Genomic DNA, 56,924 nt, shown 5'->3' with positions numbered 1-56,924 from the left:
ACCTGCCGGGGGCCGGGGGTGTTGGGGTCCTCGATCGACGCGGCCACGCGGTCGGCCACGTACCCGGGATCGGCGAGGCGCGAGGTGATCAGGTGTGCGGTGCGCCGCGCCTGCTCCGCAAGGGGTCCGTCGATCACTGTGCGCCCCGTCGCGGGTAGCCGAAGCTGTCGAGGAGGTGGCCGAACCTGCTCTCGAACCGCTCCACGTGAGCGGGCGAGAAGGTCTCCCGCCAGCGCCCGGTGCGGCCCTTGTTGAGGGTGAAGGAGTGCGGGTTGAAGAGCGAGTCGGCCACGGTCGCGGGATCGAGGAACTGCTCCGCCATGGCGAGCCGCTCGCGGAGGCTGAACGCCGGCCGGCCGCCCGACGGCGGTACGGGCTCACCGTAGACGCCGTAGCCGAGCCCGACGAGCAGCTCCTGAACGAGGTGAGTTCCGCACTTCCGAGGCGATATGACAAAAACTCGCTCGCTGGACATTCATGACCCCTTAGTGCCGGGAGGGCGACGGCCCGCCCTTGCGGGCGGGCCGTCGCCGATCCGCTTGCTCTTCCTACTTGCAGCTGATCGGCGGGGGGACGCAGTAGTCGCAGGTCCCCTTGCAGGAGTGCCAGTTGCTGAAGCCGCCCTCGGTGGCATCGAAGCCGGAGCTCACAGCGATGCGCACATCGAGGTCGAATTCATCGAAATCGAATTCCTGGACACTCGGCTCCATGACCATGACTGACATTGCTCTCTCCTCCGATAATCATTCGGCTGGCACGAGAGACATATTGGAACGATTCCTGTCCCGGCTTCCAGGTGCGGATGTCCCGAAAGTGTCCCCTGGCTGTCCTGGAATCAGCAATGAATTCGCTCAGGACAACAGGCCGGCGGCCGTGAGTTCCGCGATGCAGGAGTCGACGTGGGTGCGCGCCGAGTCGGAATCGACTCCTGCCCGCCGGCCGTATTCATCGCGTACCGAGCCCACGTCGCGGCCGTCGCACAGCGAATAGATCAGCCAGGAGCGCGCGTTGAGCCAGTGCATCGCGGCGCTGTCCGTGTTCACCAGGAGCAGCTCCCCCCGCTCGGGCAGCGGGCGGGCCATCGCGCACGTCGTACGGCGTACCACCGCGCTCTGCGGCACGGCGGGGGGCTGGGCCGGGGCCACGCCTGCCACCCCCGTGGGCGGCGTGACCCCGGAGTTCTCGTGCACCAGGTTCAGTGCGTCCAGGAGCCAGCGCATGAAACGGCGGCCGTCGGGCGTCAGGCGGTCCTGCGGGAGGTCGAGGACGTATCCGGCCAGGTAGCGGGCGCGGTCCAGGCTCGTCCCGTAGGTGCCGTTCCCGGCCGCCTCCGTGCCGGGGCTGACCTCGTCGACGACCTCCCCCGAGGGGGGATCGCCGAATTCCGCGCGGATGGTGTCGTCCGCGTGCCGGGCGGCCTCCTGGAACACCAGCATGTGGACGTAGAAGTGGAGCGCGACGAGCACCCTGACGACGCGCCACGGCGTGTGCCGCCACGGGATCGGCACGGACAGGTCCGCGTCCTGCAGGAGCGCGCCCGAGCGCAGCGCGTCGAAGAGCTTGAGGTGGACGCCCTCGTGCAGGAGGGTCTCGGCGGCCGTCCACGGGTCGGCGAGGCGCTCCGGGGCCATCAGGATGGCCGACGGGAGGGGGTCGCCGCCCGAGAGCGACTGCAGCGGGCCGTCGGCCGAGTCCCCCCGGGTGAAGCCCACGACGGAGACGTGCCGCAGCACGCTGGGCCCGACCTGCGGGAGCAGCCGCGTGAGCAGGTCGGCTCCCCTGCTCAGCTGCAGGCACATGTCCGGGGTCGGGATGACGGGGTCCGCCTTCGGCCCGCCCTCGATGCTGCCGTCGTAGAGCCGGCGCAGCCGGGCCGACAGCTCTCCCCGCACCCGGTCGACAGGACTCATCTCGGTCCACAGCCAGGCGGGCCCGTGCTCCGGCCACGGCCTGATGTGCGGGGTGGCCATCCGCTCGCACGGCCCCAGGTCGTCCGGTTCGAGTGGCAGGTGGGCGGCCAGTTCGGCCAGGCCGAGGGCGCCGGAGTGGCCGTTCTCCAGCTTGGCCATGTCGTCCTCGAACGCATTGCGCAGGACCGGGTCGCCGAGCAGCGGGAGCAGTTCCTCGCGGCTCAGCAGCGAGAGCCGGTGCAAGACCTCCGGGTGGCGGGCGTCCCTTTGCGCCAGCAGGCGCAGGCCGAGGACGAAGCGGGCCACATTGCGTTCAACGATGGCCCCGGAGTCTCCGAACCGGTCATCGGCGACCAGCAGCGCATCCGCGCGGTCGATGTTCTCTCGGGAGGAATGACGTGATGCTACAAGCGACATCGAATACACCGTCCGGTACTGGGTGCAGGAAAAAGGAACCGGGGGGTGCCCGGAACGTGGCACCCCCCGGTCTGGATTTGACGCTCAGGCAGCGGCGGGCGTGGCCCAGTAAGCGGGAACCCAGGCACGCTCTTCGGCGGAATCGCTGCCGATCTGCGGGACGCTCTCGTCCTTCAGCCGGCTCTGCGCGATGGCCGGGAATTCGATCTCAATCTGCGGCATCAGCCTCTCCTCTCGTTCGCTCCCTCTGGAGCGGACTTCACCAGGATGCTCGAATGCGGTCCTGGCCTTCATGAGGCGGCTGTCCCGCTGTTGTCCCGGAACCGGGAAACCGGGCGCGGGCACGGGCACGGGCACGGGCACGAAAAAGCCCGGCCCCGCACGGAAATCCGTGCGGGGCCGGGCTGTGAGCCGTACTGCGCAGGTGTTACTTGCCGGACTTGGCGCGCGACGCGGTGCGCGAGCGCTCCTTCTGGTCCAGGACGACCTTGCGGATGCGGACGGCCTCCGGGGTCACCTCGACGCACTCGTCGTCGCGGCAGAACTCCAGGGACTGCTCGAGGGAGAGCTTGCGCGGCGGAATCACGTTCTCCGTGTTGTCCGCCGAAGCCGCACGCATGTTGGTGAGCTTCTTCTCCTTCGTGATGTTCACGTCCATGTCGTCGGAGCGCGAGTTCTCGCCGACGATCATGCCCTCGTACACCTCGGTGCCGGGGTCGGTGAACAGGACGCCGCGCTCCTGCAGGTTGATCATCGCGAACGGCGTGACCGCACCGGCGCGGTCGGCGACCAGCGAGCCGTTGTTACGGGTGACCAGCTGGCCGAACCACGGCTCGTGGCCCTCGTGGATCGAGTGGGCGATACCCGTACCGCGGGTGTTGGTCAGGAACTCCGTGCGGAAGCCGATGAGGCCGCGCGACGGGACGACGAACTCCATGCGGACCCAGCCGGAGCCGTGGTTCGACATGTTGTCCATGCGGCCCTTGCGGACGCCCATGAGCTGCGTGACCGCACCCATGTGCTCCTCGGGCACGTCGATCGTCATGCGCTCGACCGGCTCGTGCACCTTGCCGTCGATCTCCTGCGTGACGACCTGCGGCTTGCCGATGGTCAGCTCGAAGCCCTCGCGGCGCATCTGCTCGACCAGGATGGCGAGCGCGAGCTCACCGCGGCCCTGGACCTCCCAGGCGTCCGGGCGCTCGGTGTCGAGCACGCGGAGGGAGACGTTACCGATCAGCTCGCGGTCCAGCCGGTCCTTGACCTGGCGGGCGGTGACCTTGCGGTCCTTGACCGCGGACTTCGCGTCCGCGCCCTTGCCCGTGCCGCCGCGGCCGACCAGCGGCGAGGTGTTCGTACCGATGGTCATGGAGATCGCCGGCTCGTCGACCGAGATCAGCGGCAGCGCGATCGGGTTCTCCGGGTCCGCCAGGGTCTCGCCGATCATGATGTCGGGGATACCGGCGACCGCGCAGATGTCACCCGGGCCCGCCACCTCGGCCGGCTTGCGGGTGAGCGCCTCGGTCATCATCAGCTCGGTGATGCGGACGTTCGACATGGTGCCGTCACGCTTGATCCACGCGACGGTCTGGCCCTTGCGCAGCTCGCCCTGCTCGACGCGGAGCAGCGCGATGCGGCCGAGGAAGTTGTCGGCGTCCAGGTTGGTGACGTGGGCCTGGAGGGGGGCCTCCTCGTCGTACACCGGGGCGGGGACGTGCTCCAGGATGGTGGAGAAGAACGGCTCCAGGCTGTCGCTGTCCGCGGGGACGGTGCCGTCCTCGGGCTTGGTCAGCGAGGCGATGCCGTCACGGCCGCAGGCGTAGACGATCGGGAACTCGATCTGCTCCTCGGTCGCGTCCAGGTCCAGGAAGAGGTCGTACGTCTCGTTGACGACGTCGTCGATCCGGGAGTCCGGGCGGTCCGTCTTGTTGATGCAGAGGATGACCGGCATCTTCGCCTGCAGGGCCTTGCGCAGGACGAAGCGGGTCTGGGGCAGCGGACCCTCGGAGGCGTCCACCAGCAGGACGACGGCGTCCACCATCGACAGACCGCGCTCGACCTCGCCACCGAAGTCGGCGTGGCCGGGGGTGTCGATGATGTTGATCGTGATCGGGGCCCCGCCGTCCTTGGGGTGATACTTCACCGCCGTGTTCTTGGCGAGGATCGTGATGCCCTTCTCACGCTCCAGGTCGTTCGAGTCCATCATGCGGTCGTCGAGGTGCTGGTGGGCGGCGAAGGCACCGGCCTGCTTGAGCATGGCATCGACGATGGTCGTCTTGCCATGGTCGACGTGGGCGACGATGGCGACGTTACGGATGTCGTGGCGCGTGGGCACTTCGGCGCTTCTCCCGGGATCGTGGATGGCGTCGCGTACGGTCCGGCACGCGCGCCTCGACCGGGCGGAAAACCTGCCACGGCCTTACCCCATCGTACGTCGCGTGGCGGGAACCGCTCGCCGGGGGGTCTGTCAAGAGGCCGGATGACTGAGAAGGGCCGGGTGTGGGGTGGGGTGTCCCGGCCTCGGGTCCTGCGGGATTGCTGCGGGTCAACAGGCGTGGTCAATGGGTATGACACGACCTTGCCCGCCGGAGATCCGGCGGGCAAGCGACTTGAGTCACATCTGAGCTTGTGAGCCGAAGCTCAATCTCTCTGGCCCCGTTTTGTCACTTCTTCTTCTCCTGGTTTTCCTTGGCGGCTTGAGCCTTCTTCCAGCCGATGTCCTGGAAACGGGGGGTGCCGAGGCCGAAGGCGCCGGCGTTGGCCAGGTTCGGCTTGGCGGCCACCAGCTCGGGGCGCTGGTACAGCGGGATGGAGCCGGCGGCGGCCCAGATCCGGGCGTCGGCCTTGCGCATCAGCTCGCGCGAGGCCTCCTCGTCGAGCTCGCCGAGCGCCTGGTCGAAGAGCTGGTCGATGTGGTCGGTGCCGACCCTTGTGTAGTTCTGTTCGACGAGGAGCGAGCCGTCGGCGGCCGGCTCCGGCTTGGCGAAGATGGGGCGGGCGTCGGTGGCCGGGTAGGCCGTCGCCGGCCACGAGTAGAGCGCCAGGTCGTACTGGCCCGAGGCGACGTGGTCCTTGAAGAAGCTCTCGTCGGCCACCTTCGTGAGCTCGGTGTGCACGCCGACCTTCTGGAGCATCTGGGCGATCCGCTCGCCGACCGTGCGCAGGGCCTCGGAGCCGGGTCCGGCCGGGAGGACGAAGCGCAGCGAGAGCGCCTTGCCGTCCTTGGCCAGCATGTTTCCGGAGTTGCGGCTCTGCTTGACCGGGGCCGGCGCCGGGCTGGGGCTGCTCCCGGCCCGGCCGGGCTCCGGGGCGGCGCCGTCGCGGGCCGGGCCGCTCTTGGCGTCGCCGGCGGCGTCCGCGGCGTCCGGGGCGTCCGCGGCGACCGCCGGGTCCGCCGGGCCGGAGGCCTCCGCGCCGAGGGCTTCGGCCTGGGCGAGGAGGGCCGCCCGCTGCTCGTCCGCGAGCGGGGCCGCGGCCAGTACCGGGGAAAGGCGCCCGCCCTGGGCGAAGAGGTCGTTCCCGGCGCCCTGGTCGCCCTGGTCGCGCCGGTCGCGCCGGTCGCCCTGCGCGAACGTTTCCGCGTCCGCCTTGATCGCGGACCTGACCGCCGGGAGCCCCCGCTCCAGGCTGTCGCCGTTGCGCTCGTCGGTCTCGCCCACGATGTACAGCCCGTCGTTCCCGGTGCCCGGACCCGACGGGGTCTTCGAGTCGTCCTGGCCGTCCTGCGCGTTCTCGGAGCCGGCCTTCGCGCCCACCGGCTCGGTGAGCTTGCCGCCCCGGCGCCAGCCCGCGTCCGCGAGCAGGGCCTCGGCCGCATGGATGTCCTTGCCGCCGAGCGCTTCGCTGTTGTCCGCGTACGCCCGCTGCCCGGCCAGCGCCACGTGGCTGCCGACCGGCTTCGCCGGCAGGCCCAGGGGCTTCAGTACGATCTCGGCCAATTCCTTGCGGTCCAGTGCCCGGGCCACCGCCCGCCGGACCCGCTCGTCGGCCAGCGGGCCGGAGGCCCCGTTCAGGGCGAGCTGCGTGTAGGCCGGCTCCAGGGACTTGCGGACCGTGAAGGTGCGCAGGGCCGACTGCTCGTCGGCGTACTTCTTCGCCGCGTCGGCGTTCTGCGCCCGGTTCTCCCGTTCCGTCGCCGCCTTGCCCTCGTCGGCGCCGTAGGCGATCGCCCACGACAGCGTGGCCTCGGCCGGGGTCACCGAGGCGCCCGGCCCGTGCGCCGGGGCCCCGCCCGAGCCCGGGGTGCCCGCCGCGTCCCGGGCGGCCAGCGCGATCCGGTCGGCTCCGGCACGGTCGATCTCCGCCAGGTCGACCTTGCCCGCGGCCAGCGCGGCCGGGCGCTGGGCCCGCGGCACGGCGGTCAGGACCAGCGTGTCCAGCTTGGCCGGCCGGCCCCACCAGCGGGCGTTGCGGGTCAGCGCCGCGGTGCCGGTCTTCTTGTCGATCGCCCCGAGGTTGAAGGGTCCGGCGGTGACCTTGAGGGTGCCGCGGGCGCCCTCGTTGAAGGCGTCCGGGGTACCGGTGACCTGCTTGGGGTAGAGCGGGGAGAACAGGGAGCGCCAGTCGGTGTACGGCTTGGCGAAGGTGACCTTGACCTCGAGGTCGGTCTTGCCGCGCTCGATCTTCTCGATCCGGTCGTATCCGGCGTTGCGGGCGGTCCAGTAGGCGGAGTCCTTGCCGCTCAGGGCCCGCCACTGCGCCACGAAGTCGGCGGCGCCGATCTCGCGCCCGTCGCTCCACACCGCCTGCTGGTTCAGCTTGTACAGGACGACCTGCTTGGGCTCGCGCTCGACGACCTCGGCCTTCTCCAGGTAGTCCGGGTTGGCCACCGGCCGGCCCTTGGCGTCCAGCGTGAACAGCTGGGGCAGCACCGCCCCGGCGATCCGGCTGGTGGTGGCGTCCGCATCGGCCTGGAAGGTGTTCAGGGTGTCCGGGAGGCCGTCCACGGCCCAGCGCAGCACCCCGCCGTCGGCGACCTTGTCGCGGGCCGTGGCCGCGATGTCCTGGCCGGCGGCCACGGGACCCCCTTCGTCGTCACCGGCGCCGCAGCCCGCGAGCAGCGGCAGTGCGAGGACTCCCGAGGTCAGGAGCGCCAAGGACCTGCGCCTTCTCTGGGACATGGGTGGTACCTCCGGGGCGGGGCGTGAAAGGGGCAGCTTGATCACGTTTGGCGGTATATGGAGCTGATCACACTGGGTGCCGCAACACACTGAAATCCACAGCCCGCCGCACCTCTCGCAGCAGACCCTCGCCACGCCGCGAACCCCACCCGTGCGGACCAATCCCACTTGCGTCACGGACGGGCGTTCCCTCGGAAGAGGGATCAAACTGGGGGCAGGGAGGGGCGCACAGATTGCGCCTGCGCGCCCGCAATCGCTGCACGTCCCTTCACAACGGGGGACGGGAGGCGCGACACTCGCAGGCGCACATGAGCGTTGCCACCGCAACCAGCGGAAGTGAGGGCAAGTCATGTCCCTGCAAGACGATTTGACCGCCGTACGGCGCAACCTGAACGAGCTGGTCCGCTCGGTCGACCGGCTGGAGCGAGACGTCAAGGACGCAGCCCGGCAGGCCCCGGACACCCCGCGGGCCGCACGCCAGGAGGGGATGGTCTCCGTTCCGGACGCCCCGTACGACAGCTCGCTGTGGAAGGACGTCGACGACGAGGGTCTCGGCGCCCGCGACCGCCGGGCACCCTGACCCTGGCGTACGCGGCCCCGCACCCCGCACCCGCCGGCACCCCGCACCCCACCAGGCCCAGCCGTCCGCGGCTGGGCCTGGTGGGTCATCCGTCATCACTCCACCCGGAGTCCCCCTTGGCCACAGGCACGGAACCACCCCGGCAGCTGACCGGCGTCCACGACGCCTCCCGGGCCGAGATCGCCGCCCGGCACCTGCGCACCGACCGGTGGTGGCTGGCCCCCGCCGTCACCGCGGCCGGACTGCTCGCCTTCATCGTCTACTCGACGTGGCGGGCCTTCGCCAACGCCGACTACTACGCGGCCCCGTACGTCTCCCCGTTCTACTCCCCGTGTCTCGCGGAGAACTGCCAGGAGATGCGCGGCGGCCCCAACCTGGACCTGTTCGGCAGCTGGTGGGGCCTGTCCCCCGCCCTGCTGATCCTGATCTTCCCGCTCGGCTTCCGGCTGACCTGCTACTACTACCGCAAGGCCTACTACCGGGGCTTCTGGGCCTCGCCGCCCGCCTGCGCCGTCGCCGAACCGCACGCGAAGTACACCGGCGAGACCCGCTTCCCGCTGATCCTCCAGAACATCCACCGGTACTTCTTCTACGCGGCGCTGCCCGTCGCCGGCATCCTCACGTACGACACGGTGCTGACCTTCCGCGACGAGCACTACGCGTGGGGCCACATGGGCCTCGGGACGCTGCTGTTCCTCGTCAACATCACGCTGATCTGGGCCTACACGCTGTCCTGCCACTCGTGCCGGCACATCATGGGCGGCCGCCTGCGGCACTTCTCCAAGCATCCGGTGCGCTACCGGCTGTGGGGCTGGGTCAGCCGGCTCAACACCCGCCACATGCAGCTCGCGTGGGCCTCGCTGATCAGCGTCGCCCTGTGCGACTTCTACGTGTACCTGCTGGCCAGCGGCGCCTTCAACGATCCGAGGTTCTTCTGACATGGCTCAAGTCGACCGGCAGCAGTGGGACGTGGTCGTGGTCGGTGCGGGCGGCGCCGGGCTGCGGGCTGCGATCGAGGCGCGCGAGCGGGGCAGGCGCACGGCCGTGATCTGCAAGTCCCTGTTCGGCAAGGCCCATACGGTGATGGCGGAGGGCGGGATCGCCGCCTCCATGGGCAACGTCAACGAGGGCGACAACTGGAAGGTGCACTTCCGCGACACCATGCGCGGCGGGAAGTTCCTGAACCAGTGGCGGATGGCGGAACTCCACGCGAAGGAGGCCCCGGACCGGGTCTGGGAGCTGGAGACCTGGGGGGCGCTCTTCGACCGCACCCCGGACGGGAAGATCTCCCAGCGCAACTTCGGCGGGCACGAGTACCCGCGCCTCGCCCACGTGGGCGACCGGACCGGCCTGGAGCTGATCCGCACCCTCCAGCAGAAGATCGTCCAGCTCCAGCAGGAGGACTTCAAGGAGTTCGGGGACTACGAGGCCCGGCTCAAGGTCTTCCAGGAGTGCACGGTCACCCGGGTGCTCAAGGATCGCGGCCCGAACGGCGGGGAGAGGGTCTCGGGGGCCTTCTGCTACGAGCGCGAGTCCGGCCGGTTCTTCGTCCTGGAGGCTCCGGCGGTGGTCCTGGCCACGGGCGGGATCGGCAAGTCGTTCAAGACGACGTCCAACTCCTGGGAGTACACGGGCGACGGCCACGCGCTGGCGCTGCTCGCGGGCGCACCGCTGCTGAACATGGAGTTCGTGCAGTTCCACCCGACCGGCATGGTCTGGCCCCCCTCGGTCAAGGGCATCCTCGTCACCGAGTCGGTGCGCGGCGACGGCGGGGTGCTGCGCAACAGCGAGGGCAAGCGGTTCATGTTCGACTACGTCCCGGACGTCTTCAAGGAGAAGTACGCGGAGTCCGAGGAGGAGGGCGACCGCTGGTACGAGGACCCGGACCACAACCGGCGCCCGCCCGAGCTGCTCCCCCGCGACGAGGTGGCCCGGGCCATCAACTCCGAGGTCAAGGCGGGCCGCGGCTCCCCGCACGGCGGGGTCTTCCTCGACGTGTCCACCCGGATGCCGGCCGAGCGGATCAAGCGGCGGCTGCCCTCCATGTACCACCAGTTCAAGGAGCTGGCGGACGTGGACATCACCGCCGAGCCGATGGAGGTCGGCCCGACCTGCCACTACGTGATGGGCGGGATCGCGGTCGACTCCGACACCGCGGCCACCGTCGGGGTTCCGGGCCTGTTCGCGGCGGGCGAGGTCGCGGGCGGCATGCACGGCTCGAACCGGCTCGGCGGGAACTCCCTGTCCGACCTGCTGGTGTTCGGCCGGCGGGCCGGCCTGCACGCGGCCGAGTACGCCACCGGCCTCGCCGGGGCGCTGCCCGCGGTCTCCCAGGCGGAGATCGACGCGGCCGCGGCGGAGGCGCTGGCCCCGTTCCATGCCGCCGAGGGCGCGGAGAACCCGTACACGCTCCACCAGGAGCTCCAGACGACCATGAACGACCTGGTCGGGATCATCCGCCGCGAGGGCGAGATGGCCGAGGCCCTGGAGAAACTGGCGGGTCTGCGCGTACGGGCGGCCCGGGCCGGGGTCGAGGGGCACCGGCAGTTCAACCCGGGCTGGCACCTCGCCCTGGACCTGCGCAACATGCTGCTGGTCAGCGAGTGCGTGGCCCGCGCGGCCCTGGAGCGCACCGAGAGCCGCGGCGGGCACACCCGGGAGGACTGCCCGTCGATGGAACGCAGCTGGCGTCCGGTGAACCTGCTGTGCCGACCGGTGGACCCGGCGCCCGAGGACCCCGCCGCCGACCGGATCTCCCTCGTCCGGACCCGGACCGAACCCATCCGCCCCGACCTGCTCGCGCTCTTCGAGAAGGAAGAGCTGGTCAAGTACCTCGCCGAAGAGGAGCTCTACGAATGAGTACGTACGACGCGAGCTTCCGGATCTGGCGGGGTGACGCCGAGGGCGGATCGCTCAGGGACTTCACCGTCGAGGTGCACGACGGCGAGGTCGTCCTGGACATCGTCCACCGGCTCCAGGCCACCCAGGCCTCGGACCTGGCGGTGCGCTGGAACTGCAAGGCGGGCAAGTGCGGTTCGTGCAGCGCGGAGATCAACGGCCGGCCGCGGCTGATGTGCATGACGCGCATGTCGACCTTCGACCGGGCCGAGACGATCACGGTCACGCCGCTGCGCGCCTTCCCGGTCGTCCGGGACCTGGTCACGGACGTGTCCTTCAACTACCGCAAGGCCCGCGAGGTCCCGGCCTTCGTCCCGCCGGAAGGGGTGGCTCCGGGGGCGTACCGGATGCAGCAGGTGGACGTGGACCGCTCGCAGGAGTTCAGGAAGTGCATCGAGTGCTTCCTGTGCCAGGACACCTGCCACGTGGTGCGCGACCACGAGGAGAACAAGCAGGTGTTCGCCGGTCCGCGCTTCCTGATGCGGGTCGCGGAGCTGGACATGCACCCGCTGGACGCGGCGGCGGAGGCGGGCCTGGACCGCAAGCGCACGGCCCAGGAGGAGCACGGACTCGGCTACTGCAACATCACCAAGTGCTGTACGGAGGTCTGCCCCGAGGGCATCAAGATCACCGACAATGCGCTGATCCCGCTGAAGGAACGGGCGGTGGACCGCAAGTACGACCCGCTGGTGTGGCTGGGCAACAAGATCCGCAGGCGTGCTGACCTGTAGCACCCCCGGCCGTTCATTTCGCAGGACACAATGCCCCCTGGGAAAACGTCGCATGACGTGATGTCAGGGGGCTCTGCGGTGCAGGTGGGGGATCTGCTGGCCGGCCGGTACCGGCTGGACCGGCGGCTGGGCCAGGGCGGCATGGGCGAGGTGTGGCGCGGGCACGACCTGGCGCTGGACCGCTCCGTGGCGGTCAAGGTGCTGCTGGAGGCGGCCACGAACGACGAGGTGGTCGCCCGTTTCAGACGCGAGGCCACGATCGGGGCGCGGCTCCAGCACCCGGGGATCACGGTGGTGCACGACGTGGGGCAGCAGGACGGGCGCCTGTTCATCGTGATGGAGCTGCTGGCCGGCGAGGACCTGGCCACGGTGCTGGCGCGGGACGGCGGACTCGCGGTGGACCTCGCGGTCGACCTGGCCGCGCAGACGGCGGAGGCCCTGGCCGCCGCGCACGAGCAGTCGGTGGTCCACCGGGACCTGAAGCCCGCCAACCTCTTCCTGCTGCCGGGCCGGCGGCTCAAGATCTGCGACTTCGGCATCGCGTACTCCGCGGACGCGACGGCGGGCTGGACGGTCACGGGCCGGATGTTCGGCACGCCCGCGTACATGGCGCCGGAGCAGTGGCGGGGCGAGCGGGTGGGTGCCCGGTGCGATCTGTACGCGCTGGGGTGCGTGCTGTACGCGCTGCTGAGCGGGGCGCCGCCGTTCGGCCAGACCGAGGGGCCGTACGTCCTGATGCGCCGGCACATCGAGGAGCCGCCGCTCCCGCTGCGCGAGGTCGGTGCGCCGGTCCCCGCGGAGCTGGACCGGCTGGTCCGGGCGCTGCTCGCGAAGGACCCGGCGGGGCGGCCGGAGTCGGCGCAGGCGGTGGGCAAGACCCTGCGGGGCCTGCGCGGGGCCCGGCCTGCGCCTTCGGCGGACCGTATGCCGGCACGACCGGCCGCCCCCGGGCCGGGTTTCGGCCCCGCGCCGGAGACCGGGCTCGACGTGGCGACCGCGGCCGGGGCTGCGCCGGACGGTGCGGTCATGGCTCGAGCCGGGAGCCGGACAGCGCAGGGTGCTGCGCCCGGGACCGGGGCCGGGGCGCAAGCCCGGCCCGCGGCGGAAGCCGGGACGGGGGCCGCGGCCCGGGCCGGGACCGAGGCTGCGCCCGGGGCCGGGGCCGGGGCCGACCCCGGCACCGGGGCGGCGGCGGAGGCTGGGCCCGGGGCGGCGGCAGACGCCGGGACCGGACCTGAGCCGGGGCCCGGGGCGGGGGCTGCGCGGGAGGCCCGGGCCGAGGCTGCGGCCCCGGCCAGGACCGTGGCTGCGCCCGGGGGCGGGCGGGCCACTGCGGCAGGGGCTGCGCCCGGGACCGGGGCTGCGGCCCACCGGATCGGGGCCGAGCCGCAGACCGGCGTCCGGCCCGGAGCGGACCCCGCGGCGAAAGGCGGGACGGGGGCTGCGCCAGAGGCCGGGGCGGCGGAAGCCGGGGCCGAGCCGCAGACCGGCGTCCGGGCCGGAGCGGGCCCGGCGGCGAAAGCCGGGACGGCGGCCGGGACCGGGACGGCGGCCGGGACCGGGAGCGGGGCGGCGGCGGGAGCCTGGGACAGGGCCCCGGGCGGGGGTGCCTGGTGGCGGGAGGGCGTGCGGGACGGCCTCGGGGATGCGGTCGGGGTCCCCGGCCGGCCTCCGGCGGACGCCGCGTCCGGATCCGATCCCGACGGCGGGCCCGAGCCCGTGGTCGGGGATTCCGGCGCGGGAGCGGCCCTCCCGCCCGCCGTGCAGGAGTTCGTACGGGCGCTGCTCCTCGAGGCCGAGGAGGCGCTCCGGGCCGGGCCCGTCGTCGGGGAGGCCCGCATCGAGGTGCTGGCCGTGGCCGCCGACGCCGCGGCCCGCTTCGACGCGGGCCTCGCCGGACGGCTCCTGGCGGATGCCGAGCTCGCGGCCTGGGCCGGCGGCGCGGGCGACGGGGCCGGGGCGGCGCGGCTGCTGACCGAACTGGCCGGTGCCACCTCGGCGCAGGCCCCGGCGCGGGCCCGGCGGCTGCTGACCGATGCGCAGCAGGCGCTGTTCACGGTGTTCGGCGCCCGGCGGGAGGGGCAGCTGCGTGCGCTCGCCGAGGAACTGGTCAAGGTGGCCCCCGAGCAGGCCTCCCGGATCGCCGGGTACCACTTCCGCGGACGCCCGGCGCGCGGCGGGCTCCGGGCCAGGATCGGGGCGGCCCTCGCCGCGGACCGGCCCGAGGAGGCCGAGCGGCGGCTCGCCGGGATCGAGGACCCGGGCCTGCGCGCGGCCGCCACGTACGACCTGGTCGTCGCCCTCGCCCCGCGGGACCTGCCTGCGGCTGTGCGGCTGAGCGAGCGCATCGGCTCGGCCGGCGGCCGGCTGCTCGTGCTGTGCCAGCTGGCCCAGGACCGGGCCGCGGCCGGGGATCCGGCGGGTGCGGCCCACGCCCTGGAGCAGGCGGAGGAGGAGCTGCCCCGGGTCTTGGAGGAGCGTGCGGCGTGGCTGCGGGAGGAGGCCGACCGGCTCGAGGGGCAGTGGCGGCCGGCGGAGGCGGACGAGCTGCGCAGCCGGGCCGACGGGCTGCTGCACGGCCGGACGGAGGCCTCCGCCGACGAGAAGGCCGGGCACACGCTCGCCGCGCTCGAGTCGGCCCGTGCCCGGGTCGCGCAGGCCGCCCGGGAGCCCCTGGACCGGGCGCGGGCGCAGGCCCGCGCGGACCGGGCCCGGAGTCTGCCGGCGCCGGCGCAGCGGGCGCTGGCGCTGGCCGAGACCGCCCGGGAGTGCCTGCCGACGGGGCGGCTGCCCTGGCTGCCGGAGGCGGCGGCCGACGCGGGTACTCCCCTGCCGCCCGGGGCCTTCGCCGCCATCCGTACGGAGGCCCCGTCGCGGTCGGCGCCCGCGCCCGCGCCCCCCGGGCAGCGGCAGTGGCACGACGTCAGCGTCCGTCCCGAGGCCCTGTGGGCGGCCGGCGACGGCGTGGTGTGGCGGACCGGGGCCGAGGTGGGCCTCGTACATGCCTCGAGCGGTGCGATCCGCTGGACGGCGTTCGCCGACGAGGGGGTCCCGGAGCCTCCGCTGCCCGGGGACGGGCAGGTGGGGGTGGGCTGCGCCGCGGACGCCGCCACGGTGTACGTCCGCGTACACCGGGACGGCGAGCCGAGGGCACGCCTGGTGGCGCGGGAGCCGCGCGACGGGCGGGTGCGCTGGTGGCGCGACCTGCCGCAGAGGGGTCGGCTGCACCCCGCGGGGCCGGTGCTGCTGCACGAGGCCGGCGGCGACCTGACCGCGCGGCGCGCGGCGACGGGCGAGTTCCTGTGGCATGCGCAGCCGGACTCCACCCGGCTGCGGACCGTCGTGGGTGGCTGCGTGGTCCTGACGGGTGAGCGACGGATCGAGGCCCTGCACCTGTCGAGCGGGGAGCGGATGTGGTCTCGACTCCGCGGCTCCGAGGCCTTCGAGCGGACGCCCGGCCTGCAGCCCGTGCACCTGGTGGACGGCGATCACGTACGCGCCCTCGACAGCGGAACCGGCCGGGAGCTGTGGCGGTTCGCCCCGGGCGTGCCGGAGCGGCTGCTGGCCGAGGGCGGAGCGGTGTACGGGACGGCGTACAGCCCGGGCCGGGGGGACCTGGTGTTCGCACTCGACGCGGAGACCGGTGCGCTGCGCTGGCAGCGGCTGACCCGGCGGGACGCCCCGGGGGGCACGGTCGAACTGCTGGGCCTGCGACCCGGCGGGCTGTACGTCAGGTTCGGTCCGGGCGGCCGTCGCGGCCTGCTGAACCGCCCCGCGGAAGCCTCCGTCGCGGTCCTGGACCCGGCGACGGGCAAGCCGCGCCGCCGGTGGGAGGAGCCTGCGGCCACCCGCGGGAGCATCCTGCTGATCGGCGAGCAGCTCGTCCTGGCCCGCCCGGAGCTGGAGGCGGTGGCCCTGCCCTGACCGGGGCGGCACCGGCTCCGGTCGCGGTGGCCGGGGTGTGGTCATAGCCTCCGGAATGTGACTCCGCCGAAGCGACGACGCACCGCCGCCGGGACGTGCGCACGGGTCGGGCTCGTGCTGGCCGCCGCGCTGCTGGGGCTCGGCGGCTGGGGGGTGGCGGGGGCACCGGCCGCCCGGGCCGAGGATCCCGTCACGCTGTCGCAGCAGGGGCAGATCACCGACCGCGTCGGCGCCCTCGGCGACCGCAAGGCCGCCGTCACCGCCGCGCTGGACGAGCTGTACGCCGGCCACCGCATCCAGCTGTTCGTGACGTACGTGCACGATTTCTCCGGGCGCTCCGCGCAGAGCTGGGCGGACGCCACCGCGCAGAAGAACGGCCTCGGCCAGGACGACGTGCTGCTGGCGGTGGCGACCGGGGCGCGCCAGTACGCCTATTCGGCCGATGTCGACTCCGGGTTCACCCAGGAGCAGCTCGCGGAGGTCGCCCGTACGGCCATCGAGCCCGCGCTGAGGCAGAACGACTGGGCGGGCGCGGCGATCGGCGCCGCCGACGGGTACGGCGCCGTGCTCGCCGGGAAGCCCGTACCCGTGCCGTCCGTCACCCCCGGCGTGGCGAACCCCGGCGGCGGCGCGGGCGAGGGCAACGGGGCCGGGGACTACGTGCTCCCGGTGGTCGTCGTCGGCGCGGCCGGCGCCCTCGGGGCGTACGCGTACAGCCGCCGCAAGCGCAAGGGCGGCGCCCGCGGCGGCGGCACGACGGGCTGGGGCCGGCAGCCCGCGACCACGACCGCCCTGCCGCTGCCCGAGCTGGACGCCAAGGCCGGGGCCCTGCTGGTGGAGACCGACGACGCGATCCGCACCAGCACCGAGGAGCTCGGCTTCGCCTCCGCGCAGTTCGGCGACGCGGCGGTCGGCACGTTCACCGAGGCCCTGGCCTTCGCGCAGAGCGAGCTGACGGCCGCGTTCCGGCTGCGCCAGCAGCTCGACGACGCGCAGCCCGAGGACGACCCCACCCGGCGGCGGATGCTGGACGAGATCGTGGCCCGCTGTACGGAGGCGAACCGGCGGCTCGACGCCGAGTCGGCGGACTTCGACCGGCTGCGGGACCTGGAGAAGAACGCCCCTCGGGCCGTGGCGACGGTGGAGGCGCACGTGCGGGACCTGACGGGCCGTACGACGACGGCCGAGGCCACCTTGACCGCGCTGGCCGGGCGCTACGCGGACTCGGCGTCCGCGCCGGTGGCCTCCAACGCCGAACAGGCCGAGGACCGGCTGCTGTTCGCGACGGCCGGCCTCGGCGAGGCCCGGGCGGCGCTCGAGGGCGGCGACAACGGGAAGGCCGCCGTGCACGTACGGGCGGCCGAGAGTGCGGTGGACCAGGCGGCGACGCTGGTCGATGCGGTGGAGCGGCGGGCGCAGGAGCTGGCGGAGGCCGCCGGGAAGCTGCCCGGGGCGCTCACGGAGACGCAGACCGACCTCGCCGATGCCCGCGGCCTGCTGACCGGCACCGCGGAAGGGGTCTCCACGGCGGATCTGCGCGGCCGCATCGGCCGGGCGGAGGCGGTCCTGGCCGACGTGCGGCGGGCGCAGGAGGCCGGCCGGTACGACCCGATCGACGCCCTGCGCCGGGTCGAGGAAGCCGATGCCGTCCTCGACGAGGCGCTGGCCGGGGCCCGGGAGCGCGAGGCGGGCAGCCGGCGGGCGGCCGCCCTGCTGGACCAGGCGGTGCTCTCGGCGCGCAGCGCGATCGGCGCGGCGGCGGACTACATCACCACGAGCCGTGGCGCGGTCGGCAGCCAGGCGCGCACCCGGCTGGCGGAGGCGCAGCGGCGCATGGAGCGGTCGGCGGCCCTGGCGGGCTCGGACCCGGCGGCCGCGCTGGCGCAGGCGCAGCAGGCGGACGGGCTGGCGCGGCAGGCGCAGCAGCTGGCCGAGCAGGACGTACGGGCCTACCAGAACCCGTACGGCGGCGGGCAGCGGCAGCAGGGCGGCATGGGCGGCGCGGTCCTCGGCGGGATCATCCTGGGCGAGATCCTGCGCGGCGGCCGCGGGGGCGGGGGCTTCGGCGGCTCCTTCGGCGGCGGGGGCTTCGGGGGCGGCGGACCGGGCCCCGGCTCCTTCGGCGGCGGCGGCACCCGCGGCCGCATGGGCGGCGGCGGCCGCTTCTGATCCACTCTCCCTCACCCCGTGAAAGGTCACCGATGAGCAAGCAGACCATCCTCGGCCGCGTCACCCAGCTCGCGAAGGCGAACATCAACGCGCTGCTGGACCAGGCGGAGGATCCGCAGAAGATGCTGGACCAGCTGATCCGCGACTACTCGGCCAACATCACGGAGGCGGAGCAGGCGGTCGCCACCACGATCGGCAATCTGCGGATGCTGGAGGCGGACCACAAGGAGGACGTGGAGGCGGCCGCGGAATGGGGCGCCAAGGCGCTCGCGGCGAGCAGGAAGGCGGACGGGCTGCGGGCGTCGGGGGCGGCGGCGGACGCGGACCGGTTCGACAACCTGGCCAAGGTCGCCCTCGGCCGCCAGCTCCGGTCGGAGCAGGAGGCGAAGACGGCGGAGCCGACGATCGCCGCGCAGACGGAGGTCGTGGACAAGCTCAAGTCCGGGCTGGACGCGATGAAGGACAAGCTGACCGGGCTGACGGCCAAGCGGGACGAGCTGGTGGCCCGGGCGAAGACCGCGCAGGCGCAGAACACCATGCTGGACGCGGTGAAGAGCATCGACGTCATGGACCCGACGAGCGACATCGCCCGCTTCGAGGACAAGGTCCGCCGGGAGGAGGCCAGGGCCCTGGGCCGGCAGGAACTGGCGGCGTCCTCCCTGGACGCCCAGTTCGAGGCACTGGACGACCTCGGCACGTCCTCGGAGATCGAGGCCCGCCTGGCAGCCCTGAAGTCCGGCAGGGCCGCCTGACGAAACCGCTGCGCCGAGCCTCTGCGCGCAGCGGGACCCGCCCCGCCCGCGGTCAGCCGTACATGCTCAGCAGCTGCTCCGCCGAGAGTTCGGAGACGGCCTGGGCCGCCGCGCCCGGGAGGGGGAGCTCGAACCAGACCGTCTTCCCCCGGTGGGTGCGGCGCGTGCCCCAGCCCGCCGACAGCAGGCCGACCAGCTGCAGCCCCCGCCCGCCCTCGTCCGTGTCCCGGGCCCGGCGCCGCCGCGGCTGCACCAGGTTCCCGTCCCAGACCTCGCAGACCAGGGTGCGGTCGAGCAGCAGCCGCAGCCGGATCTCGCCCTCCCCGTACCGCAGGGCGTTCGTCACCAGCTCGCTCACCAGCAGCTCGGTGGTGTCGAGCAGCCCCTCCAGCCCCCAGGCCGGCAGTTTCGCCCGTGCCAGCTCGCGCGCCCGGCCCACCGACCGCGCCTCGCGCGGCAGCTGCCAGTCCCCCACCGCTTCCACCGGCAGCCCCTGCACCCGCGCCATCAGCAGCGCGATGTCGTCCTCACCGTGCCGCGTGTCCAGCGTGTTCAGCACGTGGTCGCACACGTCCTCCAGCGGCCGCACCGGGTCGGACAGCGCGTCCCGCAGCCCCCGCAGCCCCTCCTCGAGCGGATGGTCCCGCGATTCGACCAGCCCGTCCGTGTACAGGGCCAGCAGGGCGCCCTCCGGGAGGTCCACCTCCACCTCCTCGAACGGCTCCCCGCCCACGCCCAGCGGCATCCCGGGCGGCACCTCCAGCAGCAGGGCGGGGCGCGGCGGGGCGCCCGGTTCCGCCGGTTCCACCAGGACCGGCGGCATGTGGCCGGCGTTGGCGATGGTGCAGCGCCGGGTCACCGGGTCGTAGACGGCGTACACGCAGGTCGCGAGGTACACCTCGGAGCGGTCCGCGTCCCGCGAGTACAGGGCCGCCCGGGAGGCCTGCTGGGAGCCGCCGGGCGCGCCGAGCCCGCGGGCGATCTCGTCCAGCGCGCTGAGCACCTCGGCCGGTTCCAGGTCCAGCAGCGCCAGGGTCCGTACGGCGGTGCGCAGTTCGCCCATCGCGACGGCCGCCCGCAGCCCGCGGCCCATGACGTCGCCGACGACGAGCGCCGTGCGGTGCCCGGGCAGCTCGATGACGTCGAACCAGTCCCCGCCGACCTCGGTGGCCGCGTTCCCCGGCAGGTACCGGCAGGCGATGTCCAGGCCGGCCGCCTCGGGGTCCCCGGGCGGCAGCAGGCTGCGCTGCAGTATCAGCGCCCGCTCGTGCTCGCGCCGGTAGAGGCGGGCGTTGTCGATGCAGACGGCCGCCCGGGCGGCGAGTTCCACGGCCACCGCCCGGTCCCGTTCCCCGAAGGGCTCGCTGCCCTTCGTACGGGAGAACTGGGCGAGCCCGACGACGGTGTCGTGGGCGACCATCGGTACGACGAGCGTCGACTGTACGAGGTCGTCCGGTCCGCCGCCCTCGATCAGCCGCGGGCGCGCGGTCCGCAGGGCGAGTGCGCCCGGCGAGGCCGCCGGGTAGCGGTGGATCTCCCCTACGGAGACCAGCGCGCCCGGACCCGACAGCGGGGCGTCCGACACGGCCGAGGCGAAGGCGACGCGCCGCAGCGGGGCGGAGGGCGCCCGGCCGGCGCCCAGCCCGGGCGGCAGTGAGGGCACGCCCGGGCCCTGCGGCCGGGCGGGCCGGTCGTCGTCGCCGAGGAGCAGCCCCTGGTAGAGGTCGACGGCGGCGAGGTCGCAGAAGCCCGGGACGGTCACGTCCAGCAGTTCGCGGGCGGTGGTCTCGAGGTCGAGGGAGTTCCCGATGCGGTGCCCGGCCTCGTTGAGCAGGGCGAGATTGCGCCGGACCCCGGCGGCCTCGCGGGCGGCGAGGTGGCGGCGGGTGACGTCGGTGCCCAGGCCCGCGACGCCGATGGGGCGGCCGGTGCCGCCGTGGACGCGGTAGAGGTTGATGGACCAGTGGCGGTGTTCCCGGCTGCCGGGGGCGGCGCCGGTGATCTGGAGGTCGGTGACGGATTCGCCGGTCTCCAGGACCCGCCGCAGTGCCTCGGCCATCCGGTCGGCCTCCTGGGGCGGCAGGTAGTCGTGGACGGTGCGGCCGCGGTGCTCCTCGACGGCCCCGCCGAAGACGGTCGCGAAACGGCGGTTGGCCCGCTGCACGGTGAGGTCCGTACCGAAGAGCAGGAAGCCGAAAGGAGATTGGCCGAATATCGCCTGCGAGGCGGCGAGATCGGATTCGATCCGGCGCAGCGCGCGTACGTCGACCACGACGCACAGTGCGGCCCGCTCGGCGGTCTCGGTCTGGGTGGGCATCACATAGATCTCGGCCACGCCGTGCGCACCGTTCCCGCCGGGGATCCGGAAGGGGACGAGGCCGGTCCATTCCTTGCCGTCGAGGATCTCGGACACCCTGCGGTGCCCGCCGGCGCGCAGCTCCGGCGGCATGAAGGCGTCCACCGGGTCGCGGCCCACGGCCTGTGCGGCGGTCAGCCCGAACAGTTCCTCGGCGCGCAGGCTCCACTGGTCGATGAGCCCGTCGGGTCCGATGGAGAAGGACGCGACCTTTATGTAGTCATATATCGAGCCAGGCGGGCTGCTGTGCCACAGGGAGTCATGCCATGTCTCCCCGGGCACACGGGCCTGATGTGCCTGCGCAGGTATCTCGCTCACGCGACCGTCCCCTCCAGCTCACCGCAACCGGACCGGCCATGACCGAAGTATTCAGCACCACGGCCCTGCACGGCACGGCGTTCACGATCACAAAAAGGTCCCGACTATTTCGAGCCATGCCGTGTGATCGTCGGCCATCCTTCACCTTGTTACTCACCAGGAAGTGCCAACTCGAACCACACGGTCTTGCCCGATTTCCCGTGCCGCGTCCCCCAGCGCTGCGCGGAGGACGCCACCAGGTGAAGACCCCGGCCGCCCTCGTCGTCCGGCTGCGCGACCCGTTCACGGGGCGGATCCGGAAGCGGATCGGAAACCTCCACGAGCAGGGCGGCACCCCCCGTCACACTTCCGCTGGCCGGATTGCGCCGCACCAGGCGGACGCCGATGGGGCCGGAGGCGTACCTCAGCGAATTGGTGACCAGCTCGCTGACCAGCAGGACGGTGACGTCGCCGACGGAGTCCAGACCCCAGGATCCGAGCGTGCCACGTACGGCGTGCCGGGCGGTGCGGACGGCGCCGGGTTCGGCGGGGAAGGCCCACTCGGCGCATTCACCGTCTGTGTCGATCACGCCGATCACTTCCCGGGCCGGCAACGACCCCAGTCCGATTCATCAGGGACAGAGCCACGAGGGGCAGTACACGATTGGGACTAATAGCGACATACCCGATATTCGAGGCGTCGTACCACCCGATCCTTCACGCACCGGCGCACTGTGGCGCAGACGGCCCAGTGCACGCGCGTCACGCGCCCCCGTGCGACCTGCCGTGCTGCTCGTCGCGCTCGGCGCGCAGCCGGCGTCCGGCCTCGGCGACCGCCGGCCGGTCCTGGTCGAGCCAGTCCACCGAGTCCAGCTCCTCGGGTCCGAGCCAGCGCAGCTCGTCGTGGTCCTCCAGCGGCGCGGGGTCCCCGGACAGCAGCCGGGCGGTCCACACGTGCAGGACGAGCCCGGGCCTGAGCAGCCACTCCCCCGGGATCCGGTCCAGCGGTTCGGCCTCCACGCCGAGCTCCTCGCGCAGTTCGCGCACGAGCGCCTCGGGGACGGACTCGCCCGGCTCGGCCTTCCCGCCCGGCAGCTCCCAGCGTCCGGCCAGCTCCGGGGGTGCGCTGCGGCGGGCGGCCAGCAGGCGGCCCTCATGACAAAGGGCTCCGCCCACGACCACTCGTACCGTCATGGGGCGGAGCCTATGTCAACGCGGGGATGCTCAGTTCGTCGTGGCGGTCTGACCGATCCGCTCGACCCAGTACAGCTGCTTGTGGCCCCTGTCTTCGAGGCTGTCGACGACCTTCTGGGCCTCGGCCCGGGTGGGGTACCGGCCCACCCGGTAGCGGTTGCCGTTGTCGTCCTGACGTATGACCAGCCATGGGAGCAGGGCACCGCTGTCGTTCATCGCGTTTCACCCTCCGCCGATGTACCTGCCCGGGAAACCGCATTGCGCATATGCCCGACCTTACGCCCGACCTTTACGGAGCGGATACGGTTTTTCACGAAGAGGTACCTCACAGGCGTACGCATCCGGCCATGCGTACGACAGGGCCGTGTACGCCGGTTCAGAACCGGCGCACCGTGGGCATCGGCAACACCACCGCACCTCCCTGCGGCGCCTTGCGGCAGACGTCACCGCAGGCGGCGTCGAGGGAGCAGCACAGGGAGCAGATCGGCCCCGACTGCACGGGGCAGTCGGCGATGTCGGGGAGTTCGTAGGCCGTTTCGCACACGGAGCAGGTGTGGGTGGCGGTGACGTCCAGGGCCTGCGCTCCCGGCCCTCCCCCGGAGCCTTCGGCCCGGGAGGTCCCCATGACGGTGTTCGGCCTGGCCAGGTAGTACTTCCCTCCGGTCGCCCAGGCGATCAAAGGGCACAGGGCGAGGGCGAGTCCGGCCGCGATGAAGGTGGAGAACGCCTCGGCGTAGGGGCCGAACAGTCCGAAGAAGGCGAGGATCGAGACGGTGGAGGCGATCACCATTGCGCCGAAACCCGCCGGGTTGACGGCGTAGAGGTACGCCCGCTTGAACTCGATGTACGGCGGGCTGAGTCCGAGCCGCTTGTTGATCACGAGGTCTGCGGCGACGGCGGCGATCCACGCGATGCCGACGTTGGAGTAGAAGCCGAGCAGCTTGCCGAGCATCGCGAACATGTCGAGCTCCATCAGCGTCAGCGCGATGGCGAGGTTGAGGAAGATGTACCAGACCCGGCCGGGGTGGCGGTGGGTGATGCGGGAGAAGAAGTTCGACCAGGACAGCGAGCCGCTGTAGGCGTTGGTGACGTTGATCTTCACCTGGGAGACGATCACGAAGAGCGCGGCGGCGGGCAGCGCGAAGGAGCCGAGCCACGGGCGCAGGGCTTCGATCTGCGGGGCGATCGGCTCCAGGGCGTGCGTCTTGCCGACCGTTTCGAGGGCCGCGAAGGCGAGGAAGGCGCCGCCGAGCTGTTTGGCGGCCCCGATGATCACCCAGCCGGGGCCCGCGGCGAGCACCGCGGTCTTCCATGTGCGGCTGTTGGCCGCGGTCTTGGCCGGCATGAACCGCAGGTAGTCGGCCTGTTCTCCGATCTGGGCGATGAGCGAGAGGGCGATGCCGGTCCCGAAGCCGAACCCCGTCCAGGAGAAGCCGGCCCCGGCGCCCTCGGTGCCGCCGAAGTGCGTGAACGCACCCCAGGCGTCCGGGGCGTGGAAGGCGAGCACGAGGAACGGCAGCACCAGGCCGATCAGCCAGACGGGCTGGGTCCACGCCTGCACCTTGGCGAGCGCGCCCATGCCCTTGAACACGATCGGGATCACGATGAGCGTCGTGACGAGGTACCCGATCTCGACGGGGAGCCCCATCGCCTGGTGCATGGCCTGAGCCATGATCGAGCCTTCGAGGGCGAAGAAGATGAAGGTGAAGGAGGCGTAGATGAGGGAGGTGAGGGTGGACCCGAAGTAGCCGAAACCGGCGCCCCTGGTGATCAGGTCCATGTCCAGCCCGTACGTGGCGCACGCCCGGGCGATGGGGATGCCGGTCAGGAAGATGACGGCGGCGGCGGTCAGGATCGCGGCCAGTCCGCTGGTGAACCCGTACGCGAAGACGATCGAGGCACCGATGGCGAAGTCGGCGAGGTAGGCGATCCCGCCGAGCGCCGTGCCCGCGACGGTGGCGGGGCTCCAGCGGCGGAACGAGTGGGGCGCGTACCGCAGCGAGTAGTCCTCGCGGCTCTCGTCGGCGGCGAGTTTCGCGTAGCTCCGGCGGGGCCCGGAGGCGGGCCCGGGTGTGGCGGCCTTGGCGGCGGCGGTGTCGGTCATACCGCCGGACGGTAGGTCCGGTCTGTGACACCCCGTCACACGTGGACATTGCCCGGGGGTTACGCCCCGCGCTCCCGCATCACCGCCCTGTTAACGCCCGGGCACGCCCCGTCCGCTCACCGGACCGGCAGGTGGTACGACAGGCGGTAGCGGTCCGCCGGGACCACCACGTCGGCGGTCTCGACCGCCAGCCCGGACGCGAAGTACGTGCGGCCGATCACCAGGACCACATGGCCCGGGACCCCGCCCAGCAGCATGATCTCCTCGGCCAGGCCGGGCCGCGCCCCGACCTCCTCCACCACGTTGTCCACGACGACGTCGATCGCGGCCATCCGGTCGACGACCCCCGAGCCCCCGAGCGGCCCCTCCTCCGGCAGCATCACCGGCGTCCGGCCCGTGACCGCGAGCGGCTCCCAGGAGGTCGACAGCATCATCGCCTCCCCCGCGTCGCGGAACACGTACCGCGTCCGCATCACCCGCTCGCCGGGCTCGATGCCGAGCCGTTTGGCGATCTCCGCCGGTGCGGCCGTCTGCTCGCTGCTGGACTCCCAGGTGCCCCGGGCGCCCGCCTCGGCCTGCTCCTGCCGGAAGGGCGTCGACGTCCCGCCCGTGCGGTATCCCGAGCGGGCGACCCGTCTCGGCACGGGCTGCTCCCGTACGTACGTACCCGACCCGGACCGGCCCTCGACCAGCCCTTCCGCCATGAGGACCTTGCGCGCCTCCAGCGCCACGGTGTCGGAGACCCCGTACTCCTCGCGGATCCGCGCCTGCGAGGGGAGCCGGGCGTGCGGGGGCAGGGACCCATCGACGATCTTCCGTCGCAGATCCCCGGCGACGCGCAGATAGGCCGGCTGCTCACCGAAAGTCACTGGCCACTCCCATCAGGTTGACAGACAGCTACACCCTGGCAACCGACGGTTGTAGACCGCAAGCAAGGGCCAGAGTTTCACCCGAAGTGATGAAGCCAGGTCACTGAAACCCGTTACCGCGCGTTACCTCACGCTATCCTCGACGGCTCCTCACACCGAGGCCGAAGAGGACCCGTCCGACGCGCCGTCCGATCCGCTGCCCGCATCGCCGTCCGGGGAGCCCGACGGTCCCGCGAGCCAGTCCGGCACACGCGTCGAGAGCCCGTACGCCCCGCGCAGCGCCTTCTCCGTGTCCACGGACAGGGCACCCGAGGCCGCGTCCCACGCGTCCTTGAACTCGGCCGGCTTCGTCGCCTTCGCCGCCCGCTGCCACGCCGCCCGCGCCGCCTCGACCTCCCTGAGCTGCGCCCGCGCCGGCCCGGCCAGTTCCGGCCGGCCCTTCACCCCGTCCAGCAGCCCCGCCTCCGCGGCCAGCGCCCGGTCGACCTCGCGGGCCCAGTCCCGGTACTGCGGCAGCGCCTCGTCGAGGTCCTCCTCCGGCCCGCCCCCCAGCGCCAGGTCGGCCTCGTTCATCACGCGCAGGAAGGCCACCTGCTCCGGCTTCAGCGTCCCGGCGTCCTTGCGCAGGCTGCCGCGGTGCGCCCGCTCCGCCGTGCCGATGACGCAGAGCAGCCGCCGGTCGCCGCCGCCCCACGCTTCGCGCGAGGGCGCGAAGTAGAACATCTCCGCGTACGAGGGCAGCGCCCACGAGTCCATCGCGTACGCGTCCTGCGCCTTCCAGCACGCGTCCGTGGCGGTCTTCTTCAGCTCGGGCCCGCCCGGGGACACCGTGTCGTCGAGCCGCGTCGTGGAGGTGATCTCGCCCTCGTGCACCTCGGTGCACGCGATCCGGTAGATGAGCGGGCTCTCGTCGAGCAGGTCCCCGCCGGGGACGTTGAAGCAGTCGCCCGCGCGCATGTCGTCCATGGCGGTCAACTCGCCCTCGACGCCCTCGAACCGCTGGAGCGTGTCCAGCCGGTCGAACAGCCGCTCCGCCGCCCGGTCCGCGGCGAGGACGACGACGGCGGTCATCGCGAGCGACACCGCCAGACCCGTGATCGCGAGCGCCCTGCCCCGCTCCCCCTTCCGCGCGATCTGGACGAGCGCCACGATCCCGAACACGACCCCGAGCGGCGGCAGGCACAACAGCCCGACCAGCAGCGACGCGAGCGCGAAGCCGTTGAGGGCGGGCTCCCCGTACGCCGGCTTCGCAGGCGGAGCGGGCCAGTAGGGCGGGGGCGGGGTGCTCACGGGGCGTGGGGCTCCATCACAGGGGGCGCGAACGAATGCGCGAAATAGTACGCATCGGGGGCGACCGCCGTGACGGTCGCCCCCGCAGTTCACCACGGCATCAGGCCGTGTTCACCCCCGGTGGGTCAGAACTGGAGCGCCCAGGAGTCGATCTTGCCGGTGTCGATGTTGGCGTTGTCGTTCACGCGCAGCTTCCACACGCCGTTGGCGACCTCCGAAGAGGCGTTGACGGTGAAGGACTTGATGATGTTGTCCGCGCTGCCGCCGCTGCGGTTGTGCAGGTTGTACACCGAGCCGTCGGGGGCGACCAGGTCGACCTTCAGGTCACCGATGTACGTGTGCTTGATGTCGACCGAAACGCTCAGCGCCGCCGGGGCGTTGCCCTGGACCCCGCTGACGGTGACCGGCGATTCGACGGTGGCGTTGTCGTTGATCGCGTAGTCCGCGGTGTTCTCGAAGCGGGTGCCCGGGTTCGGCGGGGTGGTGCCGCCGCCCACGTAGAGCAGGCGGTTCGGGGAGCCGGAGCCCGGACCGGACACCACGTTCGGGGTGGCCGCGGCCACCAGGCCGTCGCGGACCTGCGCCGGGGTGCTCGCCGGGTTCTGGGAGAGGTACAGCGCCGCCGCGCCCACGACGTGCGGCGTGGCCATCGAGGTGCCCGAGATGGTGTTGGTGGCGGTGTCGCCGGTGCCCCACGAGGAGGTGATGGAGGAGCCGGGGGCGAAGATGTCCAGGATGGAGCCGTAGTTGGAGTAGCTGGCCTTGGCGTCGGTGCTGGTGGTGGCGCCGACCGTGATGGCCTCGGCGACGCGCGCCGGGGACTTGCTGCTCGCGTCCGTGGACTCGTTGCCCGCGGCGACGCCGTAGGTGATGCCGGAGGCTATGGAGTTGCGGACGGCGGTGTCGAGCGCGGAGTCGGCGCCGCCGCCGAGCGACATGTTCGCCACGGCCGGCTTGACGGCGTGCTGGGTCACCCAGTCGATGCCGGCGACGACCTGTTCCGTCGTCCCGGAGCCGTTGTTGTCGAGGACGCGGACACCGACGATCTTGGCCTTCTTGGCCACGCCGTACGAGTTGCCCGCGACGGTGCCGGCGACGTGCGTGCCGTGGCCGTGGCCGTCCTGGGCGGTGTTGTCGTTGTCGATGGCGTCGAAGCCGTAGGAGGCGCGCCCGCCGAACTCGGTGTGACTGATGCGCACGCCGGTGTCGATGATGTACGCGGTGACGCCCTCGCCGGCCTTGTCCGGGTAGGTGTAGCTGTTGTCGAGCGGGAGCGGGTGCTGGTCGATGCGGTCCAGGCCCCAGGACGGCGGGCTGGGCTGGGTGCCCTGGGCGTCGTCGACGGTGAACGTCCGGTTCTGCACCACGGACTTGACCGCCGGGTCGGCGGCGAGCTTCTTCGCCTGCGCCTCGGAGACCTTGACGGAGTAGCCGTTGAGGGCGGCGCTGTAGGTCCTGCCGATCGTCGCGCCGTGGCGCCGGGCGACGGCCTTGCCGCTGTCGGCGGTGGAACGGGCGGCCGAGTCCTTCAGGGTCACGATGTAGCTGCCGGCGACCGAGCCGGGGGCACCGGCGTTCTCGATGACGCCCTGGGGGCCGTTGTCGGCCGCGGAGGCGGGTAACGCGGCGGCCGCGCCGAGCGCGAGGGCCACGACGGCGGTCGCGCTGATGCCGGCGAGTTTCCGGCGGGTGTGACGCATCACGGACATGTGAGGGGTCCTCCTCATAGGTGGTGCATTGCGGGGGGTGAGGCGACAGAAAGACATGGGCATGACAACCCTTTCGGGGTCTGCCGGGCTGCCGCCTCCAAAAGGTTGACCCACGCGTTCGCCCCACCACAAGAGGACGGCGAACGCGTAACATCCGTGCCATACAACGGCCATGAATGAGCAAAGGCGCTCCGCACATGACGCACGCACTCCCCGGCTACGTCTGCCCCGAAGACGCCACGCGCGCGGATGCCCGGACGGCGCCCTGGTGCTGCCCGCTCTGCGGTGGACCGTGGGACCTCGACTTCGCGCCGGATCCGGCCAGTCCGCTCGAACCGGCCGCCGGACCCAACTCGCTCTGGCGTTTCGGTTCGGTGCTGCCGCTGCCGGGGGCGTTCTCCGTGACGCTGTCGGAGGGGAACACCCCGCTGGTCCCGCTCGGGGAGCGGATTCACGCCAAGCTCGACTTCCTGATGCCGACGCTGTCGTTCAAGGACCGCGGCGCGGTGATGCTCGCGGAGCTCGCCCGGCGGCTGGCTCCGGAGCGGGTGGTCGCGGACAGCAGCGGGAACGCGGGGACGGCCGTGGCCGCGTACTGCGCGCGGGCCGGGCTGAAGTGTGAAGTTTTCGTGCCCGAGGGCACCTCGGAGAAGAAGACGGAGCAGATGCGGGCGCACGGGGCGGCGGTCCGCGTCGTACCGGGCGGCCGGGAGGCGACGGCGGTGGCGGCCCGGGAGGCGGCCGACCTCCCGGGGGTCTTCTACGCGAGCCACGTCTTCAACCCGTACTTCCTGCACGGCACGAAGACGTACGCGTACGAGGTGTGGGAGGAGCTCGGCGGCCGGCTCCCCGAGACCCTCGTCGTCCCCGTCGGGAACGGCACCCTGCTGCTGGGGGCGGCGCTCGCGGTCGAGGAGCTGGCCCGGCGCGGGGTGAAGCCGCCGGCGCTGATCGCGGTGCAGGCGGAGGCGGTGTCCCCGCTGGCCACCGCCTTCGCGGCGGGCGCGCAGGACGCCGACCCGGTGCAGCAGCGGCCCACCCTGGCCGAGGGCATCGCGATCCCGGCCCCACCGCGGGCCCGCCAGATCCTGGCGGCGGTCCGCAAGTCCGGCGGCACCTTCCTGACGGTCCCGGAGCCGGCCCTGCGCGCGGCCCGGCGGGACCTGGCGCAGCGCGGGCTCTTCGTGGAGCCGACGGCGGCGGCCTGCTGGGCGGCGGTGGGCCCGCTCGCCCCCACCGACCCCCTCCAGGGCCGCACGGCGGTCCTCCCCCTGTGCGGAGCAGGCCTGAAGTCCGGCGCCGACGGCCTGTGAGGGGTAGGGGGGTCCCCCGGAGGGGCCGGGTCGGAGCCCCCGCATGCGGCGCCGCACCGCCCCGTACACGTCGGAAAATCGCCAGCCGGGGCCGGGTCCGGTCTGCTGAACTGGGCCCATGACCACCACCGTTGATCTCGCCCGCCGCTTCGCGGCCCTCCACACCCCCACCGCGCCGCTGGCCCTGGCCAACGCCTGGGACGTCGTCAGCGCCCGCCTCGTCGAGGCCGCCGGCGCCCCCGCCGTCGCCACCACCAGCGCCGGCGTCGCCTGGTCCCTCGGCGCGCCCGACGGGGACGCCCTGACCCGCGACCGCGCCCTCGACCTCGTCGCCCGCGTGGCCGCTGCCGTCTCCGTCCCGGTGACGGCCGACATCGAGGGCGGCTTCGGCTCCGACCCCGCCGGGGTCGCCGAGACGGTCACCGGGGTGCTCGCCGCCGGCGCGGTCGGCATCAACATCGAGGACGGCACCCGGGCCGCCGCCGACCACGCGGAGCGGGTGGCCGCGGCCCGCGCCGCCGCCGACACCGCCGGGGTCCCGCTGTACATCAACGCCCGCATCGACACGTTCCTCTTCGGCCTCGGGGAGGAGGCGAACCGCCTCGACGAGACCCTGGCCCGCGCCGCCGCCTACCTCCGCGCGGGCGCCACCGGCATCTTCGTCCCCGGTGTCACCGACCCGGCCACCGTCACCGAACTGGTCAAGGGCATCGACGCGCCGCTCAACGTCCTCGTGGGCCCCGGCGCCCCGTCCGTCGCCGAGCTCGGCGCCCTCGGCGTCGCCCGCGTCAGCCTCGGCTCCTGGGTCGCGTCGGCCGCGTACGACGTGGTCCGCCGCGCCGCCGAGGAGCTGATCGCGGGCGGCACGTACACCGCGCTCGACTCCTCCCTCCCGTACGGGGAGCTGAACGCCCTGCTCAAGGGCTGAGCCCCGGGAAGCGTGTACGCGCAAACGACCCCGGTCGGCGGTGCGGTCGTCGCGGCGGTGTGCGTGATCGTCGGCACCGAGCGCAGACGGCAGCGGTGTCCGGGGCCGGGTCCGGGGCCGGGCTCAGTCCCGCGCGGCCTGCTCGTACAGCGCCTTGGCCTTCTCGTCGAACAGGGCTGCCGTGGAGTCCACGTCCGTCTCCCCGCCGCTCAGCACCCCGATCAGCCGCCCCGGGCTGCCCGGACCGCCCCGGTCGGCGATCCAGGGGCTGCCGCTGGTGCCGGACCAGAAGCCCGCGCAGCTGATGTACAGCATCGCGGGGTCCTCCTGGTCGTGGCCGGTCTGCGTGGTGCAGGAGATGGGCTTGTTCTGCGGGTTGCGGTCCGACTCCGGATAGCCGACGACCGTCACCTCGCGCTCGTACCCGGAGGTCCAGTCGGGCTTCGGGGCCTCCTCCGCGCCGCCGACCGCCTGCTGCACGGTGCGGCCGTCCTCGTCCGGCTCGATGCTGAGGAAGGCGAAGTCGGCGGTGTCCTCGCCCCATCTGGTCCAGCGCTCGTCCACGTGGACCGCGCGGACCTTCCACACCCCGAGGGGCTGGCGGCCCGCGCCCTCCCCGGTGAAGGCGGGGGCGAAGGAGAGGTCGCCGATGGCCCGGCCGTCGGGGGCGACCGCGCCGGGCTCACCGTCCTCGCCGGCCGGGGCCACACAATGCGCGGCGGTCGCGACGACCGTGCCCTTGGGGCTGTCGACGACGCTCGCCGTGCACCAGTGCTCCCCGTTCGCCATGAGCACGCCGACGCCGGGGAAGGCGTGCACCGCGTGCGCGTCCACGTCCGTCGCCCTGAGGAAGCCGACGGCCAGCACCGCCGCCACCCCGGCGGCGGCCGCCGCCGACGCACCCTTGACGACTGCGTTCATCGCACGCCGGGGTCGGGGGTCGGTGCGAGCATGACCTTGCTGATCCACTCCAGAGCGCCCTCCCTCATACCGCGTACGTACGACTTTCCGTTGTGCTCACCATCCTGGATCACCTGGAGCTTGGTGTGCACGGGACCCTTTCCGTACTCCTTCATGAATCTCTCGGCCTTCTCGCGGCCGTTCTCCTTGGTGCCGATCTGGAAGTTGATATACACGTCCGGACCACCCTCCTTGATCAGCTTCTCGGCGAGCTTCTCGGGGTTGTTCTCGTCCATGGCCTGCGTGTTCCCCTTCCACAGCGGGGAATCGGGGACGATGTCGACCCCGCTCGCGATGGCCGCCTTGAACCGGTCGGGATACTTCAGGACGTGCTTGAAGGCACCGAATCCGCCCGCCGAGGAGCCCATGAAGGCCCATCCGTCCCGGGAGGTGAAGGTCCGGAAATTGGCCTTCGTGAAATCCGGGACGTCCTCGGCCATCCAGGTGCCCATCTTGGGCTCGCCGGGGATGTCCGAGGCGTCGAAGTGGTGCTTGGTGTCCGCGTTGTGCACCGGCATGATCAGGATGAAGGGCAGGCTCGTACCCGCCTTCGCCCCGTCGCTCACGGCCTTCTCGAGGCCGAGGCCGGGTCCCGTCCCCCAGTAGTTCGTGGGGTAGCCCCGGCCGCCGGGCAGGGAGATCAGAACCGGGAAGGCGCTCTTGGCGTACCTCGGCTCGTCGTACTCCTTGGGGACCCACACCCACACGTCGCCGGTGAACCCCGACTTCGCGCCGGTCAGGGTGGTCCGGCCGATCTGCGTGCCGTCGGGCAGCCGGTAGGTCCGGACGAACTCGGACTTCGGCCCGGTCGGCATGCTCACCCCCTGCCGGATGTCCTCGGCCGCGGCCGACTCCTGCACCTTCCCGAAGGAGACCGGATCCCCTATGTCCGAGAAGAGCCCGTATTTGTACGCCGCAGCGCCGCCGCCGGCGGCGAGCGTGAACGCCAGCGCACCGCCGATCAGAAGCCTGCGCAGGCGCTTGGGGCGGCGACGGCCCGTGGTCAGCGGACCTTCCTCGGTCATGAGGTCGCCGTCACCCTGAAGCTGGTCATGCTGCACGGATTTGTCCCGTTCCTTCTCCGGCGCTCCCGAAGAGCGCGGGTCGGACCGATCGGTCCCCCTTACACCCCTTACAGAGGTGTCAACGATCGGATGGGTTGCCTGGGACCGGCGGGACGTGGCCTGCGCCACCCCGATCCCGGGCTCCGTACGAACGGCCTGGTCAGCCGACCTGGGGCTGCGGCCCCTTGAGCACGTTGCTGATCCACTCCAGGGAGCCTTCCTTCATGCCCCGGACGTAGTGCCAGCCGTTGTGCTCGCCGTTCTGGATGTCGCGGATGGTCATCTTGACGGGGCCCTTGCCGTACTGCTGCTGGAACTTGGTCATCCGCTCCTTCCCGGTCTCCTTGGTGCCGACCTGGAAGTTGACGTAGACCTCGGGGCCATTGCCGTCGATCAGCTTCTGCGCGAGCTTCTCGGGGTTGTTCGCGTCCATCTCGGCCTGGTGGCCCTTCCAGAGCGGGGAGTCGGGAACGATCTCGCCGCCACTGGCGATCACGGCCTTGAACCGGTCCGGGTACTGCAGGACGGTCTTCATGCCGACGAAGGCGCCGGAGGAGGAGCCCATGAAGGCCCAGCCGTCGCGGGACTTGTACGTACGGAAGTTCGCCCGGGTGAAGTCAGGGACGTCCTCGGCGATCCAGGTGCCCATCTTGGGCTGGCCGGGGATGTCGGCGCCGTCGTAGTAGTACTTGCTGTCCGGGTTGAGCACCGGCATGATCACGATGAACGGCAGGCTGGTGCCGGCCTGGACGCCCTCGCTGATGGCCTTCTGGAGGCCGAGGCTGCGGTCGGCCCAGTAGTTGCTCGGGAAGCCGTTGCCGCCCGGGAGGGCGATGAGCACCGGGAAGGCGCTCTTCTCGTACTTCGCCTCGTTGTACTCCTTGGGCGTCCAGACCCAGACGTCGCCCTCGAAGCCGGACTTCGCGCCCGCGACGCGGGTCTTCGCGATGACCGTGCCGTCGTCGAGCTTGGCGGTCTGCTTGAAGTCGGACTTCGGACCGCTCGGCAGGAGTACGTCCGGATCACCGGTCGGGGTGGGCGAGGCCGACGGCGCGGCCGGGGACGGCGTGCCCGGGTCGGGGGCGGCGGAGGCGGGGGCCTTGCCGAAGCTCACGGTGTCACCGTTGCCGGAGAGCCATTCCAGTTTCCAGGCTGCGAAGCCTCCGCCGCCGAGCAGCAGCACGAAGGCCACGGCGGCGGATATCCATATCGCCCGGCGGGAACGCCGGGGCGGGTCTTGATGCACGAACTTCGCTCCGAACGGTCATGACTGCCCCAGGTCGGGACAGAACGGCTGGGTTCCCATGAGTCCTGATGTGCGAATCCCACGGACAGTTCCAAAACCCGGCAAAAACATGGTCGGAACCTCACGTGCCCGGAACCCCGACGGCACATTTCACCTCTGGGCGTCGAGCGCCTCCGCGCACCGCCCCAGCAGGCTGATCAGCTGCTCCCGCTCCTGTGCCGAGAACGCGGCGGCGAGCGCCCGCTCGACCCGTACGGCGCCGGCGTCGGCGAGCTCCATCGCGGCCCGGCCCTCCTCCGTGAGCCGGGTCTCGAGCACGTTGCGGTGCCATTCGTGCGGGGTGCGTTCGATGAGCCCGCGCTCCTGGAGGTTCTTCAGCACGGTGTTCATGGTCGGCGGCGTCACCCCGCACAGCCGGGCGAGCGCGGCCGCGGAGATGCCCGGCTTCTCGGAGAGCCAGAGCAGCGCGGCGTACTGCGGAACCGTTACTGCGGCGGGCTTGAGCGCAGCGTTCTTGGCCGCGACGAGCGCCTGCTCGGCGCGCTTGACGTGCGAGCCGATGCGCTCCTCGGGAGGCATGGAGGTCATCCCCGCATCCTAAGGCCCTTGCAAGCATTAGAGCTCTAACCTATCTTCGTGTTCACCCACACGGAAGAGGACACTTGCTGTGCTGAAGAAGCTGCTGCCCGCCACGCTCCTGACCCTGACCACGGCGCTCACCCTGGGCGCGCTCCCGGCCGTGCAGGCGGCACCGGCTGCTTGGGCCGCCTCCTCGGCCTCCGCCCCGGTCTCCGACAGCCGGATCTCGACGGCCTTCACCCTCCCCGGCGAGAAGGTCTACCCCGAAGGCATAGCCACCGACCCCCGCAACCACACCGTCTACGTCGGCTCGTACGCGGACGGCACCGTCTACCGGGCCCGCCCCGGACAGCGCACCGCCGAGGTGTTCCTGGCCGCCGGCGCCGACGGCCGCCACACGGCGAACGGCCTGCGCGTCGACGCCCGCGGCCGCCTGTGGGTGACCGACTCCACCTCCGGGGTCTCCGTCTACGACACCGCGTCCCGCAGGCGCCTGGCCCACTTCGAGGTCGCCGGGACCGGCGGGCTCTTCGTCAACGACCTGGCCATCACCCCGGACGGCACCGCCTACCTGACGGACAGCGTCCGCTCGGTGATCTACCGCGTCACCCCGGCCCAGCTGGCGGCCGGCTCGGGCGCGCTGCTCCCCGCGTACGACCTGAGCGGGCACCTCACCCCGTCACCGGCGGGCAGCTTCGCGCTCAACGGCATCGTCTCGGACCCGGCGGGCCGCTTCCTGCTGGCCGTGGACATGACCGCGGGCGACCTCCACCGCATCGACCTGCGCACCGGCGCGATATCCCGCGTCGTCCTCCAGGGCGGCGACCTCACCCACGCCGACGGCCTCGACCTCGCCCCCGACGGCACCCTGCGGGTGGCCCACAACACCACGAACACCCTGACCCGGTGGCACCTGAGCCCCGACGGCACCCGGGCCCGGCTGACCCGGACGATCACCGACCCGTCCCTGCAGATCCCGACCACGCTGAGCCGCACCCCGGGCCGCACGCTGGTGGTCCGCTCCCAGTTCGACAAGGGCGGCCCCATGGGACCGGGTACGCCGACGTCCTTCACGGTCGCCTCGGTCCGCGACTTCTGACCCTTCCCGACGGCGCCGGGGCGTCCGCCGTCAGCGGGCGGCGCCGAGCCGCGCCTGCTCCTCCTCGACGATGCGCCGGGCCAGCGAGGTGTCCGAGACGTCGACCGCCTCCGGCGCCGATTCCGCCACCACGCTGCGCCGGGCATACGCGTCGAAGAGCCGCGCCTTGCGCTCCAGCACCTCCAGCATCCGCTGGTCCACCCCGTCCGTGGCCAGCAGCCGGTGCACCCGTACGGCGCGCACCTGGCCCATCCGGTGGGCGCGGGCCACCGCCTGCTGTTCCATGGTCGGCTTGACCTGTGGCTCGCAGAGGATCACCACGGACGCCCCCTGCAGGTTGATCCCGATGCCGCCCGCCTCGATCTGCGCGAGCAGTACGGCGTGGCCGGCCGCCGCGCCGAACCCGTCGACGAGCCGCTGGCGGCGCGCGGGCGGCACGCTCCCGGAGATCGGCCCGAAGAGCCGGCCCCCGTCGCGTCCGCCGCACCCGTCGCCGCCCGGCGGCCGGCGGCCGAGCGCCTCCTCGACCGCCCCGAGCACCTCGCGGAAGGAGGAGAACACCACGACCTTCAGCCCGTTGGCGGCGGCGTCCGCCACCAGCTCGCGCAGCCGTTGCAGCTTCGCCGACTTCTCCGGCTCCGCGTACGCGGCCCTGCGCATCGCCATGAAGTTGCCGGCCCGCACCGCCGCCCGGTAGGCGTCCCGGTCCGCGGCGCTCAGTTCCTCCCACTCGTCGGTCCACTGGAGCCCGGGCAGCTCGGCGAGTACGTCGCGCTGGTTGCGCCGCAGGTACGCGGGCGCCACCGCCTCGCGGAACGCCGTGGACCCGGCGACCGCGTCGACGTCCCCGATCCCGCAGACCGCCTCGGGCTGCAGGATCCGTACGAGACTGCGGAACTCGGAGACCCGGTTCTCCATCGGGGTGCCGGTGAGGAAGAGGACGTACGTGCAGCGGGCGGCCCAGGCGGCGACCGCCAGGGAGCGCTGCGCGCGCGGGTTCTTGACGTGGTGCGCCTCGTCCACGACGAGCATCCCCAGCTCTTCGGCGGCGAGTTCGGGGAATTGGGTCAGCGCCTGGAAGGTCGTCACGGCCACCCCGCCCTCCCCCCGCCAGTCCGCGAAGGCGTCGTGCCGGCCGGGGCCGTGCAGGGCGACCGCCCGCAGGGTGCTGCGCGCCTCGATCTCGCGGGTCCAGTTGATCAGGACGCCTGCCGGGCAGACGACGAGGAAGTGGCGCTGCCCCTGTGCGGCGAGGTGCGCGAGGGCCGCGAGCGCCTGGATCGTCTTGCCCAGCCCCATCTCGTCGCCGAGGATGACCCGCCGCTGGGCGAGGGCGAAGCGGGCGCCGAAGGACTGGTACCCGCGCAGCGAGACCCGCCGGTGCGTTGCGTCGAGGTCCTGGGCGCGGACCCGTTCGGCCAGCGCCTCGGGCAGGAACCCCTGGGCGGCGGCCGGGTCGAGGCCGCTCCCGGCGCGCTCGGTGATCTCCGCGAGCAGCCCGTAGTACTCGGCGGAGCGCAGCTCGAAGTCGACCCAGGCGGCCGCCTCGTCGGCGGGGCCGCGCAGGAGGTCGACCGAGGCCTGTCCGAGCAGTACGGGCACCCCGCCCCCGGCGGCCTGCGCGGTCAGCCGGCGGATCTCCCCGACGGCGGCCAGGGCCCGCTCCCGCCGCTCCCGTCCCGCGAACCACATCCGCAGCCGGCCTGCGGCGGGCCCGGCGTCGGCGAGCAGCGGCCCGAGCCCGGCGTCCAGCTGCCGGGCCGCCGCGACGGCCCGGCGGGCTTCGGGGCCGGCCTCGACGAGCAGCCGGAGGGCGGTCACCAGGGCGGTGGTCCGGGGTTCGGGCCGGTCCACGTCGAGGTGCACGGCGACGGTCTCCCCGACGGCCTCGGCGAGCTGCCGGGCGGCGCCGAGCGCCTGGTCGGCGGTCTGCTGCCCGACGCCGGGGATCTGCCGCAGCCGGTGGCGTCCGGCGTCCAGGACCTGCTGCACGGTGTCGAACCCGGCCGCCTCGATCGCGGCCACCCGCAGCCGCCCCTCGGTGACCTGGGCCAGCCGGTCGACGGGGATCCGCCGCAGCTCGAGGCGGGCCAGCTCCGCGTGGATCGGCGCCCAGGCCTCCCGTACGGCTTCGACGGCCCGGCGGTGGTCGGCCAGCAGCGCGCCGGCCGCCGCATGCAGCCGCCCGCCCGCGTCGATCGCCTCGGCCGTCCTGTGCCGCATGCCCCTCCCCTCGCCCGCTCCCGCCGACTGCGCCCGGCCGCGCCGGGCAACGACTGCACGCAACCTACCGCCGCCGGCGGGACGCTCAGTAACCGTTCACGGCGCCGCCCACGGTGATCTCGGTCTTCATCCCGAGGTCCTTGTGCCCGTCGACGGGGCAGTAGAGCTCGTACGTACCGTCCTTGAGGGTGATGTCCAACGTTCCGCTCTCCCCCGGTGCCAGGGTCTTGGAGCGCTGCTCACCGCCCGGTCCCTCGACCTCCAGCGCGTGGTCGTGGTGGCCGGTGTTCTTGACCGTGAACGAGTAGGCCCCGGCCGTGAACGTCTTCTGGGACAGGGCGATGTGGAAGTCGCTGAGGTCCGCCGTGACCTGCGTCGCGGCGGGCGCGGGCGGGGAGGACGGCGACGCCGGGCCGTTTCCGGCTCCGTAGCCGCCGCCCCCGCAGGCGGCCAGCAGCCCCGCGAGCGCTCCGGCCGCCATCCCCATTCCCACGCGAGTGGTTCGGGTGGTGCGTGTCCTTGTCATGGCAGGGATACGGCTGACCGTCGCCCGGGGATTGCGGACGGGAACACGGGCCGGGAGAGGAGGAGAATGAAGGGGTGCTTCCGCGTGAACCCGAACCAATCCATTCGGGGAGGCCGAACGTATCCACTGATGTGCAGAGAATGGGCCTCCCGCTCGGGCGTGCGCCGGACGAAGCACTGCTGTCGGGCCTGGCGACGGGTGATCCCGAGATCGCCGTCGCGTTCGTCCGCCGCTTCCAGCGCACGGTGTTCGGCGTGGCCATCGCCGTCGTCGGAGATGCGCAGCTCGCCGAGGACATCGCCCAGCTGACGTTCGAGCGGGCGTGGCGGCACGCCCAGGTCTACGATGCCCGCCGCGGTTCGGTACGGACCTGGCTGACGGCGATCGCGCACCATCTGGCGATCGACGCGGTCCGGGCCCGCCGGGCCAACCCGGTCGCCCCCGAGGACCTGGACGCCCTCCTCGACATCGTGACGCAGACCCCCGAGCAGCAGGCGCTCGCCGCCGAGACGTCGGCCGGGATACGGACGGCCGTGGCCGCCCTGCCCCGGGAGCAGGCGCGCGCCCTGGTGATGGCGGGGATCTACGGGATGACCGCGCAGCAGGTCGCCGACATGGAGCGGATCCCGCTGGGGACGGCCAAGACGCGGATCCGGACGGCCATGCACAAACTGCGCAGGACCCTGGGGGCCGAGGAGATCCGGCGATGAGCGAGATGACCTGCGAGCAGCTGAGGGAGCTCGACGCCGAACTGGCGTTGGACATCCTTCCGGCCCGGGAGCGCGCCCGTGCGGTCGCCCACCTGGACCGTTGCCCCGGCTGCCGGGTGCACATCGAGCAGCTGGCCCTGGTCGGCGACGGGCTGCTGGGCCTGCTGCCGGGCACGGAGCCCCCGGTCGGCTTCGAGAGCCGCGTCACGGCCCACCTCCAGCCGGCCCCGCAGCAGCCTCCCCCGAAGCCCGCCCCGGCGCGGCGCCGGCTGCTGCGGCCCCGGGTCGCGGCCGCGGCGGCGGCCCTGGCCGTGGCCTGCGGCTTCGCCGGCTGGGCGGCGGGCGCGGCCATCGAGCAGGCGTCGGGGCCCCCGTCCCCGACGGCCGAGGCGAACGCCCAGCTGCTGCAGGCGCCGCTGATGGCGGACGGCGGGGAGGTGGGCCGGGTCTTCGCCCATCCGGGCCAGCAGGGCTGGGTGTACATGTCGGTGGACCTGGAGAAGCCCGCCCCGGAGGTCAGCTGCGTACTCGACAACAAGGACGGCACGACGACCCGCCTCGGCACGTTCTCCCTCCAGGGCGGCTACGGCTACTGGGTCGCGGCGGCCGACGTGAACCCCACGAAGCTCGCGGGCGCCAGCCTCCTCACCCCGGACGGCACGCTGCTCGCCAAGGCCAACTTCGCCTGACGCTCACGGAGAGCGACCGTCCGAAATGCGGGAGTCACCACCCGGTGCCAGGGTGGTGGTCGTCCCCAGTGGACGTCCCCTCACCCTCTTCGAGGAGCGAAACCGGCATGGTCAAGAAGCAGCCGCCCCAGGACAAGGCCAACAAGCTCAAGGAGCAGGCCAAGCAGAAGATGCAGGAAGCCAAGAGCCAGGCGAAGAACCCGGACCGCAAGTCCGAGGACATGGACATGGACATGGACATGCCCCAGGACCGGCCCCGCCCGTCAGGCTCCTCCGAGTCCCTGCGCTAGCGGCACCGCACGGCGCGCCCGGCTCCCCCGGGCGCGCCGTGCGCGTTCCACGGCCCGGCTGCGCTCACGGCACCGTGAAGGTCAGCGTGGCCGGTGGGGCGGCGGGGCGGGGTACGAGGATGCGGGTGGTGCCCTTGCGGACCGCGCGCAGTTCCCATGCGCGGTGGCCCGCAGCCGTCACGTTGCTGACGGGGATCAGCAGGACCGACTCGCCCTGAGCGGTGGGTTCCGGACCGCCCTCCGGGAGGGGGAGCCGCAGCTGGGCCGTCTGCCCGACCTCGAGCCGTCCCGTGAAGCCGTCGTCGGACCCGGTGAGCACGCGGCCCCGGGCCGGCGTAGGTGCGCCGGCTCCCGTGGCGCCCGTACCGCCCGGATCATGCGTCGCCCTCGCCGGCGGACGCGCCCGGCCGCCCCCGCACCCGGTGAAGAGCGCGAGGGCGGCGAGGCACACCAGGCGCCGGTCAGCCACCGTCACGCACGTTGAACCGCAGCAGGACGTCGACCTGGTGCAAAAGCTGGTTCCGCGTCGACGCCGGGTTGTTGTGGACCGCCTCGGCGCCGGCCATCGCCGCCCCGAAGGTCGAGTCCGCCTTCCGGTCGCCGTTGGTGTCCACCGGCGTGGCCAGGTCGTACGACCCGTTCGCGAAGTTGAGCCACGCCGCGAGCAGCTGCTGGGACACCAGCGGCCTGGGCTGCGGTGAGCCCGAGCTCAGGATCGCGTACGCCTGGGCCTCGGTCAGCGGCCCGTGGACCGCGCTCATGAACGAGGCCACGCCCAGCAGGCAGGCCCGCTGGGCCGGCGTGAACCGGTTCGGCGCCCGCCCCTCGTACTCGCCCGTCCAGTACGCCTGGTTGCGCGCCCGCAGTGCGTTGCCGGTCGTGATGACGGCCGCCGTGTCGGAGGCGGCACCGCCGTCGTCGTCCAGGGCGGTGAACGTCAGCGTGGACAGGCATGCGTCCGGGTACGCGTGCGACCTCGCCGCGGTCACGTTGCGCGGCTTGACCGAGGGGCTCGGGTCCTGGTCGGCGGCCGGCGGGTTCACCGGCGAGACCAGGTCGTCCGAGGCCCCGTCCCCCCACAGCCAGGTCAGGGTCAGGTCGTCGCTCCCGGGGTCGGTCGAGGCGCCCTGCACGGCGACCGGCGTGCCGGCGTGGGCGATGAAGGCCTTCTGCCCGTTGTACGCCGTCTGCCCGTCGGCCGGGATCGCTGCGGTCGGGTCGGTGTCGGTGATCGTCGCGTCGAGCGACCGGCAGCCGCTCGCGTCGTCGTCACTGCCGCAGACCTCGATCGTGAAGGTCCCGTCGTCCCCGTACGTGTGCGCCGCGGAGAAGCTCAGGGTCGCCTCGGGACGTACGTTCTCCGGGGTGCCGGCCAGCGCCTGCGGGCCGGCTCCGTCACCCCAGTCGACCGTGGCGGTCAGCGGGTCGAGCCAGCCCGGGTCGCCGATGCCGCCCGTCAGGGTGACCGGGGTGTTCTCCCCGGCCGGGGGGACCGTCTGCAGGGACACGGCCGGCGCGACGTTCACGGCGGTCACCGTCGTCGAGCCGGTGTCGGTGTTGCCGGCGCTGTCCGTCACCCGCAGTCCGACGGTGAAGACGCGGTCATGGCCCACCTGGCCGAAGGTGGTGCTGACCCCGGTGGCGTCGTCGTACTGCCCGTCGTTGTCGAGGTCCCACGCGTACGTCGCCGGGTTGGCGGCCGAGGGCGCGCTCCCCCGGGCGGAGCCGGCGGCGCTGAGCGTGACGTCCGTGCCCTCGCCCGTCGTGTACGGGCCGCCGGCGTTCGCGGTCGGCAGGCAGGCGGCGGGGACGGTCTCGTCGGCCGTCACGGTGTTCTGGTCCGCGCTCGACGCGGCGCCCGTGCCCATGCCGCGGCCGGCGAAGACCCGCCACAGCAGGCACTGGTTCGCGCCCGCGTCGTTGGTCATGTCGGCTGCCAGGATGCCGTCGCGGGCGTCGAGGTAACTCGGCGCGGTGACGGTGTTCTTCATGCCGTCGATGACGAGCTGCTGGGTGAACGCGACGCCCTTCGCCTCGCGGATGTCGTACATCGTCGCGGCCCAGATCTCACCGTTGCGGTGCACTCCGCGGGCCGGGCGGAACGTTCCCCACTTCTCGGTGGACGTGTCGTACGCCTGCGTGCGAATGCCGGTGGCGGTGTTGCCGGTGACGTACTCGCCGACCGTCGCGTCGCCCCACTTGAGGAAGGAGATCGTGTCGCTCCAGCCCTCCCCGAGGGCTCCGGTCTGGGCGCCGCCGCCGAGGTTGCCGCCGCCGACGAGGCGGTTGGACACGCCGTGCCCGTACTCGTGCGCGATGACGTCGCCGTCGAGCGAACCGTCACGCCACGGCCGGCCCGGCGGCTGCCACATGTACATCTGCATGCGCGGGCTGGCGCCGTCCCCGGGGGTGCCGAAGTTGGCGTTGTTCGTGCACCGGATCGCGTTCGGCGGAGTGCTGTTGTCCGGGCAGCCGAGGTCCCAGCCGTCCTGCGCCTCGGCCAGCACCGGGTCGTTGCCCGCGCCGCCGCGACCGAAGTTGTCGACCTGGAAGTTCCGCGACGCCTCGTCGAACCCCAGGTCGTAGAGGTAGTCGTGCATCACGTTGGTGTAGTAGAAGAGCTGCGTGACGACGGGATTCACGTCCGCGTCGAGATTGGCCTGCGTCGCGGCGGCGTTGGTGCGCCAGGTGTCGCCGAACGGGTAGTCGAAGTGCTGGAAGGCGGGGTCGCCACCGGCCGGGGACTGGGGGCGCAGCGCGTCGTTCCCGGTGTCCGGGACCGTGTTGTCGCCGTCCTCGTCCCGGTACGCGTTGGCGTTGTTGCCCTGGGTCAGCCGGTCCGCCACCCAGGAGCCGTCGCGCCCGGTGAACGGCGTGACCGTACGGGCGGCGCCGGCGGAGTCGGGGTGCTGGGCCGTGAAGACGGTCCCTTCGGGGCCGGCGTGGTGGTACCGGCTCTCGCGGCTCAGCAGCCGGCCGTCGGCGGCGTCGACCACCGTCTGGTACCAGGACGTACCGGAGACCTCGATGTCGGTGAGCCAGGCCGGGCGCAGCTCCCGGCCGGAGTCGGTGGGGAACCACACCAGCTCGGCGGTCACGTCGTTGGGCTTCGTGAGCCTCTTGGCGTAGACGTTCTTGAACTTCTGCTTGCCCTTGTCGCGGTTGTCCGTGCCCGTCAGCTCGTGCTGGGCCCTGGCGCCCTGCGCCTCGGCCGCGTGGTCGAGGGCCTGCCTCGCCGTCAGCTCGACGCTGCCCGCCGGCTCGGCGGTCACGACGGCGCCGCCGAGGATGACGAGGCGGCCGCGCCTGTCGACGGTGGCGGTGAGCAGCCCGCCGTGCACGCGCATGCCGTCGATGCTCTGACCGAGCGTCACCTGCTGCGCCCCGTTGTGCCGGGTGGGGTACGTGGAGACGACGACGAGCTGCGCGGCCTGCTCGGCGGTGAGCCCGAACTCGCCGCGGTGATCACGCACGTAGGCGAGCGCGACGTGCTCGGGAGCCCGCTTGGAGGGCGGGGTCAGATAACCACCGGAGTTGAAGATCATGCGGGCGTGCCCGGTCGCGGGGTCGCGCCGTACGGTCGGATCGGCGGGGTCGTCGACACCCGCCGGCGCGGCGGCGGCCAGGCCCGGCGCCAGAGCCAGCAGCAGGCTCGTGGTGGTCACCGCGGTCCACAGCCTCGTGCGGAATCGCCATCTGGTCACGGCCTGAGCCTCCCGAGCGCCGACGCTCCCCCGGGTCTGCTCTCGAGACCGCGCGCGCTCCGTGACCCTACTCACCAAGATCCACCCGTCAACGAGGCTCTCCGCCCGCCCCGGCCCCCGCCCCCGTTTGCCTACGCCGACGGAGGCCGGACCTCCAGGATCTCGGCCGTCCCGCCGGCCACTGCGGTCTCGTACAGGGTGATCCGGTCGCCGGGCGCGAGGTGCCTCCACCGCTCCGCGGTCAGGGGCAGGAGCCGCACCGGAGCCCGCGCGCCGGGCGCGAGGTCACCGGCGCACTCGACCCACAGCCGGGCGATGTCGAGTTCGGGCGCTCCGTCGTCCCTCCGGTTGCCGATGTCCCACATCGGCCGCAGCACCCCCGCCCCGGGAACCGGCGTACGCCGGAACGTCTCACCGGCCGGCCGGAGCACGAGATCGGCCCGGATGACGCCCAGCCGCGTCTCGGCACTGCGCCACCGGCACCACTCCCGGCTCCGTTCGAACCCCAGCATCCCGGCCGCGCGCTCCAGCTCATCCCAGAACCCCGGTGGCGCCGACCAGCCGTCACCCAGCTCCTCCAGCAGGTCGAGCGCGATCTCCCACTCGTCGTGCGCGAGGTACTCCCAGACCTCGGACACCGTGACGCCGTTCTCGGCGGCAACCCCTTCCGGCACCAGCAGCGAGGCGGCCTCGAGCATCCCGACGACATCCATGCGCCGATTATCGATCACCGGCACAGCGCCCCCTCCCGACGGCCGCAATCCCTAGGGTGGGGCACCCGTCGTCCACGTCTACGAGCCCGACGAACCCACCGGCGCCCCCTCCAGCGCCCCGTGCCCTTCGAGACCAGCCTGGACCTCGACAAGCTCACGCCGCCCCGAAGCAGCTGAAGAGCCGGCACGGGAACACAGAAGGGTCGGACTCGACAGAAGCCGCGACAGCACGGTTGCCAGGTCCAACGCGCGCCGGGCGTCCGGTCCGGCCTCCAGCTCCAGCCTGACCTCCGCATCGCAAATCGGCTTCAGCGCTGCCCGCACCGCTTCGATGGCCCGGCCGTGGTCACCGGCCATCGCCTGCATGGCGTTGTGTTCCCCTCGCGACCGCATCAGCGGACCGCGCCACGAAGGCGCCGGCGACCAGGTGCGACCACTCCCCTCAGGTCCGATGCACCGAAGGGGTTGTGATGCGGGTCACTCTTCAAGGCTCCCGCCCGGACGCCTCCCTTCGGCATGGCTTCAACACCGGACTACTCGACCAGCGAGAACACAAGTTGGCATTTGCGCAGCATCGCTGCGCAATAACCTGCGCGGGCTACGCGAGCCAACAACGGCGCCCCGCGCCGCCGTTGCTCCCTGCTAGTTTCCTATCACGGCAGCCCGAGCCGGGCATCGCAGGTGATCACGCCGCATCGATGTCGCACCCATATGAGTTGCGCAGCCTAACTGCGCACCAAAGATGAGGATCTGAACATGAAGGCGTTCTTCGATCTGTTAGGGAAGGCCATGCAGAGCACGGGAACGACGCTCCGTCTGTGTCTGCTCATGCTGGTACCGGCAGCGGCCTACGTCATCAGCCGACTGAAGTGAAATACCCGAGCGAGGAGTTCTCAGTGGAGAACACGGACGTGCATGGCCCTGCCGCAGAGGTCGTCGACCGACTGTGGCGGGCTTATGCACCCTTCCAGCGGGGCCGGAGCACGGACCGCGACCTCACCGCGATGCTCGCCGTCCTGATGCTCGCGGGGTTCATCGACTCGGCGGACGACCCGGGGGACGAACTCGTCAAACGGTGGTCCAGAGCCGTTGCGGAGGCACGGGCCCGGTACACACCCTTGAGGGACCTGAACGACGCGCTCCTCCTCGCCTCCAGGCGCGAGCGGTTTCCCGCCCTCACACCCTCGCATCTGGAGAACGTGTTCGTAGGCAACGGCGAGGCGGACGATTTGCCATGGGTGGGAAACTTCCTCGCCGCGCTCCAACAGCCCCCCACAGCCGCCGAGGCCGGACTCGAAGAGGTCGGCGACCTCCTCCTGGAGCGTTACGTCGCGGAGAGCGCCGCTCAGACGGGCGAGTACTACACTCCGCGCACACTCACGCGGCTGCTCGCGGAATCACTGTCCCCCCAGCCCGGCGATCGTGTACTCGACCCCGCCTGCGGCACCGGGGGGTTCCTCACCGCCGCCGCGCAGTACGTTGCACAACAGGGGCGCGGCGGTGACGCCTCGTTCGAGGGCTACGCCATGGATCACCGCAACCCCCACCTGGCCATGCTGAACCTGGCCCTGCACGGCATCGACCGGCCGCTGGTACGGGCCTCCGATCCCGGATCGATGTTCCGAAGCCCGGGCAACGGCATGGCCGACTCCGTGCTGTGCAATCCGCCGTTCAACCAGCGCGTCCAAGGTCTGGAACACCTCGGCTGGCCCTTCGGGCCGCCGCCCGAGTCGAACGCGAACTTCGCCTGGATACAACTCGCATGGACCCGACTCAGCGAGAAGGGCAAGGCGGCCCTGATCATGCCGTCGGGGGCCGCCTCCGCACGCGGTCGTGAGGCGGAGATCCGCAAGGAACTGCTGACCAAAGGCGCGCTTCTCGCCATCGTCGCACTACCGGCCGACCTGTTCTCCCACACGTCGGTCCCTGTGCACCTCTGGCTCCTCGCCCGTGACAAGTCCCGTCACGTGCCCGCCGATGAAACCGAGTCCGTTCTCTTCATCGACGCGAGCCGACTCGGCACTCAGGTTCCGCGCCAGGCGCGGGTGCTCGGCCCTGCTGACAGGGACCGCATCAGTGGCCGGTTCCACGCCTGGCTGCGGTCCCCCCGCTCGATCCCCGACGATCCGGGGTTCTCCCGCTCGGTCCCGTACGAAGAGATCCTGGAGAACGACGGCTGGCCCCTCGATCCCCGACTGTACGTGGCACCCGATCGGGAGCAGCCACCCGCGGCGCTGGACACACGCCGCCTGCTTGACGAGCTGGTGCAGCGGGCCGAATCGACAGTCGGCGCGACGGCCCACCTGCGCACGAGCTTCGACCGGAGCGAGCGGGTGGCCCGCGGCGAAACCGAAACCCCGCGTGTGCCGCTCCGCCGCGTAGTGGAGGGCACCGCGGAAGGGTTGCCCGAGGGCCCGGGCCTGCTGCTCGCGGGACCGTCGGGAAGCCTGATCCGTGCCGACCACTACGTCGATGTCGGCGGCGTCCCCGTCGTGATGCCCAAAGACCTGACGGGAAGCGGCTTCAGCACGGCAGGCATCCGACGCATCAGCGAGCGACAGGCCATGGGGCTGGAGCGCTTCCACCTCCGCCCCGGCGACGTCGTCCTGGCGCGCCGCGGAGAACTGGGACGAGCCGCCGTCGTCCGCGAGGAACAGTACGGCTGGGTGTGCGGCACCGGGTGTTTCTTGTTGCGCCCCCCTGCCGGACTCGATGCCGACTACTTCGCCGCGTACCTGCGCGGTCCGGAAGCACGAACATGGCTGGAAGCCCACTCCACGGGGAGCATGAAGATGAAGACCATCTCCCTCGACGTACTCGGGGATCTGCCCGTGGCACTGCCCGGCCTCGCGACGCAGCACGCGATCGCCGGCACGATGACGCGGCTCGACGAACACGAGCGCCTGCTCCGCGAGCAGCTCGATCTGACACAACGCATCCGCCACGACGCGCTGAACGGAGGCATCATCCCCGCGCTGTAGGGATTCACGGCCGCCACGCGGTGCGGTTACGAAGCTCCAGGGAGCAGCCCGCCCGCCGCTCAATGCAGCGACGCCTGCTCGGAATCGCAACCACAGTGAATGATCGCGGGGGAACTCAGCTCCTCCCGAGCGCGAACCGTTCTGCGGACTGTTGCGGACAGCACAACGGCCTGACCCGCGTTCTCGCAGGTCAGGCCGCCTGTAGGTATGCGATCACACGTTGAAGCGGAACTCGACCACGTCGCCGTCCTGCATGACGTAGTCCTTGCCCTCCATGCGGGCCTTGCCCTTGGCGCGGGCCTCGGCCACCGAGCCGCAGGCGACCAGGTCCGCGAACGAGATGACCTCGGCCTTGATGAAGCCGCGCTGGAAGTCGGTGTGGATCACGCCGGCCGCCTCGGGGGCCGTGGCGCCCTGCTTGATGGTCCAGGCGCGGGTTTCCTTCGGGCCGGCCGTCAGGTACGTCTGGAGGCCCAGGGTGGCGAAGCCGACGCGGCCGAGGGTGGCCAGGCCGGGCTCGTCCTGGCCGACCGACTGGAGGAGCTCGAGGGCCTCCTCGTCGTCCAGCTCGGAGAGGTCCTGCTCCAGCTTGGCGTTCAGGAAGATCGCCTCCGCCGGGGCGACCAGCGCGCTCTGCTCGGCCTTGAAGGCCTCGTCCACCAGCTCGTCCTCGTCCACGTTGAAGACGTAGAGGAACGGCTTCGTGGTCAGCAGGTGCAGCTCGTGCAGGAGGTCGCCCTGCTCCGTGCCCTTGTGGATGCCCTTGGAGAACAGGGTGTCGCCGGCCTCGAGGATCTTCTTGGCCTCGACGACGGCCGCGAGGACCGCGACCTTCTCCTTCTGGAGGCGGGACTCCTTCGTCAGGCGGGGCTCGGCCTTCTCGATGGACTGGAGGTCGGCGAGGATCAGCTCGGTGTTGATCGTCTCGATGTCGTCCTTCGGCGAGACCTTGCCGTCCACGTGCACGACGTTCTCGTCCTTGAAGGCACGGATGACCTGGCAGATCGCGTCCGACTCGCGGATGTTCGCGAGGAACTTGTTGCCCAGGCCCTCGCCCTCCGAGGCGCCGCGGACGATGCCCGCGATGTCGACGAAGTCGACCGTCGCCGGCAGGACGCGCTGCGAGCCGAAGATCCCGGCGAGCACGGCCAGGCGCGGGTCCGGGACGCCGACGACGCCGACGTTCGGCTCGATGGTGGCGAACGGGTAGTTGGCCGCCAGCACGTCGTTCTTGGTCAGGGCGTTGAACAGGGTCGACTTGCCGACATTCGGCAGGCCGACGATTCCGATCGTGAGCGACACGTTGGCGACTTCCCGTAGCTGGAGGGGGCGGCGGCCCGGGAGTGGGCCACCGGACAGTTTACTTTCCGATGAGTGGCAGTCGTTGTACGCGTGTCCCCACCCCGATACCGCGCTCGGCCCGCCTAGCTTGGTGGGGTGGAGCAACACAGGACGCGTTCGGCGGATCACCCGCAGCGACAGCAGCCGGAGCAGCAGCAGCCGCGGCGCCCGGCCCCGCCCGTCGGCGGCGTGCCCGCCCAGGGCGGCCGCCCGCGGCCCGCGCCCGCCCGGCGGCTGCCGCGGGCCCGGCTGACCGGGCTCGGCGGCGGGCTGTTCGCGTGCGTCGCGATGACCCTGGTCGCCGGGATCGCCTGGCTGCTCTTCGGCGGCTCGCTGCTCGCGTACGGGCTGCTCTTCCTGCCCGTCGCGGCCGCCACCGCCCTCTGGGTGCGCCCCGCCGACCTGATCACCGCGCCGATCTCTGCGCCGATCGCCTTCGCCGTCGGAGTCTGGCCCATCTCCGGCGGCTCGGGCGGCTTCGGCGCAGAGCTCATGGGCATCGTCTCCGCCCTGTCCCTGCACGCCGGCTGGCTGTACGGCGGGACCCTGGTCTCCGCGCTGATCGTCGTCGTCCGCAAGGCCGTGCTGATCTCCCGGCGCAGGCTCCCGCGCCGGACGGCCTAACCGCCCAGGCTGCGCGCCGCCATCGCCGCGCCCACGATGCCCGCGTTGTTCCGGAGCCTGGCCGGGACGATCTCGGCGCGGACGTCCTGGATCAGCGGGAGGAACTTCTCCGGTTTGCGGCTGACGCCGCCGCCGATGATGAACAGGTCCGGGGAGAAGAGCATCTCCACGTGCTCCAGGTACCGCTGCACCCGGTGGGCCCAGCGCTCCCAGGTGAGCTCCCCGTCCTCCTTGGCCTTGACCGACGCCCGCTTCTCCGCGTCGTGCCCCTTCAGCTCCAGGTGGCCGAGCTCCGAGTTCGGGACCAGCCGGCCGTCCGTGAACAGCGCGCTGCCGATGCCGGTGCCCAGCGTCAGCATGATCACCGTACCGTCGTGGCCCTTGCCCGCGCCGTACGTCATCTCCGCGATCCCGGCCGCGTCCGCGTCGTTGAGGACCGTGACGGGCTGGCCGCCGAGCCGGTCCGACAGCAGGGTGGCCGTGTCGACGCCGATCCACGAGCTGTCCATGTTGGCCGCCGTACGGGTGACGCCCCCCGTGACGACGCCCGGGAACGTCACCCCCACCGGGCCGTCCCAGTCGAAGTGGCGCACCACCTCGACGACACAGCCGGCCACCCCGTCGGGGGTGGCCGGCTGCGGTGTCAGTACCTTGTGGCGCTCCTGCGCCAGCTCGCCACGGTCCAGGTCCGCGGGAGCGCCCTTGATCCCGGAACCACCGATGTCCACGCCGAAGATCTGCATGGAAACACCGTAGGGAACTTCGCGGGCGGGGGCCTACTTCTCGGCGACCAGCGCGGCCGCTTCCGCGCGCAGGTCGCGGCGCAGCTCCTTCGGCAGCGAGAAGACGATCGACTCCTCGGCGGTCTTGACGATCTCCACGTCCTCGAAGCCGCGCTCCGCGAGCCACTCGAGCACCTGCTCGACCAGGACCTCCGGCACCGAGGCGCCCGAGGTCAGGCCGACCGTGGTGACGCCCTCCAGCCAGGCCTCGTCGATCTCGCTCGCGAAGTCGACGAGGTGGGCGGCCTTGGCGCCCGCGTCCTTCGCGACCTCGACGAGCCGGATCGAGTTCGAGGAGTTCTTGGAGCCGACGACGATGACCAGGTCGGAGTCGGCGCCCATCACCTTGACCGCGGCCTGGCGGTTCGAGGTGGCGTAGCAGATGTCGTCGCTCGGCGGCGAGACCAGCAGCGGGAACTTGGTCTTGAGCGCGTCGACCGTCTCCATGGTCTCGTCGACCGAGAGGGTGGTCTGGGAGAGCCAGACGACCTTCGACTCGTCGCGCACGACGACCTTGTCCACGTCGTCCGGGCCGTCCACGATCGTGATGTGGTCCGGGGCCTCGCCGGAGGTGCCGATGACCTCCTCGTGGCCCTCGTGGCCGATGAGGAGGATGTCGAAGTCCTCGTTCGCGTACCGGATCGCTTCCTTGTGCACCTTGGTGACCAGCGGGCAGGTCGCGTCGATCGTCGCGAGCTTGCCGGCCGCCGCCTCCTCGTGCACCACCGGCGCCACGCCGTGCGCGGAGAACATCACGATGGAGCCCTCGGGCACCTCCTCCGTCCGCTCGACGAAGATGGCGCCCTTCTTCTCCAGCGTCTGCACGACGTACTTGTTGTGCACGATCTCGTGCCGGACGTAGACCGGCGCACCGTACTGCTCGAGGGCCTTCTCGACGGCGATCACGGCTCGGTCCACGCCCGCGCAGTAGCCGCGCGGGGCGGCGAGCAGGACGCGTCGGGAAGCGGGAGCAGGTGCGGCAGCAGTCATGCGGTCCATCGTACGGGGGTCTCCGGGAGGCCGGTCCTCGCCCATTCGGCACAGACTGGGTCGAACGTGCGAACCGATCGCCCCTCGGAGGAATGATGGCGTCCGTTACGGAGCCCAGTACGGCCCCGAAGCCGGCCCTCCGGCGGAGCCTCGGCTTCCGGGACCTGGTCGTGTACGGGCTCCTCTTCATCGCCCCGATGGCCCCGGTCGGGGTCTTCGGCACCCTGGACGCGAAATCGCACGGCGCCGTCGCCCTCGTCTACGTCTTCGCGACGGTCGCGATGGCCTTCACGGCGTTCTCGTACGCGCAGATGGTCCAGGTGGCCCCGCAGGCCGGCTCGGTGTTCACCTACGCCCGCAAGGGGCTCGGCGAGGGGCCCGGGCTGATCGCCGGCTGGATGGCGATGCTCGACTACCTGCTGATCCCGGCGGTCGCGTACCTCTTCTCCGGGATCGCGATGAACGCACTGGTCCCGGAGGTCTCCCGGTGGGTGTGGACGGCGCTGGCCGTGCTGGTGACCACCGCGCTGAACCTGTGGGGCGTACGGGCGGCCGCGCGCGTGGGCTTCGCCGTGCTGGCCATGGAGATCGCGGTGCTGCTGGTGTTCGTGGTGGCCGCGGTGACGGTGCTGGTCCAGGGCGGGGCGCAGCGCGGCTGGCTCTCGCCGCTGACCGGGGACGGCACGAGCGGCTTCTCCCTGGCGGCCGTCCTGGGCGCGGTCTCGGTGGCGGTCCTGTCCTACCTCGGCTTCGACGCGATCGCCTCCTTCGCGGAGGAGGTGACGGGAGGCTCGGCGCGGGTGGCGCGCGCGGTGCTGTTCTGCCTGGCGCTGGCCGGGGTGCTGTTCATCGCACAGAGCTACCTGGCGGCGCTGCTGATGCCGGTGTCCTCGGCGGAGCTGGCGGCCGATCCGGCGCAGCAGGGGCCGGCCTTCTACAACGCGGTGGACTCCTCGGTCGGCCCCTGGCTGCACGACCTGGTCGCGGTCAGCAAGGCGATCGGGGCGGCCTTCGCGGCACTGGCCGGGCAGGCGGCGGCGGGCCGGCTGGTGTTCGCGATGGCCCGGGAGCGGCGGCTGCCGGGGGCGCTCGCCCGGACCTCGGACGGCACTCCGCGGCCGGCGCTGCTGGTGGCGGCGACGATCACGCTGGTCGCGGCGGTGTGGGCCGCACGCCGCGACGACGGGCTCGACCAGCTGGTCTCGGTGGTGGACGTCGGCGCGCTGGTGGCGTTCACGCTGCTGCACGCCTCGGTGGTCGGCTGGTTCGTGGTCAAGCGCGGGGCGGGCGCCCCGAACTGGTGGAAGCACCTGGTGGTCCCGGTGCTCGGCGCGGCGGTGACCGTGACGGTGATCGCCGAGGCGGCCCGGACGGCGCAGGTGGTGGGGGCGGTGTGGCTGGCGGTGGGCCTGGGGGTGCTCTTCGCCCAGCGCGGCCGGCGGCCGGACGTCGGCGCCGGACGCTGAGACACGACACCCTGACCGGTCCCTGAGACGCTGTCAGCCCGGGCGGCTAGCCTTCGTGCATGGGTCTGAATACGTCGGCTGACGCGCCGCTGCCGGTCGGCCAGGTGTCCCGGCTCATCGGGGGCTGGATCGACAGGCTCGGCCAGGTGTGGGTGGAAGGGCAGATCACGCAGCTCTCGCGGCGGCCGGGGGCGGGGGTGGTCTTCCTGACGCTGCGCGACCCCTCGCACGACATCTCGCTCAGCGTGACCTGCTACCGCCAGGTCTTCGACGAGGTCGCGGACGCGGTGACGGAGGGCGCGCGGGTCGTCGTCCTGGCCAAGCCGGAGTGGTACGCCCCGCGCGGGCAGCTGTCGCTGCGGGCCACCGAGATACGGCCCGTCGGCATCGGCGAGCTCCTCGCCCGGCTGGAGAAGCTCAAGCGGTCGCTCGCCTCCGAGGGCCTGTTCGCGCTGGACCGCAAGAAGCCGCTGCCCTTCCTGCCGCAGCTGATCGGGCTGGTGGTCGGGCGGGCCTCGGCGGCCGAGCGCGACGTACTGGAGAACGCCCGGCGGCGCTGGCCGGCGGTCCGCTTCGAGGTGCGCAACGTCGCCGTGCAGGGGGTGAACGCGGTGCCCCAGGTGATCCGGGCGGTCAAGGAGCTCGACGCCCTGGACGAGGTCGACGTGATCATCGTGGCGCGCGGCGGCGGCAGCGTGGAGGACCTGCTGCCGTTCTCCGACGAGGAGGTCGTACGGACGGTCGCGGCGGCCCGTACCCCGGTGGTCTCGGCGATCGGGCACGAGCCGGACTCCCCGCTCCTGGACCTGGTCGCGGACCTGCGGGCCTCCACGCCCACGGACGCTGCGAAGAAGGTGGTCCCTGACGTCGGCGAGGAGCTGGAGCGGGTGCGCCAGCTGCAGGGCCGGGGGCTGCGGGCGGTGCGCGGGCTGCTCGACCGGGAGGAGCGGGGGCTCGCGCATGCGCTCGCCCGGCCGGTCTTCGTCCATCCGCAGCGGATGGTGGAGACCCGCGAGGCCGACCTGGAGGCCCTGCTGGGCCGCACCCGGCGCACCCTCGGGCACCTGCTGGACCGGGCCGATTCGGAGCTGGCGCACACCCTGGCCCGGGTGGTGGCGCTGTCCCCGGCGGCGACGCTGGAGCGCGGGTACGCCGTACTGCAGCGGGCGGACGGGCACGTGGTGCGCTCACCGCAGGACGTCTCGGCGGACGAGGTGCTGCGCGCGCGGGTGGCGGAGGGCGAGTTCTCCGTACGGGTCGCACCGGACGCGGACGGGCCGGCCGCGCCGGCCGCCGGGCAGCGCGGCGAATGAGCCGCGCGCCCCGCACCACATATTCGTTGTACTGCACACACAAGGTGGGACGGGAATGACTGAAACCGATACCTCGTTGGGGTACGAGCAGGCCCGGGACGAGCTCATCGAGGTCGTCCGCAAGCTGGAGGCCGGCGGCACCTCCCTCGAGGACTCCCTCGCGCTCTGGGAGCGCGGCGAAGAGCTCGCGAAGGTCTGCCGGCACTGGCTGGAAGGGGCCCGCGCCCGGCTCGACTCGGCACTGGCAGCCCGCGAAGCGGGGGCCGACGGGGGCGGCGGGAGCGACGAGCGGGACGCCTGAGGCCGGGGCGGATGTGAGGCCGCACGTGATCCGAGTCACCTCGACGCCGATTTAGTTGAAAGTTCTACAACTTTTGGCTTAATGTCGGGACATCGCTTCACCTCCGTATGGAAGAAGGCTTTCCGATGTCTCTCGTTCTTGACTCCGCCGCTCAGGACCTGCTGTTCCGCGAGGCCCGCACCGCCAACTCGTTCTCCGACGAGCCGGTGACCGAGGAGCAGGTCCAGGCGATCTACGACCTGGTCAAGTACGGCCCCACCGCCTTCAACTCGACGCCGCTGCGCATCACGCTGGTCCGCTCCCCCGAGGCCCGCGAGCGCCTGGTCAACCTGATGATGGAGGGCAACCAGGCGAAGACCGCCGCCGCGCCGCTCGTCGCGATCCTCTCCGCGGACAACGAGTTCCACGAGGAGCTCCCGACCCTGCTGCCGCACTTCCCGCAGGCCAAGGACGCCTTCTTCAGCGAGCGCCCGGTCCGCGAGCAGGCCGCCGTGATGAACGCCGCCCTGCAGGCCGCGTACTTCATCGTCGGCATCCGCGCCGCCGGCCTCGCCGCCGGCCCGATGGGCGGCCTGGACTTCGCCGGTGTCCAGAAGGAGTTCCTGGACGGCGACCACACCCCCCTGATGGTCGTCAACATCGGCAAGCCGGGTGAGGACGCGTGGCACGCGCGCGGCCCGCGCCTGAGCTTCGACGAGGTCATCACCACCGTCTGAGTCCGGACACAGGTACGCGGAAGGCCGCTCCCCCGATTCGGGGGGAGCGGCCTTCTCCGTCTGTCGGCGCCCGCACGGCGGACTGCCGGGCGGCGGACTGCCGCGCGGCGGACTACTGGGCGGCGCCCTGCTTGAACTCCAGCGCCGCCGCCATCGTGCCGAGGTCCTCGAAGGACGCCGTCCCGGCCACCACCGTCACGTAGCCCTGCTCCTGCCGGACGAGCGCGTCGTACTTCTCGCCCTCCCAGCGCTCCCAGGCCAGGTCGCCGACCTGCTGCGTCTGCCCGGTGGCCTTCGCCTGCTGGGTCAGGGCCGCCAGGCGCTTGGCCGAGGCGTCGCTGGACTGCTCGATCGACACGTACTGGTCCTGCGGGTCCAGGAAGCCCAGGTGCCAGGCGTTCGCGGCCTTGCGGTCGAACGTCACCGAGGTCGCCCGCCACTGCTCCGGGAGGCCCACGGGCGCGGCCACCGGGTACGGCGCCGCACGCCGGGCCGTGACCGTCTCCACCCGGTAGTCGACGACGCGTGTCGGATCGGCCTTCTCGTCATGCGGGACGAAGATGTAGATCCCCGCCACGACGACACCGATCACCGCCAGCGACCGGACCATGTCCCAGACCGTCTGCTTGCCCTTCATACCTGCCACGCCACCATCGTCCCCCATGGCCGGGAGCGATCTCCGGCGGGGTCGGCGCGGCGACCGCACCGGTCCGCAAGATGTCCGCTCACGCCAATCGCCTGACCGATATTCCGCTCATACGTGACCCGGCCTGCTCAATTTGTCGACGTGACGATAGGCTTCCAGCACCCTCACTTCCCGGCCGTCGCCGTACAGAAAGGTGCGCTCCGATGACCGAGCACAACCTGCCGCCCCAGCTCGAAGTCTCTCCGGAGGCCCCCGACCGCAACCTCGCCCTGGAACTGGTCCGGGTGACCGAGGCTGCCGCGATGGCCGCCGGCCGGTGGGTCGGGCGCGGCGACAAGCTCGGCGCCGACGGCGCCGCGGTCAACGCGATGCGGACCCTGATCTCCACCGTCTCGATGAACGGCGTCGTCGTCATCGGCGAGGGCGAGAAGGACGAAGCCCCGATGCTGTTCAACGGCGAGCGCGTCGGCGACGGCACCGGTGCCGAGGTCGACATCGCCGTCGACCCGATCGACGGCACCACCCTGAACGCCAAGGGCATGCCGAACGCCATCGCCGTGCTCGCCGCCGCCGACCGCGGCACCATGTTCGACCCGTCCGCGGTCTTCTACATGGAGAAGCTGGTCACCGGCCCCGAGGCCGCCGACTTCGTCGACATCAACGCACCCGTCTCGGTGAACATCCGCCGCGTCGCCAAGGCCAAGAACATGGCCGTCGAGGACGTCACGGTGATCATCCTGGACCGCCCCCGCCACGAGGGCATCGTCAAGGAGATCCGCGAGACCGGCGCCCGGATCAAGTTCATCTCGGACGGCGACGTCGCGGGCTCGGTCATGGCGGTGCGCGAGGGCACCGGCGTGGACCTGCTCCTGGGCATCGGCGGCACCCCCGAAGGCATCATCTCGGCCTGCGCGATCAAGTGCCTCGGCGGCACGATCCAGGGCAAGCTGTGGCCGAAGGACGAGGCCGAGCGCCAGAAGGCCATCGACGCGGGCCACGACCTGGACCGGGTCCTGCACACCGACGACCTGGTGTCCGGCGAGAACGTCTTCTTCGTCGCCACCGGCATCACGGACGGCGAGCTGCTGCGCGGCGTCCACTACCGCTCGGAGACCGCGACCACGTCCTCGCTGGTCATGCGCTCGAAGTCGGGCACGATCCGGCAGATCGACTCGACCCACCGCCTGTCGAAGCTGCGCGCCTACAGCGCGGTCGACTTCGACCGCGCGAAGTAGCACGGACGGGCCGGCGGCCTGACGGCCGGCACGGCGAGAGGGGGGGGCCCCCGGGGGGGGGGGGCGCCCCCCCCCCGCGGGGGGGGGGGGGGCCGCGGCCCCCCCCGGGGGGGGGGCCCCCCCCCCGGGGCCCCCGCCCCCCCCCCCCCCCCCCCCCCCCCCCCGCCC

General features: G+C 72.3%; 49 protein-coding genes (1 of these 49 running past the window's edge). 20 read left to right on the top strand and 29 right to left on the bottom strand.

What is annotated here, in order from left to right; all coding sequences use genetic code 11:
- The 7 genes from ACFYXK_RS18765 to ACFYXK_RS18735 form a co-directional block, all read right to left on the bottom strand.
- Positions 1 to 137, bottom strand: partial view of an ABC transporter ATP-binding protein gene (locus ACFYXK_RS18765; protein WP_389412082.1) — the 5' portion only. The gene continues 1,306 nt to the left of window position 1, outside the view; the window shows 137 of its 1,443 coding nt (coding positions 1-137); its start codon is at positions 135 to 137; its stop codon lies off the left edge, out of view.
- Entirely contained in the window at positions 134 to 475 is a 342-nt protein-coding gene (locus ACFYXK_RS18760) for a hypothetical protein (protein ID WP_389412081.1), read from the bottom strand. Before ACFYXK_RS18760 ends, ACFYXK_RS18765 begins: the two co-directional genes overlap by 4 nt.
- A 73-nt stretch (positions 476 to 548) precedes the next feature.
- Positions 549 to 725, bottom strand: a complete 177-nt coding sequence (locus ACFYXK_RS18755; RefSeq protein ID WP_389412080.1) for an FDLD family class I lanthipeptide — start codon at positions 723 to 725, stop codon at positions 549 to 551.
- Positions 726 to 851: 126 nt separating this feature from the next.
- The gene (locus ACFYXK_RS18750; protein WP_389412079.1) at positions 852 to 2,327 is read right to left on the bottom strand and encodes a PqqD family protein; all 1,476 of its coding nucleotides are present in this window, start codon (positions 2,325 to 2,327) and stop codon (positions 852 to 854) included.
- A gap of 84 nt (positions 2,328 to 2,411) precedes the next feature.
- Entirely contained in the window at positions 2,412 to 2,549 is a 138-nt protein-coding gene (locus tag ACFYXK_RS18745; protein ID WP_389412078.1) for a hypothetical protein, read from the bottom strand.
- Positions 2,550 to 2,754: 205 nt separating this feature from the next.
- Positions 2,755 to 4,659, bottom strand: a complete 1,905-nt coding sequence (typA, locus tag ACFYXK_RS18740; RefSeq protein WP_389412077.1) for a translational GTPase TypA — start codon at positions 4,657 to 4,659, stop codon at positions 2,755 to 2,757.
- Between the two features lie 328 nt (positions 4,660 to 4,987).
- The gene (locus tag ACFYXK_RS18735; RefSeq protein ID WP_389412076.1) at positions 4,988 to 7,444 is read right to left on the bottom strand and encodes an ABC transporter family substrate-binding protein; all 2,457 of its coding nucleotides are present in this window, start codon (positions 7,442 to 7,444) and stop codon (positions 4,988 to 4,990) included.
- Positions 7,445 to 7,793: 349 nt separating this feature from the next.
- On the opposite strand from ACFYXK_RS18735, the gene ACFYXK_RS18730 reads away from it, so the two are divergent.
- From ACFYXK_RS18730 to ACFYXK_RS18700, 7 genes are all read left to right on the top strand, one after another.
- A complete protein-coding gene (locus ACFYXK_RS18730) occupies positions 7,794 to 8,024 on the top strand; it encodes a hypothetical protein (RefSeq protein WP_389412075.1) in 231 nt (76 codons plus the stop codon).
- 116 nt (positions 8,025 to 8,140) lie between these two features.
- Positions 8,141 to 8,962, top strand: a complete 822-nt coding sequence (locus ACFYXK_RS18725; protein WP_389412074.1) for a hypothetical protein — start codon at positions 8,141 to 8,143, stop codon at positions 8,960 to 8,962.
- Position 8,963: 1 nt separating this feature from the next.
- The gene (locus tag ACFYXK_RS18720; protein WP_389412073.1) at positions 8,964 to 10,883 is read left to right on the top strand and encodes a fumarate reductase/succinate dehydrogenase flavoprotein subunit; all 1,920 of its coding nucleotides are present in this window, start codon (positions 8,964 to 8,966) and stop codon (positions 10,881 to 10,883) included.
- The gene (locus ACFYXK_RS18715; protein WP_383504942.1) at positions 10,880 to 11,653 is read left to right on the top strand and encodes a succinate dehydrogenase/fumarate reductase iron-sulfur subunit; all 774 of its coding nucleotides are present in this window, start codon (positions 10,880 to 10,882) and stop codon (positions 11,651 to 11,653) included. Before ACFYXK_RS18720 ends, ACFYXK_RS18715 begins: the two co-directional genes overlap by 4 nt.
- Before the next feature lie 60 nt (positions 11,654 to 11,713).
- Entirely contained in the window at positions 11,714 to 15,577 is a 3,864-nt protein-coding gene (locus ACFYXK_RS18710; protein WP_389412072.1) for a protein kinase, read from the top strand.
- 57 nt (positions 15,578 to 15,634) lie between these two features.
- Positions 15,635 to 17,746 (top strand): TPM domain-containing protein, encoded by a 2,112-nt coding sequence (locus ACFYXK_RS18705; RefSeq protein ID WP_389412071.1) that lies wholly within the window; start codon positions 15,635 to 15,637, stop codon positions 17,744 to 17,746.
- 32 nt (positions 17,747 to 17,778) lie between these two features.
- Positions 17,779 to 18,498 carry a PspA/IM30 family protein gene (locus ACFYXK_RS18700; RefSeq protein WP_389412070.1) on the top strand — a complete coding sequence of 240 codons (720 nt, stop codon included), beginning with the start codon at positions 17,779 to 17,781 and terminating at the stop codon, positions 18,496 to 18,498.
- A 52-nt stretch (positions 18,499 to 18,550) separates the two neighbouring features.
- On the opposite strand, the gene ACFYXK_RS18695 is transcribed toward ACFYXK_RS18700, so the two are convergent.
- The 8 genes from ACFYXK_RS18695 to ACFYXK_RS18660 all read right to left on the bottom strand — a co-directional run bounded on the left by ACFYXK_RS18695 (position 18,551) and on the right by ACFYXK_RS18660 (position 28,317).
- The gene (locus tag ACFYXK_RS18695; RefSeq protein ID WP_389412120.1) at positions 18,551 to 21,163 is read right to left on the bottom strand and encodes a SpoIIE family protein phosphatase; all 2,613 of its coding nucleotides are present in this window, start codon (positions 21,161 to 21,163) and stop codon (positions 18,551 to 18,553) included.
- Positions 21,164 to 21,321: 158 nt separating this feature from the next.
- Positions 21,322 to 21,750: an ATP-binding protein gene (locus ACFYXK_RS18690; RefSeq protein WP_383505770.1), complete on the bottom strand. Its 429-nt coding sequence runs from the start codon at positions 21,748 to 21,750 to the stop codon at positions 21,322 to 21,324.
- Positions 21,751 to 21,913: 163 nt separating this feature from the next.
- Positions 21,914 to 22,345 carry a (deoxy)nucleoside triphosphate pyrophosphohydrolase gene (locus tag ACFYXK_RS18685; RefSeq protein WP_389412069.1) on the bottom strand — a complete coding sequence of 144 codons (432 nt, stop codon included), beginning with the start codon at positions 22,343 to 22,345 and terminating at the stop codon, positions 21,914 to 21,916.
- Between the two features lie 30 nt (positions 22,346 to 22,375).
- On the bottom strand, positions 22,376 to 22,561 hold the full coding sequence (locus ACFYXK_RS18680) for an SPOR domain-containing protein (RefSeq protein WP_383504957.1): 186 nt from the start codon (positions 22,559 to 22,561) through the stop codon (positions 22,376 to 22,378).
- 160 nt (positions 22,562 to 22,721) lie between these two features.
- Positions 22,722 to 24,449, bottom strand: coding sequence for a purine-cytosine permease family protein (locus ACFYXK_RS18675; protein WP_389412068.1), 1,728 nt, complete (start codon positions 24,447 to 24,449; stop codon positions 22,722 to 22,724).
- A 116-nt stretch (positions 24,450 to 24,565) separates the two neighbouring features.
- On the bottom strand, positions 24,566 to 25,318 hold the full coding sequence (locus ACFYXK_RS18670) for a GntR family transcriptional regulator (protein WP_389412067.1): 753 nt from the start codon (positions 25,316 to 25,318) through the stop codon (positions 24,566 to 24,568).
- Positions 25,319 to 25,468: 150 nt separating this feature from the next.
- Positions 25,469 to 26,608, bottom strand: coding sequence for a DUF4190 domain-containing protein (locus ACFYXK_RS18665; RefSeq protein WP_389412066.1), 1,140 nt, complete (start codon positions 26,606 to 26,608; stop codon positions 25,469 to 25,471).
- 125 nt (positions 26,609 to 26,733) lie between these two features.
- The gene (locus tag ACFYXK_RS18660; protein WP_389412065.1) at positions 26,734 to 28,317 is read right to left on the bottom strand and encodes a S8 family peptidase; all 1,584 of its coding nucleotides are present in this window, start codon (positions 28,315 to 28,317) and stop codon (positions 26,734 to 26,736) included.
- 197 nt (positions 28,318 to 28,514) lie between these two features.
- On the opposite strand from ACFYXK_RS18660, the gene ACFYXK_RS18655 reads away from it, so the two are divergent.
- Positions 28,515 to 29,630: a threonine synthase gene (locus ACFYXK_RS18655; RefSeq protein ID WP_389412064.1), complete on the top strand. Its 1,116-nt coding sequence runs from the start codon at positions 28,515 to 28,517 to the stop codon at positions 29,628 to 29,630.
- Between the two features lie 118 nt (positions 29,631 to 29,748).
- Positions 29,749 to 30,558 carry an isocitrate lyase/phosphoenolpyruvate mutase family protein gene (locus ACFYXK_RS18650; RefSeq protein ID WP_389412063.1) on the top strand — a complete coding sequence of 270 codons (810 nt, stop codon included), beginning with the start codon at positions 29,749 to 29,751 and terminating at the stop codon, positions 30,556 to 30,558.
- A 123-nt stretch (positions 30,559 to 30,681) separates the two neighbouring features.
- Here ACFYXK_RS18650 and ACFYXK_RS18645 read toward each other — a convergent pair whose 3' ends face one another.
- The 4 genes from ACFYXK_RS18645 to ACFYXK_RS18630 form a co-directional block, all read right to left on the bottom strand.
- On the bottom strand, positions 30,682 to 31,479 hold the full coding sequence (locus ACFYXK_RS18645; protein WP_389412062.1) for a trypsin-like serine peptidase: 798 nt from the start codon (positions 31,477 to 31,479) through the stop codon (positions 30,682 to 30,684).
- Complete coding sequence (locus tag ACFYXK_RS18640) at positions 31,476 to 32,543, bottom strand: alpha/beta hydrolase (RefSeq protein ID WP_389412061.1); 1,068 nt, start codon at positions 32,541 to 32,543, stop codon at positions 31,476 to 31,478. The genes ACFYXK_RS18645 and ACFYXK_RS18640 overlap by 4 nt, the downstream gene beginning before the upstream one ends.
- 199 nt (positions 32,544 to 32,742) lie before the next feature.
- Complete coding sequence (locus ACFYXK_RS18635; protein WP_389412060.1) at positions 32,743 to 33,774, bottom strand: alpha/beta hydrolase; 1,032 nt, start codon at positions 33,772 to 33,774, stop codon at positions 32,743 to 32,745.
- Between the two features lie 204 nt (positions 33,775 to 33,978).
- On the bottom strand, positions 33,979 to 34,416 hold the full coding sequence (locus ACFYXK_RS18630) for a MarR family winged helix-turn-helix transcriptional regulator (protein WP_383504987.1): 438 nt from the start codon (positions 34,414 to 34,416) through the stop codon (positions 33,979 to 33,981).
- Positions 34,417 to 34,495: 79 nt separating this feature from the next.
- On the opposite strand from ACFYXK_RS18630, the gene ACFYXK_RS18625 reads away from it, so the two are divergent.
- Positions 34,496 to 35,506 carry an SMP-30/gluconolactonase/LRE family protein gene (locus ACFYXK_RS18625; protein ID WP_389412059.1) on the top strand — a complete coding sequence of 337 codons (1,011 nt, stop codon included), beginning with the start codon at positions 34,496 to 34,498 and terminating at the stop codon, positions 35,504 to 35,506.
- A 30-nt stretch (positions 35,507 to 35,536) separates the two neighbouring features.
- On the opposite strand, the gene ACFYXK_RS18620 is transcribed toward ACFYXK_RS18625, so the two are convergent.
- Both ACFYXK_RS18620 and ACFYXK_RS18615 read right to left on the bottom strand, forming a co-directional pair.
- Positions 35,537 to 37,729: a DEAD/DEAH box helicase gene (locus ACFYXK_RS18620; protein WP_389412058.1), complete on the bottom strand. Its 2,193-nt coding sequence runs from the start codon at positions 37,727 to 37,729 to the stop codon at positions 35,537 to 35,539.
- Between the two features lie 85 nt (positions 37,730 to 37,814).
- Entirely contained in the window at positions 37,815 to 38,210 is a 396-nt protein-coding gene (locus ACFYXK_RS18615) for a cupredoxin domain-containing protein (RefSeq protein WP_389412057.1), read from the bottom strand.
- A gap of 185 nt (positions 38,211 to 38,395) precedes the next feature.
- On the opposite strand from ACFYXK_RS18615, the gene ACFYXK_RS18610 reads away from it, so the two are divergent.
- From ACFYXK_RS18610 to ACFYXK_RS18600, 3 genes are all read left to right on the top strand, one after another.
- Complete coding sequence (locus ACFYXK_RS18610; RefSeq protein ID WP_389412056.1) at positions 38,396 to 38,965, top strand: RNA polymerase sigma factor; 570 nt, start codon at positions 38,396 to 38,398, stop codon at positions 38,963 to 38,965.
- On the top strand, positions 38,962 to 39,654 hold the full coding sequence (locus ACFYXK_RS18605; RefSeq protein WP_389412055.1) for a zf-HC2 domain-containing protein: 693 nt from the start codon (positions 38,962 to 38,964) through the stop codon (positions 39,652 to 39,654). Before ACFYXK_RS18610 ends, ACFYXK_RS18605 begins: the two co-directional genes overlap by 4 nt.
- A 107-nt stretch (positions 39,655 to 39,761) precedes the next feature.
- Positions 39,762 to 39,944 carry a hypothetical protein gene (locus ACFYXK_RS18600; protein WP_389412054.1) on the top strand — a complete coding sequence of 61 codons (183 nt, stop codon included), beginning with the start codon at positions 39,762 to 39,764 and terminating at the stop codon, positions 39,942 to 39,944.
- A gap of 64 nt (positions 39,945 to 40,008) precedes the next feature.
- On the opposite strand, the gene ACFYXK_RS18595 is transcribed toward ACFYXK_RS18600, so the two are convergent.
- The 4 genes from ACFYXK_RS18595 to ACFYXK_RS18580 all read right to left on the bottom strand — a co-directional run bounded on the left by ACFYXK_RS18595 (position 40,009) and on the right by ACFYXK_RS18580 (position 44,727).
- On the bottom strand, positions 40,009 to 40,263 hold the full coding sequence (locus ACFYXK_RS18595) for a hypothetical protein (RefSeq protein ID WP_389412053.1): 255 nt from the start codon (positions 40,261 to 40,263) through the stop codon (positions 40,009 to 40,011).
- Between the two features lie 142 nt (positions 40,264 to 40,405).
- Positions 40,406 to 43,648, bottom strand: a complete 3,243-nt coding sequence (locus ACFYXK_RS18590; protein ID WP_389412052.1) for a M36 family metallopeptidase — start codon at positions 43,646 to 43,648, stop codon at positions 40,406 to 40,408.
- A 131-nt stretch (positions 43,649 to 43,779) separates the two neighbouring features.
- A complete protein-coding gene (locus ACFYXK_RS18585; RefSeq protein WP_389412051.1) occupies positions 43,780 to 44,361 on the bottom strand; it encodes a hypothetical protein in 582 nt (193 codons plus the stop codon).
- A 78-nt stretch (positions 44,362 to 44,439) separates the two neighbouring features.
- A complete protein-coding gene (locus ACFYXK_RS18580; protein WP_389412050.1) occupies positions 44,440 to 44,727 on the bottom strand; it encodes a hypothetical protein in 288 nt (95 codons plus the stop codon).
- Between the two features lie 530 nt (positions 44,728 to 45,257).
- Between ACFYXK_RS18580 and ACFYXK_RS18575 the strand changes: the two genes are divergently transcribed.
- Positions 45,258 to 47,342, top strand: coding sequence for an N-6 DNA methylase (locus tag ACFYXK_RS18575; protein ID WP_389412049.1), 2,085 nt, complete (start codon positions 45,258 to 45,260; stop codon positions 47,340 to 47,342).
- 213 nt (positions 47,343 to 47,555) lie between these two features.
- Here the strand turns inward: ACFYXK_RS18575 and ychF are convergent, their stop codons facing one another.
- The gene (ychF, locus tag ACFYXK_RS18570) at positions 47,556 to 48,644 is read right to left on the bottom strand and encodes a redox-regulated ATPase YchF (RefSeq protein WP_389412048.1); all 1,089 of its coding nucleotides are present in this window, start codon (positions 48,642 to 48,644) and stop codon (positions 47,556 to 47,558) included.
- A 135-nt stretch (positions 48,645 to 48,779) separates the two neighbouring features.
- Between ychF and ACFYXK_RS18565 the strand changes: the two genes are divergently transcribed.
- Positions 48,780 to 49,307, top strand: coding sequence for a DUF6542 domain-containing protein (locus tag ACFYXK_RS18565; protein WP_389412047.1), 528 nt, complete (start codon positions 48,780 to 48,782; stop codon positions 49,305 to 49,307).
- Here ACFYXK_RS18565 and ppgK read toward each other — a convergent pair.
- Positions 49,304 to 50,050, bottom strand: a complete 747-nt coding sequence (gene ppgK / locus ACFYXK_RS18560; protein WP_389412046.1) for a polyphosphate--glucose phosphotransferase — start codon at positions 50,048 to 50,050, stop codon at positions 49,304 to 49,306. The two genes, ACFYXK_RS18565 and ppgK, sit on opposite strands and share 4 nt — an antisense overlap.
- Positions 50,051 to 50,083: 33 nt before the next feature.
- Positions 50,084 to 51,088, bottom strand: coding sequence for a 4-hydroxy-3-methylbut-2-enyl diphosphate reductase (locus ACFYXK_RS18555; RefSeq protein ID WP_383505035.1), 1,005 nt, complete (start codon positions 51,086 to 51,088; stop codon positions 50,084 to 50,086).
- An 86-nt stretch (positions 51,089 to 51,174) separates the two neighbouring features.
- Between ACFYXK_RS18555 and ACFYXK_RS18550 the strand changes: the two genes are divergently transcribed.
- The 4 genes from ACFYXK_RS18550 to ACFYXK_RS18535 all read left to right on the top strand — a co-directional run bounded on the left by ACFYXK_RS18550 (position 51,175) and on the right by ACFYXK_RS18535 (position 54,875).
- On the top strand, positions 51,175 to 52,545 hold the full coding sequence (locus ACFYXK_RS18550) for an APC family permease (RefSeq protein ID WP_389412045.1): 1,371 nt from the start codon (positions 51,175 to 51,177) through the stop codon (positions 52,543 to 52,545).
- A 59-nt stretch (positions 52,546 to 52,604) separates the two neighbouring features.
- Positions 52,605 to 53,858, top strand: a complete 1,254-nt coding sequence (gene xseA / locus ACFYXK_RS18545) for an exodeoxyribonuclease VII large subunit (RefSeq protein ID WP_389412044.1) — start codon at positions 52,605 to 52,607, stop codon at positions 53,856 to 53,858.
- 55 nt (positions 53,859 to 53,913) lie between these two features.
- Positions 53,914 to 54,159: an exodeoxyribonuclease VII small subunit gene (locus ACFYXK_RS18540; protein WP_030291008.1), complete on the top strand. Its 246-nt coding sequence runs from the start codon at positions 53,914 to 53,916 to the stop codon at positions 54,157 to 54,159.
- Positions 54,160 to 54,284: 125 nt separating this feature from the next.
- On the top strand, positions 54,285 to 54,875 hold the full coding sequence (locus ACFYXK_RS18535; RefSeq protein WP_389412043.1) for a malonic semialdehyde reductase: 591 nt from the start codon (positions 54,285 to 54,287) through the stop codon (positions 54,873 to 54,875).
- Between the two features lie 112 nt (positions 54,876 to 54,987).
- Here ACFYXK_RS18535 and ACFYXK_RS18530 read toward each other — a convergent pair whose 3' ends face one another.
- Complete coding sequence (locus ACFYXK_RS18530; RefSeq protein ID WP_389412119.1) at positions 54,988 to 55,512, bottom strand: DUF4245 domain-containing protein; 525 nt, start codon at positions 55,510 to 55,512, stop codon at positions 54,988 to 54,990.
- A 212-nt stretch (positions 55,513 to 55,724) separates the two neighbouring features.
- Here ACFYXK_RS18530 and glpX point away from each other — a divergent pair, with 212 nt between their 5' ends.
- Entirely contained in the window at positions 55,725 to 56,756 is a 1,032-nt protein-coding gene (gene glpX / locus ACFYXK_RS18525) for a class II fructose-bisphosphatase (protein ID WP_266625948.1), read from the top strand.
- The last annotated feature ends 168 nt before the right edge of the window (positions 56,757 to 56,924 follow it).

The sequence above is a fragment of the Streptomyces sp. NPDC002209 genome (genome assembly GCF_042890265.1).
In the GTDB taxonomy this organism is placed as follows: Bacteria; Actinomycetota; Actinomycetes; order Streptomycetales; family Streptomycetaceae; genus Streptomyces.
Note: the sequence above shows the minus strand (reverse complement) of the source record. Positions and strands in the feature narration are given on the sequence as shown.

Coding starts and splice junctions, on each gene's coding strand:
- ACFYXK_RS18760 (WP_389412081.1), bottom strand. CDS start 475: ATGTCCAGCGAGCGAGTTTTTGTCATATCGCCTCGGAAGTGCGGAACT.
- ACFYXK_RS18755 (WP_389412080.1), bottom strand. CDS start 725: ATGTCAGTCATGGTCATGGAGCCGAGTGTCCAGGAATTCGATTTCGAT.
- ACFYXK_RS18750 (WP_389412079.1), bottom strand. CDS start 2,327: ATGTCGCTTGTAGCATCACGTCATTCCTCCCGAGAGAACATCGACCGC.
- ACFYXK_RS18745 (WP_389412078.1), bottom strand. CDS start 2,549: ATGCCGCAGATTGAGATCGAATTCCCGGCCATCGCGCAGAGCCGGCTG.
- ACFYXK_RS18735 (WP_389412076.1), bottom strand. CDS start 7,444: ATGTCCCAGAGAAGGCGCAGGTCCTTGGCGCTCCTGACCTCGGGAGTC.
- ACFYXK_RS18730 (WP_389412075.1), top strand. CDS start 7,794: ATGTCCCTGCAAGACGATTTGACCGCCGTACGGCGCAACCTGAACGAG.
- ACFYXK_RS18720 (WP_389412073.1), top strand. CDS start 8,964: ATGGCTCAAGTCGACCGGCAGCAGTGGGACGTGGTCGTGGTCGGTGCG.
- ACFYXK_RS18715 (WP_383504942.1), top strand. CDS start 10,880: ATGAGTACGTACGACGCGAGCTTCCGGATCTGGCGGGGTGACGCCGAG.
- ACFYXK_RS18710 (WP_389412072.1), top strand. CDS start 11,714: ATGTCAGGGGGCTCTGCGGTGCAGGTGGGGGATCTGCTGGCCGGCCGG.
- ACFYXK_RS18700 (WP_389412070.1), top strand. CDS start 17,779: ATGAGCAAGCAGACCATCCTCGGCCGCGTCACCCAGCTCGCGAAGGCG.
- ACFYXK_RS18685 (WP_389412069.1), bottom strand. CDS start 22,345: ATGACGGTACGAGTGGTCGTGGGCGGAGCCCTTTGTCATGAGGGCCGC.
- ACFYXK_RS18680 (WP_383504957.1), bottom strand. CDS start 22,561: ATGAACGACAGCGGTGCCCTGCTCCCATGGCTGGTCATACGTCAGGAC.
- ACFYXK_RS18675 (WP_389412068.1), bottom strand. CDS start 24,449: ATGACCGACACCGCCGCCGCCAAGGCCGCCACACCCGGGCCCGCCTCC.
- ACFYXK_RS18660 (WP_389412065.1), bottom strand. CDS start 28,317: ATGTCCGTGATGCGTCACACCCGCCGGAAACTCGCCGGCATCAGCGCG.
- ACFYXK_RS18655 (WP_389412064.1), top strand. CDS start 28,515: ATGACGCACGCACTCCCCGGCTACGTCTGCCCCGAAGACGCCACGCGC.
- ACFYXK_RS18650 (WP_389412063.1), top strand. CDS start 29,749: ATGACCACCACCGTTGATCTCGCCCGCCGCTTCGCGGCCCTCCACACC.
- ACFYXK_RS18645 (WP_389412062.1), bottom strand. CDS start 31,479: ATGAACGCAGTCGTCAAGGGTGCGTCGGCGGCGGCCGCCGCCGGGGTG.
- ACFYXK_RS18640 (WP_389412061.1), bottom strand. CDS start 32,543: ATGACCGAGGAAGGTCCGCTGACCACGGGCCGTCGCCGCCCCAAGCGC.
- ACFYXK_RS18630 (WP_383504987.1), bottom strand. CDS start 34,416: ATGACCTCCATGCCTCCCGAGGAGCGCATCGGCTCGCACGTCAAGCGC.
- ACFYXK_RS18620 (WP_389412058.1), bottom strand. CDS start 37,729: ATGCGGCACAGGACGGCCGAGGCGATCGACGCGGGCGGGCGGCTGCAT.
- ACFYXK_RS18615 (WP_389412057.1), bottom strand. CDS start 38,210: ATGGCGGCCGGAGCGCTCGCGGGGCTGCTGGCCGCCTGCGGGGGCGGC.
- ACFYXK_RS18610 (WP_389412056.1), top strand. CDS start 38,396: ATGGGCCTCCCGCTCGGGCGTGCGCCGGACGAAGCACTGCTGTCGGGC.
- ACFYXK_RS18605 (WP_389412055.1), top strand. CDS start 38,962: ATGAGCGAGATGACCTGCGAGCAGCTGAGGGAGCTCGACGCCGAACTG.
- ACFYXK_RS18600 (WP_389412054.1), top strand. CDS start 39,762: ATGGTCAAGAAGCAGCCGCCCCAGGACAAGGCCAACAAGCTCAAGGAG.
- ACFYXK_RS18585 (WP_389412051.1), bottom strand. CDS start 44,361: ATGGATGTCGTCGGGATGCTCGAGGCCGCCTCGCTGCTGGTGCCGGAA.
- ACFYXK_RS18580 (WP_389412050.1), bottom strand. CDS start 44,727: ATGCAGGCGATGGCCGGTGACCACGGCCGGGCCATCGAAGCGGTGCGG.
- ppgK (WP_389412046.1), bottom strand. CDS start 50,050: ATGCAGATCTTCGGCGTGGACATCGGTGGTTCCGGGATCAAGGGCGCT.
- ACFYXK_RS18555 (WP_383505035.1), bottom strand. CDS start 51,088: ATGGACCGCATGACTGCTGCCGCACCTGCTCCCGCTTCCCGACGCGTC.
- ACFYXK_RS18550 (WP_389412045.1), top strand. CDS start 51,175: ATGGCGTCCGTTACGGAGCCCAGTACGGCCCCGAAGCCGGCCCTCCGG.
- xseA (WP_389412044.1), top strand. CDS start 52,605: ATGGGTCTGAATACGTCGGCTGACGCGCCGCTGCCGGTCGGCCAGGTG.
- ACFYXK_RS18540 (WP_030291008.1), top strand. CDS start 53,914: ATGACTGAAACCGATACCTCGTTGGGGTACGAGCAGGCCCGGGACGAG.
- ACFYXK_RS18535 (WP_389412043.1), top strand. CDS start 54,285: ATGTCTCTCGTTCTTGACTCCGCCGCTCAGGACCTGCTGTTCCGCGAG.
- ACFYXK_RS18530 (WP_389412119.1), bottom strand. CDS start 55,512: ATGAAGGGCAAGCAGACGGTCTGGGACATGGTCCGGTCGCTGGCGGTG.
- glpX (WP_266625948.1), top strand. CDS start 55,725: ATGACCGAGCACAACCTGCCGCCCCAGCTCGAAGTCTCTCCGGAGGCC.